We start from the raw sequence: 57,671 nt of genomic DNA on the forward strand, positions 1-57,671 counted from the left end.
AATATCTGGAATTGATCGCGTTGAAGTATAATCCATCAACTGCCAAAACTTCTCCGCTCCCAAAAACGAATAATAAGAATATTATAAATATCGAATACTTATTTCGGACCAAACCTCTATGCATTTCTGTTCCTCCCGAGAACCCTGAATTACAAAAGTCTCGAAAGGATTTCCATCATAACACGCAAAAAATCCAATAAAACGAAATCAAATGTACAAAAGAGATAAATATATTAAGCATAGAACCTATATAACTAAACAGTAGGATCTTAAACATACAATTAAAGCAGAATTATATTTAATATATTAAAATAATTATGGATTTTATGGAAATATACTCAAAATATATCTATTATAGCAGATTCAATTCCGTAAAAGAAATCTATCAGGAGAATACTATGGGAATCCATGAAACAAACGGAACACCTCAAATCGATCCAGGACTGGAAGATATATACCGTAATTTCCTAGATTCTATATTCAAAAAACAGAATGAAGATCCTCATCGTTATGGAGGAAGACAGGTTGCAGGGCAATTCGTCCAAGAACTATTCGATATTCTTTTTGCAGGATTTTTCTCAGATCTTAACTTTAGAGATCGAACTCAGGTAGAAGATAGTATCTCCCGTTTTCTACTAGATGCAAAGAAGAAGTTACAACCGTATCTTGTAGGGTCCAATGGTCCTGAGATCAATTGGGTTCTTTCAGAACTTAAAAAAGAATTACCCTTACTTTATGATCTAATCTGGAAGGACGCAATCGCTGCCTATGAAGGAGATCCTGCTGCAGAAAGTGTAAAAGAAGTGATACTCGCCTACTCTGGCTTTTATGCGATTGCAGTTCACAGAGTTGCACATGTATTACATCGTTTAAGAATTCCAATTTTTCCAAGAATGCTAAGTGAATATGCTCACGAAAAAACAGGGATTGATATTCATCCTGGAGCTAAGATCGGAAAATCATTTTTTATGGACCATGGAACCGGGATCGTAATCGGTGGGACTTCCGAAATTGCGGATAATGTTAAAATCTACCAAGGAGTTACTTTAGGAGCTCTTTCTGTAAGTAAAGACCTAGCAAGTATTAAAAGGCATCCTACAATTGAAGAAAATACGATTATCTATGCAGGGGCTACTATATTAGGTGGAGATACTGTGATCGGAAGAAATAGTATCATAGGAGGAAATACTTGGCTCACACAAAGTGTTCCTCCTTATTCTGTAGTGTATCAGAAAAATGAGATCCGGGTCAGGAATTCCAAAGAACTGGACAATGTGATCGATTTTTCTATTTGAAGAATATTGATCGAAGCTTGTTTTCGGATCCGACCCTCAAAGAGGGCCGGAAGTCCTTCCACCTTTCAGATCGTAAAGAGCCCGGATAAGAGCATCTATATCTTCGCAAGTATTATAAAATGCTAAAGAAGGTCTTACAGTACTTTCTAATCCGAATCTTCTTAAGATAGGTTGTGCACAGTGGTGTCCTGATCTTACTGCAATTCCTTCCTGGGCTAAATATCTTCCTACGTCTTCTGTTTTAAAACCTTCCAACACGAAAGATAATACCCCAGCCTTATCAGGTGCAGTTCCGATCATTTTCAGACCAGGAATTTTTTTAAGTTCCTTTGTCCCATATTCCAAAAGAGAATGTTCATATTCTGCAATACGGATCATTCCGAATTTATTTAGATAATCGATTGCTGCACCTAATCCTACTGCATCCGCGATATTACCAGTTCCAGCTTCGAAACGAAAAGGGGCTGGTTGATACACTGTTCTTTCGAAAGTAACATCTTGGATCATATTTCCTCCACCTTGCCAAGGAGTCATTTGGTCCAAAATTTCTTTCTTACCGAATAAAACCCCGATCCCAGTTGGAGCAAAAACCTTATGACCAGAGAATACATAAAAGTCGCAATCCAGTGCTTGCACATCCACAGGCATATGTGAGACTGCTTGGGCCCCGTCCAATAATACCTTGGCGCCTTGTTTATGTGCCAATTCTATCATTGCCCCAGCCGGAGTTACAGTTCCTAATGCATTCGAAACTTGGGTGAATGCAACTATACGAGTCTTAGGAGTTAGTAATCTTTGGTATTCGCTTAGAATGATCTGTCCTGTTTCGTCTACTGGAATTACCTTTAGTTTAGCTCCCTTCTCTGAGCATAACATCTGCCAAGGAACAATATTAGCATGATGTTCTAACCAAGAAATAAGAATCTCATCATCCTTTCCTATATTCTGTCTTCCCCAGGTTTGGGCGACTAGATTGATCGCCTCAGTAGCACCTCTAACAAATACGATCTCCTCGGTCGAAGAAGAATTTAGAAAACCCTTTACCTTCTCCCTTGCAGCCTCGTATGCGTCAGTCGCTCTTGCCGCAAGAGTATGAGCTCCCCTATGAATATTGGAATTCTCATGTTTGTAAAAGTAGGAAAGTCGATCGATTACTGCCTGAGGTTTATGAGTGGTGGCTGCATTATCCAACCAAACTAAATTTCGACCATTTACCCTCTCTTCTAAGATGGGAAAATCTTTTCTGGCATAACTCAGATCGAAATTTCCTGAAGAAATATCTACAGAAGGAACTAAACTTGGGCTAAAACTAAACGGATCAGAAATTTGGATATTCTGGGCTTGCGATTCAAAAGACCTGAATTCATCCAAAAAAGAAAATGGAGAATTCTGCCTAGGTAAACCTTGTCCGGAACCTGGGACATTCAATCCTCCAGGGAATGTAGGAACTCCAACACCGGACAATCCTAGATCAGGAACCCTTGTATATCCAGCCCCAGAACTAGAAGTCCATGAATTCACTTTAGAAGCAGATTCTGCCTGAGAGATAATTCCTTGGCTATCTGCAGGAATCTCATTTGGGATTTTGGAAGAAGAAAGAACCAATTCGTCCACGTTAGATCCACTTGAAAGAGGTCCGAAAAAATTCTTAGACCATTCTGCAATCAAGTTAGGATCTACGGGAGGTGAATCCTTCCAGGAAAATTCTCCGGGATATTCCGGAGAAAAATCATTTGTACTCATAATAATTGCCTACATCCACGTTCTCTAAAACAGCGATCGCATCGTCGGTCAGAACAGCAGCAGAGCAATAAAGAGAGATCAAATAAGAGCCGATTGCAGAACGATTGATCCCCATAAAACGAACAGATAGACCAGGAGTTTGTTCTCCAGGTAAACCTGGTTGGTATAGACCAATCACACCTTGTTTCTTTTCACCAACTCTTAAGAGTAGAATGTTGGTTGTCCCACCGGGAGCCTTAGGCGCGGTCTCTCCTCCTACTAAAAGTTTATCAGTAGGAATAATAGGAAGTCCTCTCCAAGTTAGGAACTGTGCTCCAAAAAGAGAAACTGTAGCTGGTGGAACTCCCCTGCGAGTACATTCTCTACCGAAAGCAGCAACTGCCAATGGATGAGCTAAGAAGAAAGAAGGTTCTTTCCAAACTTTAGAAATGAGTTCGTCCAGATCGTCTGGTGTAGGAGCTCCTTTTCTAGTTTGGATCCTTTGTTTTTTAGGAACATTCTTCAATAGACCATAATCTTCATTATTGATTAGCTCATTCTCTTGGCGTTCTTTCACACTCTCGATAGTTAGTCTTAGTTGTTCCTGGATCTGATCGTGAGGAGTGCTGAATAAGTCGGAAACTCTAGTATGAACATCCAGCACAGTGGATATCGCACTTAACGTATATTCTCTAGGTTTTTCTTCGTAGTCTACGAAAGTTTCAGGAAGAGGTTGTTCGTCTTTCTGTCCGCAAAGAACTTCTACCGAAGTATTGTCCTTTACTTTATTCACTCTTAACGTTCCGGACTCTAAAGGTTTCCAATCCAATAAACGAACTAACCATCGAGGAGTGATTAAATCATATTGTGCATTTGTTTTAGTTGTATTTGCAAGCTTGCGAGCTGCGTTATCTCCCAAAGAATGTTGTGGAATGCTGTTTTCAGCCATATTAAAACTCCTGATTAGCCGAATGGTTCGATCCTTTACGTTTATTTATCGTTTTAAACGAATAAAGGGATTCAGATGTCGAAATAACTCTGTTTAATATATTTTAATAGATGATAAGTATATTAAACAAATCAAATGTACTAAGAAAGATCGAAACATTCGTTCCTGTTGGTATTCGATAAGTAACAAAATTGGGAAATACTTTTTTATTCTTTTGGGAAATTAATAAAAACAGAAGAAGAATGATGAAAGAAATTATCCACAAAGAGATTTAACTTACTTACAAATCTGTATAATGTACAAGAAGGTGAAGAGTAAGATTAACTCTGATCGAAGCAGTTCATCTAAACAGAAATTTTATATGATTTATTGACTTAAAACCTTGTTTTTAGGCTTGGATAGACAAATAAAACAAAATCCTTTTCAGTCATTTCGGAGGAGACAGTCTAATAACGAACTCGGAAACTATAACCTATGAAACGTTCCATCATATCCAGAGAAGGGGTCGGACTCTCGGCCACAGTGATCCAAAGACGAGAATTATACCTTTCCAGAGTAGTTACAGATCTTCCCACACTCGTGTTCGTCAAAAAAGGGATCAAAAGCATAAAACAGAATGATCTGGAATTGGATATCAAATCGGGAGAGGCTGTTGCAATTGCAGGAGGCCAGGCATTCGACGTGATCAATCGACCGGATAATGGAGAATTTGAGGCTGCATGGATCGCATTCCATCCAAACGTGATCCGAAATTACAAACCAAATCTCCAAGATTTGAAAGAAATCGAACCAGCATTCATTTTTTCTAATATAACTTCTGGATTTTCAGATGCATTTCAACTCGCAAGAGAATCTATCACCACAGACAAAATAATCTCCGACCAGGTCGCGATCCACAAAGCGACTGAGATATTGATCTGGCTCGGAGAATATGGTAGAAAGTTTAAGATACCTTCTACTGATAATATTTCTGGGAAGGTCCGATCTTTTTTGAGTGCAAATCCTGCGAAAGACTGGTCTGCCATCGAAATTGCAGATCGTTTGGAGATGAGCGAGGCAACATTGAGAAGAAGACTTTCCTCTGAACTATCTTCTTTTTCAGAGATACTGATCGATGTCAGAATGTCATTTGCTCTTTCTCTATTGCAGGCAACAGATCGGAGTATAGGAGAGATCGCAAGAGAGGTAGGATACGATTCAGCCTCCAGATTCGCAGTCCGTTTCAGGGATAGATTCGGATATTCTCCTACAATGCTAAGAAGAGAAGCAAGTCGTGATCGGAACGGCACAATCCTTGATCGGGTCCGGACATAAGACCTCTTTTTTCGTAAATTTGGGATGCATACTTAGATTTCCGATGTTATTCTACATCGCTAAGAACTCGGAGGTTTTATGAAGAGATTCCTATCGTTTCAAAACGGTATATTACTTTGTGTTTTATTCTTTGCTGGATCCGCCTTTGCCGGTGACTTAAAAGTCACTAGCTCCGCCCTCAAAGAAGGAGGAACAATCACCAACACTCATGTGTTTTCTGGATTCGGATGTTCCGGAGAAAATAACTCTCCAGACTTACAATGGTCAGGCGCTCCTAAAGAAACAAAGTTTTTTGCTGTGACTGCTTATGATCCGGATGCTCCTACCGGAAGCGGATGGTGGCATTGGACTGTGATCAATATTCCTGCGACTGTCACTAGCCTTCCTGCAAAAGCTGGAAATGATAAAGGACCTCTTCCTGCAGGTGCAGTCCAAGGTAGAACTGATTTTGGTAAACCTGGATATGGCGGACCATGCCCACCTAAGGGAGACAAACCTCACCGTTATATATTCAAGGTATTCGCATTAAAGGATAAGATCGATTTAGATGGTGAAGCTTCTGGAGCGTTAGTCGGATTTTACATCAATTCCCTAAAACTTGCTGAAGGAAAATTGACTGCAAAATACGGAAGATAATTTTCTTCTCCGAAGTCGGGCAAGGCCGGCTTCGGATTTTTACGTTATTCGCAATTATTAGAAAAACAAAAAGAGAGTTAAAATATTATTCAGCGTTCAATAGAGTAAGAGCGATCTCTTTAGAACAATCGTATGCCTCTATATCCAAAACAAAATCGTCACCAGAAGTCATATTGGTTAGGATCTCAGTTCCACTACTTCTCAATTCACCAGTGATTAGATGATCTAATTGCATATATTCTACATTACCAATTCCGAATGTATATCCATGCTCGGTAAGTATAATCATTTTATTCGACTTCTCATTGATGCCGGCTATCCTTCCTTTCATTATTCCTCCCTAATGAAACTAGATAAAAGTGGTTATAAATATAGACGGATCTTATAAAAAATCCCTACACTATGTCTTACGATTTCAAAAAAATTCGCAAAAAATATTAAGTTAAGTGTTAAGTTGCCGACCTATGCCCATGAGTCCTTGAGTAATAGATCGACTTTTTAAGGGAATCCAAACTATTATACATTGTAGGTATGTTAGATTCAAATATTCCCCAAAAAACCTGGCCTTCCCCGGAGATCGTATCGGATCTTGCAGATATTCGTAAACATGCGCCACTTACTCATGTGCTTACTAATATAGTAGTCACAAACTGGACAGCGAATGTCCTTCTGGCAGCCGGAGCTTCTCCTGCTATGGTCATAGCGGAAGAAGAAGTTTCTGATTTCGCTACAATTGCAGGTGGAATGCTGATTAACGTTGGGACCATCAATAGCTTTGATGCCAAAGCAATGAAGTCAGCCGCAATCGCTGCTCATAGAGCTGGAACTCCTTGGGTTTTAGATCCAGTTGCAGTAGGCGCTCTTAGATACAGAACTGAAATTGCGAAAGACCTTTTACAGCATAAACCAACCGTGATTAGAGGAAACGCTTCAGAAATCTTAGCTTTAGCTGGTGCTGTAGGCGGAGGAAAAGGTGTGGATTCTACTGCTTTTTCTTCTGATGCTCTACCCCTTGCAAAAAAATTAGCGACGAGCACAGGATCTGTAATTGCTGTCAGCGGAGAAGTAGATTATATCACAGACGGAAAAGAGACAATCGCAGTTCCAGGAGGTCATATCTTAATGACCAAGGTGACTGGAGTTGGATGTTCCTTAGGAGCATTGATTGCTTCCTTCTTAGGTGTTCAAAAGGACCCATTACAAGCCGCAATTTCTGCATCTGCTATTTTTGCAATCGCAGGTTCTAAAGCCGCAGAAAAGTCTTCTGGCACAGGAACTTTTGCCGTGGCATTTTTAGACGAACTGACTAATTTAGGCGTTTAAAAAGAGAATAGGACGAGCCTAGTTAAGGCAATAATCCTATATCACTCGCCTTTCTTACTAATTCAGCTCTATTATGCACATTCAGTTTTTTGTATATATTCTTAACATGATGCTGGACTGTATATTTACTGACTTTTAGGAATTCGGCCACTCTTCCGATTGTTTTTCCTTTTACCATTTCATCCAGGATCTGTTTTTCTTTAGGAGTCAGTTTAAACTCTCCCGAATAATCCTTTTGTTTAAAACTATTTAATACACGGAAAGCGATCGTAGGAGTAATGATCGCTCCTCCTTTAAGAACCGTATCCACTACATCAGCGATATCTTTTAATTCAGATTTTAAAATATAACCGATAGCACCATTCTTTAAGGATTCATAAATTAATTCGTCCGAATTCATATTGGAGAGCATAATTTTGGATATCTCAGGATCTCTTGCAGAAATTTTCCCTGCAAGCTCTACTCCATTCATTTCAGCCAACATGATATCCAGAAAAATAATATCTAAGGCTCTACCTTTCTCGTCTTCCCAAAAAGATTCTGCGGATTCCCAATGGAACACTCCACCTATCTCAGGAATAGATTCCAAAGTTTTTAAGATCTGATCCTTAAAACTTTCGTCGTTTTCTACGATTCCTACTTTGATATCTGAATTTTTCATGATCGTATTCACACCTTTTTTATTTTACGGAAAAATTTCCGATCGGGATATTTATTTTTATTTTATATATATTTTCAACTAAGGACATCTCCACTTTTCCACCCAGGCCAGAGATCCTATAGATCAGATTTTCTGTTCCTCTTCCTGTTTTATGTTTATTCAAATGATAAGAAGATTCCACATTCATTTCTGTGATCAGATCTCCATTCTCCAAATAGAAATTCCATTTGGCCACACCTTGTCCATATTTTAGATCATTATTTGTGATCTCATTTACAATACTATAAAGTTCAATGATAGAAGTTTCCTTTCTTTCTTCTTCAAAAAATTGAAGCAGTTCTTCTTGGCATTCAAACTCCAAGTCCCTTTCCACATCTGAATATCTTCTGAGTAAGACTAAATTGATCCCTGTGATAAAATTCTCGGATAATAACCCTAAGTCTTCTATCTTCAACATCTGCTCTCTCAAAATGTGAATAGATTGATTCACTGCCTCATTGATCTTTTTGAAGATTGGTTTGTCTTCTTTGTTTTGGGAGAGCAATTCTTCTGACAAAAACTTTAGATCTGTGAGTTTTCCGCCTAAGTGGTCATGTAAGTCAATATTGATCCTCTGCCTTACATTATTTACAGCTTCTCTCTTCTCATTTTCTTGGTTCAAACGGCTTTTATGACCATCCGCCAGAGCGAGCAAATTATTGATCCTTAAGATCAACTCTTCGAAATCGAAAGGTTTAAGCAGATAATCATTTGCTCCATTATTCAAAGCGGCCATCAGATCCTTGTCCTGGTTTTTAGCAGTCAACATTAAGATAGGAAGCTCCAATGTACTAAGTGTTTTACGGATCTCTCTGGCAGTATCTAAACCGGACATCTTAGGCATCATCACATCTAAAATAACAACATCAAACGCCTTATCTTTTTGTAATATTTCCAAAGCTTCCATTCCACTTTTTGCAGTGACTGAAGAAATATTTCGTAAAGAGAGATAGTTTTGAATTACCTGCAAGTTCACAGGCTCATCGTCCACTACCAAGATCCGAGCATTTTTCTCCGAATCCGAAGGTTCATTCTGAAGAGTTATAGTAGAACTTGGATGATTTCCTTCTTTATAATTTTTTAATTCTTTTCCTTCCGATCTTAGGATTTTTCCGGATACGAGCGGGATCGTAAAATAGAAACGAGAGCCTAATCCTGGGCTGGATTCTACTCCAATTTCTCCTCCGTGTAATACAACCAATGCCCTGCTGATTGAAAGTCCAAGCCCTGCACCTGAGCTATTTTTAGAATCCCCTCTATCTACCTGTTCAAAAAATTCGAATACTTTTTGGTGTTCTGCAGGATCTATTCCGATCCCCGTATCTGAAACACTGATCTCTGCGATCCCAAGTGCCTTGATCTTAGCACTAACTACGATCTCTCCCTTTTCTGTAAATTTGATCGCATTACTCACTAAGTTTTGCAGGATCTGCTGAAGCCTATTCTCATCTGCGAGTAGATCAGGAAATTCAGGTAAGATCGCATTCACCAATCGGATCTTAGTTTGGTCTGTAGAGATCCGATTCAATTCCAATGTAAAATTCACTGCTTGGTATAGATCAACTGCTCTTAAATTTAGATTTAAATCCTTATGTTTTAATTTAGAAAAATCTATAATATCATTTACTAAACTAGAAAGCCTTTGTCCACTCGTGACAATCATTCCCAATTGCCTCTCCACAGATTGGGTCAGCGGACCGCCTACTCCTCTTTTCAAAGAATCTGCAATTCCTATAATCCCTTGCAAAGGAGTTCTTAATTCGTGAGAAGTATTTGCTAAAAATTCATCCTTCAGTTTGTCCAAAGAGATCAATCTTTGGTTAGAATCTTTTAGATCATAGGCTAATTTTTCTGAAAGTTTATATGCACTTGTAAATCTTTGAGAGACCATAAACGCCTGCGCCACAAAGAAGGAAGCTATTCCATAGGATGAGAAGTATGCAGTATTTATGATCATATTCGCATACAGAATATCATTGGTTACTACCGCAAAAAATAGAAGAAAGAAGAATAAGCCAACGTCAGCTCCTAACTTCTTATTTCGCATCGCTTTCCAAAAAACGTATACTAGATAAACGCAAGCAATAGAAACTAAAATCCCAAAAACAGAGATTGTCTTGGAATAGATAACCAGAGGAGTTACTAATACAATGACAGAAAGTCCAACAACAATACTAATTAAGAACCGAATAATTTTTTTGTTTATCTCGTCCGGATATAAGGTTCGAATAAATAATGGAAAGAATATGGCGATCAAAAAGCTGGATATCAATTCTAATCTATATCCCCATTCAAAGTCAAAGCTTGGAAATATAGAATATAATATTCTTTCTCCAGTGATCAAAATACGAATGGTAGAACAAATTGTTAGAATTCCATAATATAGTGTAGAAGTTTCTCTTCTTAAGAATGCAAATAAGCTTAGGTGATAGAGACCTAAAACAAAAAGTCCCCCGCCTACAAAAAGATCTAACCTAACGTTACCTTGTCGCACGATAACCAGATCTTTTCTTTTTCCTATAAAGATCTTTGCCCAAGGACCTCCTTTAAAATGGGAAAAATTCGAGATCTCTATTGCAATTTCATTCTCTGTTCCAAGATCAAATATCTCACTAACTCCAGGTCTATATAAAGGTTTGCTTGTCTCTGGAGTTTTCCCAACTACTCCACTGGAAATCACCTTTTTTCCATTTACATAAAGTGTATAAGATGTGGAGGCCTCCAACATCTTGATCGCCATATCCGTTTCTGGTTTTTTTAAACGAACAAGTATTTTATACGTTGCATATCCAAAACCAGGATACTTTTGATCTTTATATTCATTCCAAACATTCGGAACATCTCCGAATTTGATCTGTTCTTTTGGTTTTTGAGAAGGATCCAGATCAGTTTTTAAAGGATTTTTGATCTCAGAAAATAATTGGGACCAATAAAATGCCCAATCACCTTCTATACTTAGAGGTTCTTCCTTTCCGAAGTCCCAATCTTTGCTTAGGTCTAATATTCCATTTTCTACTCTTGGTTTTTTCTTCGAAGATTCAGGCACACAACCCATACTAAAAATTAGGATTGAGATCAGTAAAACTCCTTGGAATTTTTGAGAGAAAATCGAAACCATCTACACTGATTCTTCAGACCATTCCGGATTTATAAACCTTTTTAATATTCCAAATAAGCATTCAGTAAATAAATAGAAGTACCAAAATTCTCCCTTATTCTAGGGATCTTTTGGATCCAGCGGACCTTCTTCTTATAATCGCTCAAAATGCAAAACCTAAGAAATATCAATACATTCTACTTAATTTTGTCCCTTGACTTATGCTTAGTAAAAATCTAAAAATCATTCCGATATGGATTTACATTTTGTTTCGCCGAAAGAAGCGGTTTCAGAGATCAAAAACGATCAAAGAGTTTTCATCCACAGTGTATATGCTGCTCCAAAACTTCTAATTGAAGCATTGAGCGATAGAGCATCCGAATTACAAAATATTGAAATGGTCCATATCCATACAGAAGGAGAAGTTCCGTATGCACAAAAAGGAATGGAGTCTTCTTTTCATACAAACGCGCTATTTGTAGGTGCAAATATGAGAGAAGCTGTAAAAGAAGGAAGAGCTGATTATCTTCCAATTTTTTTAAGCGAATGTCCTTCTCTATTCAGAAAAAAGATACTTCCATTGGATGTGGCGCTCATCACAGTTTCTCCTCCCGACAAACATGGATTTTGTTCCTTGGGAGTTTCAGTAGATACAAGTAAGGCAGCAGTGGATTCTGCAAATATTGTAATTGCTCAAGTAAATAGATTCATGCCCAGAACCCACGGGGACGGGATCATTCATATAAACAAAATCCATAAATTAGTAGAAGGTAATATTCCATTACTCGAGGCCCTACATACGGAACCAGACCCAGTAGAAACTAAGATCGGAGAATATATTGCGGGTCTTGTAGAAGATGGAGCAACTCTCCAAATGGGAATTGGAGCCATTCCTGACGCAGTTCTATCTTGTTTAAAAAATCATAAAGATCTCGGGATTCATACTGAGATGTTTTCTGATGGTGTGATCTCTTTGGTAGAAAAAGGAATTATCACTGGTAAAAATAAAAAGATCCATCCAGGAAAGATTGTAACAGGTTTCGTAATGGGAACCAAAAAACTGTACGATTTCGTAGATGATAATCCAGAAGTAGTATTCTTAGATATCGGTTATATAAACGATACTGCGAATATCCGCAAAAACCCAAAAGTAACAGCGATCAATTCTGCAATTGAAGTGGATCTTACAGGTCAAGTATGTGCTGATTCTATAGGGACAAGACAATATTCTGGTGTAGGAGGACAGATGGATTTTATCCGAGGGGCTTCTCTTTCAGAAGGCGGAAAACCGATCATTGCTCTTCCTTCCGTGACTTCTCATGGAAAATCAAGGATTGTTCCGATTCTGCAGGCCGGCGCAAGCGTAACAACCACAAGAGCGCATGTTCATTATGTAATCACTGAATACGGCATTGCAGATCTTTACGGTAAAAATCTGAAACAAAGAGCAAAACTTCTTACACAAATTGCTCATCCAAATCATAGAGAATCTCTGGAAAGAGAATCATTCGAAAGGTTCAAAGGATTTTAATTCTCAAAATCGAACACACCCACAGATTACGTAATATATTAAATTTTTATTAACTAGTAATTTATTTCCAAACACACTTAACTCTCCGCTCTCCAATTGACAATTATCAAGTCCGTTTTGAGGGAAGAAGAAGTCGGATTCCTTGCGTTTCGACATTCCAATCTAAATGTGGAATTATCCTTCACGGAAAAACCGGAGAGATCAAGAATGAGTTCTTCAGAACAAAAATATAATGATACGATCGTCAAAGGATTTTTGATATCGGGACTGGTCTGGGGTCTGGCTTCCATGCTTGTGGGAGTATGGATCGCTTTCCAAATGGTGTATCCCGAATTAAATTTCGGACCTTACTTCACTTTTGGTAGGCTAAGACCTTTACATACAAATGCAGCAATTTTCGGATTTGCATTAAGTATTGTATTCGCAACAGGCTATCATACGGTACAAAGACTTTGTAGAGTAAGAATTTGGAGTGATAAACTCTCCAATTTACATTTATTCTTATACAACCTTTCGATTGTAGCCGCTGCAATCACTCTTCCTTTGGGACTAAACCAATCCAAAGAGTATGCTGAGTTAGAATGGCCATTGGATCTATTGATCGTGGTTTGGTTTGTGGTGTTCTTGATCAATTATTTCGGGACCATCTTCACTCGCCAGGAAAAACAACTCTATGCTGCAATCTGGTTTTATATAGCTTCTTGGGTAACGATCCCAATATTATTTATAGTTAATAATCTTTCTATTCCAGTTAGTTGGATCAAATCATACTCCGTTTACTCTGGAGTGTATGATGCAAACATCCAATGGTGGTATGGTCATAACGCGGTCGCATTCGTTCTTACCACTCCGTTCTTAGGAATGATGTATTATTATCTTCCTAAACATATTAAACAACCAATCTACAGTCATAGACTCTCCATCATTCACTTCTGGAGTTTGATCTTCCTGTATATCTGGGCTGGTCCTCACCATCTACTTTATTCTCCTCTTCCTGATTGGTTACAAACAACAGGTATGGTATTCAGTATCATGTTATGGATGCCTTCTTGGGGAGGAATGTTAAATGGATTCTTAACTCTCACTCAGGCCAAAGAAAAGATCAAAACAGACGCTACATTAAAGATGTTACTCGTTGGACTCACCTTCTACGGTATGTCCACATTCGAGGGTCCTCTTCTTTCCATAAGAGCAGTAAGCGGTTTAGGTCATAACACTGACTGGATCATAGGTCATGTTCATGGCGGAACATTAGGTTGGGTGGGAATGATGTCATTCGCTGCAATTTACTACTTAGTTCCAAGATTATGGGATACAAATCTATTCTCTGAACGATTAGCAAACACTCACTTCTGGATCGCAACACTCGGTATCTTATTGTATATCGTGTCTATGTGGGTCTCCGGTATCAGCGAAGGATCTATGTGGAGAGCAATAGACGAAACAGGTTCTCTAAAATTTCCGAACTGGGTGCAGATCACCGAAACCTTAAAACCATATAGATTGTTTAGAGGGATCGGAGGAGCGCTCTATCTATCAGGAGTTGTTCTAATGATCTATAACGTAGTCAGAACAATTCAAAGCGCAGGCTCCGGGTTTAAAGAAATTGATCCAAGGATCGGATTAAAAGAGGGGAAAACAGTATGAGTTGGTTTGACAAATTATTGGATTGGTTCTCCGGTTTTACCGATCAGTGGGAAAAACATGGAGTTAAGTTCACGCTTTACACCACGATCGCAATTTTGATCGGAGGATTATTTGAGTTAGTTCCACCATTCTTTCTCACGAAAACTGCGGAACCAATCCAAAACGTAAAGCCGTATAACGCGTTAGAATTAGCAGGAAGAGACGTTTATCAGAAAGAAGGATGTAATAACTGTCACACTCAGATGGTTCGTCCATTCAAATGGGAAGTAGATCGTTTTGATCCTCAGCATTCTTACGGAAAAGATGGATACTCTAAAGCGGGAGAATATGTTTATGATCATCCTTTCTTATGGGGATCCAAAAGAACAGGACCGGATCTGGCTCATGAATCCCAGATCCAATCTTCTGCAGAATGGCATAAGACACATTTGATCAACCCTAGAGATACAGCAAAAGGTTCCATCATGCCTGCTTATCCTTGGTTATTCGAAGAATCTTCTATCATTGATGCTTCTAAGATCGCAGATCATATGAGAGGACTCCAAAAGATAGGAGTTCCTTATACTGAGGAAGATATTAGTTCTGCCTCTACCCTTTTAGCGGGTAAAACGGCAGGAGATGCACTTATCGCCTATCTGCTGAAATTAGGAAGAGATACGGCCGAATTGTCCAAAAGTTTACAGTAAGGTACAATATGGATCTTGATACATTACAAATTTATAAATCATTAAGGCTTCCGATACTGGTGCTTTCCATATTTACGATTATCTTATACGTATATAGAAGTTCCAGAAAGGAAAGAATGGAAGAACCTAAATTCAGAATGCTGGAGGAGGATTAAGATGAGCGACCCAAACAAGGAATTCGACGGGATCAGACAGGCAGACAATCCTCTTCCTGAATGGTGGAAATGGGTTTTCCTAGGATGTATTATTTTCGCAGGATTTTACGCGGTATATTTCCACGTATTTTCTGATTGGGGAACAAGCGAGTATTACGCTGCCCAGATCCAAGAATACGAAAAAGATTTTCCGAATCGTAATGTTGCAGTTGAATCAACTGACGGATCCAATCCTTTCAGGGGGAACCAAGATGCAATCAGTGTAGGACAAAAAACATTCCAAACCTATTGTGTAGCCTGCCATGGTCCGACTGGAGAAGGTTTAGTAGGCCCGAATCTAATGGATAAAGAATGGTTACATGGAAATACGGATCTAGAACTTTATGCAACTGTAATGAAGGGAATTTCCGTTGAAAGAACTAAGTTAGGAAGAGGACCAATGCCTGCACATGAGAACTCATTAGGTTCCGAAAAAGTTTACCAAGTACTTGCCTGGTTGGCTTCCCGGAATCCGGAGCTAAAATCTTCCAAATAAGTTAACCGTCACAGAGAATCATAAGGAGGAGCAATGATCATTTCAAGGCCAATGCAAGGAAAGATAAGGACCGCCAGAAATTACGTCCAGGTATTCTTAGTCCTTCTCTTTTTTATAACTCCCTGGATTCACTGGGATGGATTTCAAGTTATCCGATTGGATATACCGGATAGAAAGTTTTTTCTATTCGGTCATATTTTTATTCCTCAAGAAGGATACTTTCTTCATTTATTCCTGATCGCCGCAGGACTTTGCCTCTTCTTTTTTACTACATTAATCGGCAGAGTTTGGTGCGGATGGGCCTGCCCTCAAACCATCTACTCTGATATTTTCGATTGGATAGGAAGAAGGATCCAAGATTCCAAATATGGAAGACAAGATGCAAACCGCGCCTTAGTAGCGTTAACTCACATTATTTGGATCATAGTTAGTTTTGCAGCATCTTTTGCTTGGATCTCTTACTTTTCAGATCCATACCAAATGCTCTCATATTTCAAAAATCCTAATTTAGATTTTCCTACTTGGTTTTTATTTCTGGGATTCTTTACGTTCGCGATGTACGCAGATATAGCATTCATTCGGGAACAATTCTGCAAATACGGATGTCCTTATGCACGTTTTCAAACAGTGATGATGGACAATCATTCTGTCAATATCACCTATGATTACACAAGAGGAGAACCTAGAAGAAAAGCAAAAACTAAAATCGGGGATTGCACTGCTTGTAATATGTGTCTTGTTGTATGTCCTACTGGAATCGATATAAGAGATGGAGCCAATCCTTGGTGTATAGCATGTGGAAAATGTTCAGATGCATGCACAAAACAAATGGCTAAGGAAGATAAAAAATCACTGATAGGTTATTGGTCAGAGAACCAGATCTCCGAGAAAGGATCTCCAATCCGCTGGATCCGTCCCAGAACAATCGTTTATGCGCTTTCTTTAATTCTTACAATTTCTGCCATAGGGATCCTATTATCAAGCAGAGTGCCCCTCTACTTTTCTGTTCTTCCAGATAGAAATATACAACCGATGGTAGTCCAGGACGGGATCGTTAGAAATTTCTACGAAGTACAAATGCAAAATCTGACCTCCAAAGATAGAACTCTAAAATTTGAAATAGAAACTTCGGATCTCCAAGGAGAAAGAAGAATACTCATTGGTGGGACAGAAGAAGCCACAGTAGAACTAAAAGGAAATTCAGAAGAAAGATACAGACTATTTATAGAACTAAAAATAGCAGAACAAGATGCCAAAAGAAGAAGTCATGATATTAAGCTAAAAGTAATAGACATTCAGGATTTTGAATATTCCAAATCGGAAACAATCCCATTCCTACTTCCGGTCTCTATATCCGGATGGAAACTACCAAATGATGAGAGGATAGTCCATGGACGTTAGTTTAAAAAGAGCATTTTGGGTGATTAAGTTCGCATTTATAACATTATTCGTTGCTACATTTTTCACCGTAAGACTTGCATTAGCAGGACATACTCCCGCAATCGATTCCAATTATTACGAAAAAGGACTTAAATATGAACAGTCCATTCTATCTCAAAGAAAAATGATAGAAGAAGGATATGGGCTCCAAGCAGATTGGATCCAAAATCCAAAACTTCTCAAATCAGGAAAACAAGAACTACTGCTGGAATTCAAACATGGGCAAAAAAGTATTACAGGTGCACTGATCAAAGTCCTCTTGGATAAAACTGCTACTGAAAAATTTAATGAGACGATCGTCTTAAAAGAATTAACTCCAGGAAAATACAAAGGTGCACTTACTATTCCTTTCCCGGGAGAATGGAGAGTTTCTGTCTCTGCAAAAATTCCAGAAGGAACCTTAGAAAAAACGATTTCGATTAAGGTAATACATTGAAAGTATTAGAAAACAAAACATTATGTTTTCATTGTAATACTGAAATTGAAGGAGTATCCATACGCAGAACAGAACAAGGATCTGAAAAAGAATATTGCTGCAATGGATGCGCAGAGATCTCACATCTATTACTCGAGAACGGACTGGACCAATTCTATCAGATCAGAGGAACACAATCCTTGGAACCGATCGATAGAGAAGCTCAAAAAAATCCTTTGGAAGAATTTGATAATGAATCCGTATATTTAGAATATTTAGAAAAGAAAAATGGCCAAGATACAAATGTATATATCACGGTCACTAACCTACATTGTTCTGCATGTGTATGGCTGATTGAAACTGTTCTTACCAAAACAGAAGGTGTCCAAGAGGCAAGGATCAACTTCGGTACAGGAAGACTCAAAGTAGCATTTGATCTTTCTAAGATCACACTCGGAAAAATTATAAAAACAATCGAAAGCCTTGGATATAAAGCCAAATTATATTCTCCACTAAAAGCAGAGTCCAAAGTAGAGAAACCATTCCAAGAATTGAGCATTCGAATGTTAGTCGCAGGCTTTTGCTGGGGAAATATCATGCTTTTCTCCGCAAGTCTATATGCCGGCTATTTTGAAGGAATGGAATTCAATATTAAAAATTTATTCCATTATATTTCCTGGATATTTGCCACTCCTGTTTATTTTTACTCAGGTTACCCTTTCTGGAAGGGAGCCTATGAATCCTGGAAGAGAAAACTTCTTGGAATGGACACATTATTATTCGCAGGAGTAAGTCTCGCCTACTTCTACAGTATATACGTAACTATTTCCGGTAAGGGAGAAGTTTATTTCGACTCAGTCTGCACCATCTACTTCTTCATACTTCTTGGTAAATACTTTGAGGCGATGATCCGTTATAAAGCAGGAGCGAAAATAGGAGAATTACTCTCTCTTCTCCCCGAAGAATATGAAGTTTCCAAAAAAGGGATCTGGTCCAAACATTCGGCGTCTTCTATCGAAAAAGGAGATTTTATCAGATTATCTTTAGGAAGTAAGGCACCAGTAGACGGGATCTTAGAATCTGAAATTGCATTTTTCGATGAATCTGTTTTAACAGGAGAAAGTAAACCAATCAGAAAGTCCTTAGGAACAGAGATCAAAGCAGGTTCAGTTTCACTTTCTACGGATGTAAAATTCCGAGCCAAAGGAAATGCAAACGAAAGTTCTCTCGCACAGATTGGTAGAATATTAGAAGATTCTTTATTAACAAAACCAAAAATCCAAAGAAGCACGGATAAACTGGCTGCTGCTTTTATTAAAGTGGTTTTATTCGTTGCGATCGGAACATTTATCTATTGGTTTAATTTCCATTCTACTGAAGATGCAATCTTAAATACGATCAGCGTACTAATCGTTGCCTGTCCCTGCGCCTTAGGACTAAGTGTCCCGGCTGCACTCGTGATTAGCCATTTACTTCAATCCAGAGAAGGTGTACTTGTCAAAAATCCAGAATCAGTAGAAATTTTAGCGAAAGCAAATCGGATCTTCTTTGATAAAACTGGAACCTTAACCACAGGCAAATTAGAATTAAACGCAGAAAAATACTTCGCGTTAGAAGAAAATCCTTCTAAGTTCAGAGAGATCGCAATCAGATTAGAATCCAACTCTTCTCACCCAATTGCAAAATCTATTATAGAAGCATTCACAAATGAGTCTCCTCAATTTTCGGCAAAAATCTCGATAGATGCTACTGCAGATAAGTCTGCAGCCAGTCTCTCCGGTTGGAATTCCTACAAAGAAATTCCAGGAGAAGGAATGGAGGCAACATTCCAAGGCAAGATCTACAGAATAGGCAAGAAAAGTTTTGCCTGGGAAAATAAACCTGAAAACGACGGGTGGGTCCATCTCTCCGAAAATGGTATTCCATTAGTTGCCTGGGAATTTAGAGATAAGGCTAGAGCAGAAGCAAAAGGATCTATCCAAGAACTAAAATCATTTTTTTCTAATATGGAAATATTATCAGGAGATATTCCATCCAAGGTAGAAACACTTTCCAAAGAAATAGGCATCCAAAACTTCAAAGCAAATTTAACACCAATCCAAAAGAAAGAAAGGATCATAGGTGCCCAATCTTCTGGAGAAATTGTTCTTATGGTTGGAGATGGGATCAACGACTCTGCATGTATCGCTCAGGCAGATCTGGGAATTTCTATGGGAATGGGTTCAGATCTTTCCTTGGATAAATCAGATATTATACTAGTAAAAGATAAATTAGATTCCCTTCCTAAATCAGTTTTGATCGCTAGAAAAACAAGAATGGTAATTTTACAAAACATCTGCCTTTCTTTAGTTTATAATTCTATAATGATCCCGCTCGCAGCAAGCGGATTAATGCTTCCTGTGATCTGCGCTGGTTTTATGACATTAAGCTCCCTAACAGTAGTATTAAATTCGATTTCTTTAAAACATAGGGTATTTACATGAACGCTTTGTATCTCACAATTCCGATCGCACTCATGATCTCATTCGGAGCATTTTACATATTCCTACTCAATCTCAAGTCGGGCCAATACGAAGACATTGAAGGCCCTAAATACAGAATGTTATTTGAAGAAGACAAACAGGACAAATCGAATTAGGAGTTTATTATGGAACTGATATCCGCGATATTATTCGGATCTTTTTTAAACGGACTAACAGGTTCTTTCCACTGCTTAGGAATGTGCGGCCCCTTAGCCGGAAGTTTAAATCTTACGCTGTCCCCTTCTGACAAAAAGATAAGCCCTGTTCTATTACAAATATTGTATAACCTTGGAAGACTGGTATCTTACACTTCCATTGGATTAGGTTTTGGATTTTTAGGGAAGGTTACAAATCAAAGTCTTTCAATATTACTTCCCGCTCAAGAATTTGCAGCTTGGTTTGGAGCTGCTTTTATACTTCTTTTTGGAGTTTCAATTTTATTCCAAAAAGATTGGACCCAAAATAGATTTTTCTCCAGGGTATTTTCTAAGGTTGGATCTAAACTTCTAAAATCCAGAGAGAATAAAAGTCCAGGCTCTCGTTTAGTGATCGGATTTACATTTGGGATGTTAACTGGATTTTTACCTTGTGGGATCTTATATCCTGCATTCGTGATGGCATTTGCAACAGGCTCACCTGCATTTGGTGCGCTCAGTATGTTTTTCTTCTTTTTAGGGACATTCCCTTTACTTTTTGGATTTGGTTTAGGATTCAGAATGATCTTAGCAAAATTCGGAAAGGATAAACTCAAACTCGCAGGTTTTGCGATCATTCTTCTTTCCATCTCCTTAATGTTATTCAGAATGAATCATACTCATAATCATTCTGAGCCTGAAGAAAAAATGGAAGAAGGCGGTCATCACCACCACCATCATTAAATCTTAAAATTCGGAAAATTCCCTGGATCTTTTTTCAGGAAATAGATACCATCTTTGGATTGCTTCTGATACCATAAACCATTTGGTATTATCCTCAAAATGACTGGGGGACCCGGGCACAAAATATACTCTTTTGATAGAACTCTCTATCTTAGAGAGAACAGAACGATTTACAATTCTTCCTGTAAAATCAAGCTCACCTAAAATATTTAATAAAGAAGCATTCAAAAACGTGCCGCTATATTCTTGAAGCCCGTTGCCTATCAGTATCAGACTTTCCACAGGAGAATCAGAACTTCCTGCAGCGCGGAACATTCTACCAGCAATTGCAGAAGAACCTATATAAGAAATTTTCAAAGAGTCCGCTCCTTCCAAATTTTTGATCTGTTTAGTGATCTCAAAAAGACGATCAGACAAAAGATCTATATCAGAACGATTCGCGTGGATCTCTCTTTCTTCTTGGGTCAATAAACCTTTTAGAAAAAGAGTAGCCACTCCCCTTTCATTCAGAAAGTTTCGCATCTTAGAAAATCGATCTGCAAATTTGTCGTCCTTCTCATCCAAAACCAGAATCGCTAAAAACGCAGCCTGGCTTGGGATGAAAAGTTCTCCTTTAAGTTGGACCCGATTTACCTGAAAGTCGAGAGTGGTTTGAAAATCATACCGGACCATTTTATAAAACTGTAATTTTCGATTTAGGAATGGTCCGGATATTTAATCCAGTAAACGAAGAAGAGCCTCTTCATTTTTGATCACTATTTTTCTTTTGTCTATTTCCACCCAACCTCTGCTTTTAAAATCAGCTAAGGCACGAACCAAGGTCTCAGTAGTCACGCCGATCATGGATGCCATGATCTCACGAGTGAATGGAAGATCTTCTTCCGAGTCTTGTGATTCTGATAATTGTAGTAAAAATTCTGAAAGTTTTGCGTGAACTTGACGAGTTCCTAAAGAATAGATCTTATTTTCAGATTCTACAGCTTCGATAGTCACTTGTCGAAATACTGAATTTTGGAATTCAGAATCTGAGTTTAGAAGTCTGCGAAGTTCTTCTTCTTCTACAAACAGAACTGTCGATTCAACAAGTGCGACTGCATGATGAAGATAATTTCCGCCGATAGCAGCGTCTCTGATCCCTACCCAATTGCCTGGATGATAAATTTTGAATGTATGCTGTTTTTCTCCGGAACCAGAAGTTCGATAAGATCGGATGGAGCCGGTCTCGACTATATAAAATCCGTTTGCTAGTTCTCCTTGGGAGAATAAGATCTCTCCTTTGGAAATTTTCCTACGGGTAAAATTAAGTTCATGGTGGTGGAGAATGTTTTCTTTTGGAAAAATTTCTCTTGGTAAAACTCGGTTTGTTTCAGCTTCGATTTTTACTGCGCTGGTCATGTTTTAAGTCCCTTTTATATCTCGATGTATTTACCATACGTGAGAATATATCAAAGGTCAAGGGCCGGCGGGAGATCCTACCGATTGAGGTGGTTTCCTGCGGATTTCCAGGGTGAAAATCTTAAGGCCCAAAACCATTGATTATACCTCGAATTCGAAAACTTCTCCCCTTTCAGGGATCCTTGTTTCCCAGCCATATTCCTTGCGGATCCGATTTCCTAAGCTCCTACTTGCGTCTTCTTCTCCATGCACAATGAACACTTCCTTTGGCGGGGTTTTAATCTTAGATAACCAACGGATAAGTTCTGTTTGGTCAGCGTGAGCGGATAAGCCGTCTATATTCTGAACATCACATCTAACTTCATGGTATTTGCCTCGGATCTTGATCTCAGTATCCCCTCTAAGCAGCTTATTACCTCTGGTCTCTCTTGCTTGGTAACCTACGAACAATACTAAAGAGTTAGGATCTCCTAAAGAATGCTCCAAATAAGAAAGTACTCTTCCTCCTGTGGCCATCCCACTCCCGGCAATCACAATTTTAGGACCTCTTTTGTTCGCGATTTTTTTAGTCTCAGAAGATTCAGTAATACAGAATATATCTTCTTTGAGTTCGGCGATCTCTTCTTCTTTTAGTTTATGCCATTCACTTCCATAAATATTAAATAAATCTAAAACTTTAGAACCCATGGGAGAATCCATATAAACCGGAATATTAGGGATCTCACCTTCCTTCATCAATTTCCAGATCAAATACATGACAGCCTGTATTCTTTCTACAGCAAAACATGGAATAATTATGGTTCCTTTAGAAGTGGAAAATTCATGGATCAATTGAGCCAAACGTTTGATCGGATTTCCTCTGTGGATACGATTTCCATAAGTAGATTCAATTAGAATAATATCTCCGTCTTCAGGCTTTTCGGGAGAAAACAAAAGAGGATCATCATCTCTCCCAATGTCTCCTGAAAAAATAAGTGTCTTATTTCCGATCTTTAATTCAATGAAGCTCGCTCCCAGAATATGACCATTATACCTGAAACGAAATTTAATATTTGGTTCCAGATCGAACCATTCTCCAATCTCTACTGCCTGAAATAGTTTAATCGTCTTTTCGGCATCGTCACTATCGTATAGGGGAAGAGCGGGCTTATGTTTGGAATATCCACCTGAATTTGCGAATTCGGCATCTTCTTCCTGTAATTTTGCACTATCTTTCAGAACTATATTAGATACATCTAATGTAGGTTTTGTACCGAATATTTTGCCTCTAAATCCCTTTTTGACAGCTCTTGGCAAATATCCACAATGGTCCAAATGTCCGTGAGTAAGTAGAATATGATCAATTTCTGTTGGAAAAAATTGGTCGGAATCCCAGTTTAGAAGTCTTAACTTTTTCTCTCCCTGGAAAAGTCCGCAGTCGATCAGAATTGTTTTACCGAAAGCTTTTACTAAATATTTAGAACCAGTAACAGTTCCTACTCCCCCTAAAAATTGCAAACTAGCCAGACGATCCTCTATCTGCTTCTCCACTTTATATTCCTCTTTTGACGTGATCCTTCCTGGTAAGCCAGAAAGAGAGAAGAATAAGTAAATTTCTTTCTTAAGTCAATGGTTGAGATGGGATACGGGGAAATCCGTTCTTAAACGGTAAAATTACAGGGTGAAACTATAGAAGTTCTTTGATCTTGGAGATATACTTTCTTCCCACAGGAAGTTGTGTTTCGTCCTCGTCTTTTAAATGAACTGAATAATTTCCCATATTATCACTTTGTAAATGAGATAACTTTTCCAGATTAATTATATATTGTTTATATATTCTTAAAAACTTGCCTGGTGGAAGTTTTTGTTCCAGACTTTTCAAAGATTTGTAAGTTACATATTGTCTTTTTTCAGTATGGACCACACTAAAATTATCTCTGGAAGAGATATAAATGATCTCCCCATAAGGAATTAGAAAATGATTTTCCTTTTCTAAAATAAAAAGCCCATGTTCATTAAAAACATTTTTGGAAGGTTTGTCTGCATCATTTCCCAAAATTTCCAAGGCACGATCCACCGCCTTAAAAAATCTTTCTTTAGAAAATGGTTTGAGAAGATAATCGATTACACCGAATTCAAATGCTTCGATCGCCTTATCTCTTAGTGCAGTGATAAAAATAATATAAGGAGGATTTTCCAGTCTTTCTAAAATATCTAAACCAGATAGAATGGGAAGATTGATGTCTAAAAACGCAAGATGGAACTCTTCGTTTTGAAGATATTCAAGAGCTTCTTCTCCATCTTTTGCGACTTTTACTAATTTTAATTCAGGCCTGGCTAAACAATAATTTACGAGTAACTCCCTAGTAGGAGCCTCGTCCTCAACAATTAATGTTTTCCATTCTGTCATCTTGCTAATTTTTCGCGGATTTAAAACCGATCGTGACGATCGCGCCACCCTCTGGATGATTTTCAATTTTTACTTCTGAATCGTAAAGATAAAATTTCAGACGTTCAGAGATGTTTGCGATACTTCTGGAATGAATATTTGCGTCACTCAGTCCTTTTCCATTATCTCGTATGGTCACTAAAGTTTTTCCATCTTGAATAGAAGCTTTTACGATAATTTTCCCTTTTCCCTTTCTATCTCTTAAACCGTGAATATAAGAATTTTCCACAAGAGGCTGCAAGGTCAAAGGAGGTATTTGACATTGTTTAAAATTTCCCAATTTTTCAGATTCCACTTCCAAGAAGTCGGAAAATCTGAGTTTCAGAAGTTGGAGATAATTTTCCATAAATTCCCATTCTATATCAAATGGAACAAGCTGTTGGTTAGCCTGGTCCATTAGAAATCTATAATTATCTGCAAGCATTAGTATGGCAGAATCTGCAAGTCCAGGATTTGTCTGCAAATAAGAATGGATAATACTTAATGTGTTAAAAAGAAAATGAGGGCTCATCCTATCTTGTAGGATTTTCAAATTATTCTCTGCGTGTCTGGCCTTCTCTTCAGTTTCTTTTCTTTCAGTGATATCGTTTCGGATCGCCAAATATTGGTAAGGTTTTCCATTACTGTCCAAGATAGGAGAAATGGTTGTATCTACCCAATAATATCTTCCATCTTTTGCTTTATTCTTAATCTCACCTTTCCAAATTTTTCCTTTGGCGATCGTCTTCCATAGATCTGTAAAAAAATCCTTAGGATGGTAGCCTGAGTTGATGATTCGATGGTTATGGCCTAAAAGTTCGTCGCGAGAATAACCACTGATATCGCAGAAGTTCTGGTTCACATAAATGATCGTCCCGGCCTTATCGGTGATCGCAACGATGGAAACAGCATTTAGTGCAGTTTGAAAATCAGAAAGTTCTTTTAAAGAACTTGTTAATTCCCTTTCTATCTCTTTCGTTCTTGTGATATCTACTCCCACAAACCAATTTGTGGAACCAAAAAGAGGAAATTCTGAAGATATATTAGAAAGGGAGACTAACTTGGATTTTCCTTCTTTGGAAATTAGATCCAGTTCCCAATTTTTAAACTCAGAGTTTAGAAGTTCAGGATTGAATGCAGAAGATTCCCCTTCTTCTTTTATCTGGATCAGATTTTTAAAGGAAAAATTTTTATCATTCAGAATTTCTTCGGAAGAGAATCCTAAAACTTTTTCACATTCATAGTTCCAGGAAACAGGCCTAAAGTTCTCATCTAAAGAAAAGAAGAGGATAGGCATATTATCTAAAACTTTTTTCAGTCTTCTTTCATTTTCCATGGATCTTTATATAATCGAACAAATCTTCGTTAGATTACGTAGTCCCAGTTCATCTGCAATCAAAATTATACTGAATACCCTGTAGGTTCGCATTTTCCCATTAGAAGGGGTAGTTCCCCCTGTCGATGGTTGACTCTTTTCCGAAATTGATCTAAAACTTCTACAAAAGGAGAATTCCCAATGAATGATATTATGAAATCAGCAGATCATTTTTTGAATCTTTCCAAATTTAGCAGGACATTCACTCTTCCGGAAAACGCAATTAAGGATAAAATTTCCGCAAAATATGAGAATGGAATATTAAAACTTAGCATTCCTAAAAAGGAAATTGAAAACCCTAAAAGGGCCGTAAAGATCGGAGTCAATTAATAGAAGCTTTAGAATATAGATTAAATATACGGCGAATCGTTTTCAAGTTCGCCGTGTATATATATTATCGAATACAGACAAGCAGAGATATAATGACAAGTATAACAATACAAAAATCCAAACATTGGTGGCTCCAAATACTAGTCGGAAGTATTTGGATCGCAACCGGTATCATAACCATACTATTTCCGGAACAAAGCTTTTTAGTATTAGCTCTCGCTTTTTCCTTCATCTTAGCCACAACGGGAGTAAGCCATATAATATTCTCCCTATACAATAAAAAATATACCGAGATATTCATATGGAATTTAGTTGTAGGAATCCTAGATATTGTGATCGGTTCTCTATTATTCATCCATCCGGAAATCACGGCAGTCACACTTCCTTTCGTATTCGGATTTTTACTGATATTTAGATCAGTTTCCTTGATATCTTTTTCTATCGAAATACGCAGACTAAAAAACTCTCATTGGATATATGTTATTTTCTTAGGGATCTCCACCTTACTTTTCGCGATATTTGTATTATTCTTTCCCTTGATCGGGATATTTACGATCGTTTTTTGGACCGGTTTAGGATTCTTAGCATCCGGTCTGGGAAATTTATATCTAGGATGGAAAGAATTCAAGATAGAAAGATCTAAATCATAAATTTTTAATATGTTCGGCTTCCAAAATATTTTTTAAAAGCCGAACCGTCTTTTTTGAGCCTATTTCAATTTTTCAGACAAAATACCATCCAAGGAATAAGCTCCTCCTCCAGAAAATGCCAGGATAAACGCAAGTCCCATGGCTAAAACATGGTATTCGTAACCTTCTCCACCTTGGTTCCCAAACCAGTTCATAAAAAATCCGTTTTGACTTTGGAAGATCGCAGCACCAAACATTGTAATACCAATTCCGAAAGCGGATAATTTAGTGCAGAATCCTAAAATTAAACCTAAGGCTCCGAAAGATTCTGCCAAGATCACAAGAACACCTATGATTGCAGGAATTCCCTGAGAAGAAAAGAAACCAAGAGTGGAACTCCAACCATAACCTCCAAACCAACCCAATAATTTCTGAGCACCATGAGGTATCATCACTATTCCCAAAACCAATCTAGCTACTGTAAAAAGTAAATTCGAGTCGGTTGCAAAAAACTTTTCTATCATTAAAATCTCCTAATATGGATCCGAAAACCCATTAAGAAGAATAAGAAATAGTTTAAGGAAAGTAAATGGACGAAAGATGTATTTTATTGTGTTTTTCGTCCAGACTCTCTGAATTGTTCAGGACTGAGACCCGCTAGTTTTTTAAAATATCTGCTGAAATATGCATTATCCAAAAATCCTAATTCAAAACAAATTTGAGTGATATTCAGATCAGAATGTATTAATAATCTTTTACATTCCAATAGAACTCTATCATGGATGACAGACTTGGCTGATTTTCCTAAAATATTTTGGCAAAGACGATTTAATGTATTCGGAGCAAGGCCCAGTTTTCTGGAATAAAAAGAAGTTCCTCTTTCTTTCAAAAAATATTTTTCTAATAAACTTTGGAATTCGGAAACAGGCCGATTCTTCTTTATGAATAATTCGGAAGAAGTATCGTATTCCTTTTTGATCTGCAATAGGATCAATTGACTAAGTAGAAATAGAACTTTAGATTCAGAATCTTCTTCAAATTCGGCCACTAATCTAGTAAAATCTGACTTTAATTGAGTACGATTTTTTAATATGATCTTAGAAAGCCCAGGCTCATATCCGAAAAATGGATAATTTCTGAGCTCGGAATTTTTTTCATTCTGCTCTATAAAGAATTCGGTATTGATCTTTAAAGCGAATCCTTTTGGCTTTTTATCGAATTTCCAAGAATGAACCTGTCCAGGTTTTAAGAAGAAGATTGAATTCTTTTCTATTTCGAAATTCTGGAAATCGATCTTATGAGTTCCCTTACCCGCAGAAAAAAAGAAAACTGCAAAATAAGAATGTCTATGAGAACTATCATACTCTGAAAAACTAGGAGGCAGGTCTTCCAACCTACCAACATAGAATATCTTATCCCTAACATTCTCCGAAATTTCGGACAAATGGATCAAAGGGACTTTCTCAGCCGACTTAGACATCCTTTTGAAGTCCGAAGATTTTCAGAAAAATTGCAAGTAAAAACTTAAAGGTCCTTTCAGGATTTGGATAGCTCCAGAATATCTTCTACTTCCACAGTATTCTTACTATAACCATTTTCGCTCGCACGGATCATCGCAAGTGCAAGTTGTTTCAAAGTAGAAACACGTTTTGGGAAAATCATTCTTAAGATCGGAAAACTCCATCCAATATATTTATAAGCAGACAAAGTATTTTTTGCTCCAGGAGTTGGATGCATATAACCTGGACGGAAATTATATACCTTCTCAAAAGGAAGTTTTAATAGATCATTTTCAGTTTTTCCTTTTACCCTCGCCCACATTGTTTTTCCTTTTTCAGTGCTATCTGTTCCGGCACCCGAAATATAAGAAAAAATCATATTAGGATTTAAAGAAGCTAGCGTGCTTGCAACATGCAATGTTATTGTATGAGTGAATTTAAAAAATTCTTCTTCAGTTAATCCTATGGAAGAAACTCCAGAACAGAAAAAGCATACATTATATCCTTTCAATTTGTCTTTGATCGCCGAAATATCCGAAAAATCAGAATGTAAGACCTCCTCTACCTTCGGATTAGAAATACCATAAGGTTTTCTGTTCAAAAGAAGGATCTTTTCTATATTCGGATTTTCTAAACATTCCAGCAGAACGCCTTCTCCTACCATTCCTGTGGAACCTGTGATGATTACTCTTAATTTCATATAATTACCTCGCACTCGCAGTATTTTCTTCCAGTTGGCTGGACAAAATTGGATCTTCTTTGGCGGAATTATAAGGAAGTTTAGGCCACCAAACAATATAATCTTTTTGTAAACCAGGTTCCACACTTTCTCCCGGCTTAGGAGTGATCACATTGACCCCAAGTTCTTTAGATTTTTCTAAAACTCTTTCGATTGGTTCTGTCCATCCATGAGAAGCAAGGGCAAATAATCCCCAATGAATAGGAAGAAGAACTTTACCTTTCAGTTGTGTATGAGCAATCACTGCTTGTTCCGGCCCAATATGCCAGTCAGGCCAAGCTTGATTATACTGCCCTGTTTCGATCATAGTAAGATCAAAAGGCCCATATTTTTCTCCGATTTCTTTCATCTTGGGGAACAAACCTGTATCTCCTGAAAAATAAACTCTATGTTTAGGTCCAAGTAGTGCATAACTGGACCAAAGTTTTTTATCATTATCCAAAAGATATCTACCGGATGCGTGTCTTGCAGGAGTGCTAACTATTTCTAAATTTTTAATCTTTTTAGTTTCCCACCAATCCATCTCTATGATTTTTTCAGCAGGAACTCCCCAATAAGAAAGATTTGCTCCAAGTCCAAGAGGAACTACAAATAATATGTTTCTATCTTTTAGTTTTGAAATGGTCCCTAAATCCATATGATCATAATGATCATGAGAAATTAATACTAGATCAATTTCAGGAAGATCTTCCAAAGAAATCAAAGGTGGGTACCATCTTTTAGGACCAAGCCAAGAAGAAGGAGAAGTTCTATCAGACCAAACAGGATCAGTTAAGATCCGAACTCCATCTAATTCTATCAAAGTAGAAGAATGCCCAAACCAAGTAACTCTCAAACCAGACTCAGGTAATTTAGAAAATCTTGTTTTTTCCACGTAAACCACTGGAACAGGATCCTTAGGACTTACATCCTCGCTTTGTCGGAACATACTACCTAATGCCATCCAGAAATCATTGATCAAAGGTTGAGGATTTACGAATTGCCCATCCTTCCACTGAGGAGAGTTCTGCATTCTGATAAGTCTTTCTCCTTCTGGCTTTTTACCCAGAGCTTGGCAGGTATAAAAAAATGACGCTCCCAAAACTAAAACCAGGACCGGGATAAGCCATTTTCGCGAACTGTGTGCCTTCTTCATTTTATATTATTTCCTTATTCAGAATAGATCTCCCGAGCTTCGAGCAGATATAATTCTTACATTTTGACAATTTTAATCTAACTTGTCAATTTTTCAGACCTGAAAATCCAGATAAAGTTGACATTTTTTTATAAATTTGTCAAATAATCTTATGACCCGAAAGGCAAACCTTGTAGACGAGGAAAGAAAAAAGGAAATTTTAGACGCTGCCTTATATTGTTTTCTTCAATTTGGGTATTCCAAAACTTCCATGGATGATATCGCAAAGCAGGCGAATTTATCCCGTCCTCTTCTATATTTGAAATTTAAGAATAAAGAGGATCTATACGAGGGGATTTTTGATTATACCTTGGAAGGAAGTTACGAAGAAGCGGAGAAGGTTTTAAGCCAAAATATTTCTTCTAAACAAAAACTTCTGCGCGTCTGCGAATTGGTATTGATTGAGCCTTGGGCTAAGATAGAAGGAAAACCTAGGACCTCTGAGTTTTATGAAACCTGTTCTAAATTATCCCCTAAGAGCACTCAAAGATACGAACGCCAAATCATCAAATTCACAGAACAGATATTAGGAGATAAAGAAACTGCAAAAGTCTTTTTCCTGGCTTTAGAAGGACTTTCTGCTGACCTTCCCAAAACGAAAGTTTTACGCAAAAGAGTAGAATTACTCACCGAAAGATTCACACGTTAAGAGCCTCTCCCAGGCCGCAATGACGGCACTGTTCCGATGATTTAAGTTTTGGGAACGGACTATAAGATATTTCCGATTTTCAATAATTTTCCGACCTTTCCCGGTCGAAAATTACAATCATGCTACGTCTTAGGATTTAGCTCTTGCCAATAAATCGGGGTATTATACCCTGCAGCTGACTTTTTACAAGAATCGTAATGACCAAACTGAAATTTCCCATTCCATCTAATTTACACAGATTTGTCTCACAAAAACTTCTTATATTCTGCCTAGTTTTTTTCCTTGGTAATTGTGAGAGATCCTCCTGGATTGCAGAAGATTCTATTCTCTCCTTAAATGGAGAATGGGAATTTATTTCTGATAATAATACAAATCCTGATTTCAAAAAAGGAACTAAGATCACAGTTCCATTCGATTTTAGTTCGGATGATATTTATCAAAATTATGATGGATGTATTTCGATACGTCATGCGCTACCGGAGAAGGTCCGTGCTTGGATGAATCAGCAGACTTCGGTTGCAATCGATTCTGGTCATAGTTCAGACTTTGCAGAATTTTATCTGAATGAAACTTCTAAATTAGGCCTGATCGGAAAAACTGGAAGAAGAGATCCTTATCTTTCCGGTCAAGATGGAAGGATCGTATCCGTCTTACCCGCTGCGGTCTTTCGTCCAGGTGGAGAAAATTATATCTACGCAAAAATCTGCACAATCCCAGGAAAACCTTTCCATTGGAGCGGACCAAAAGTTTCATTAGGACTTTCAGAATCCATTTTTAAAAAATTTGGATTAGAACTGAGTGTCGCATTTTTACTAGCTGCAGTTTATATCAGTGTAGGACTTTATCATCTTCTTTTAGCAATCAGAAGGCCAAGTGATATATTCAATTTATATTTTGGATTTTTTGCGATCTTCTTCTCTATATTCCATCTTACGAATAATTCCACTGCAGAGATACTTTTCGGTTCTCATAGACAATTACAGTCCAAGGTAGACCAAGTCTCACTGATGATGTTTATAGGAAGCCTTCTCTTGTTTATTGCAAGGTTCTTCCAAGGAAAACATCCTAAGTTTGCTGTATATTCTGCTGCACTTTATGGAATTGTAGGTCTTTTAGATATATTCGTAAATCAGTATATTCGAGATTTATTACTTACAATTATTGCAGGACTCACTGTAGTTTTTGTTCTTCCTTATATCTCATTCATTACGGGAAGATCCGCTTGGAAAGGGAATTCCGATGCAAGATTACTCTTAGGCGGAGTTGCATTGATCGCACTCGGCGGGATCCATGATTATGCTGTTACAAATAGGCTGATCAATTCCGCGCTTATCATGCCATTCACATTCTTAGCATTTATATTGGGCATAGCATTCATATTAGCAAATCGTTTCGTCCGTGTTCATAACGAGGTAGAAGAGTTAAATGCCAGTCTCGAGGAGAAGGTCCGCCAAAGAACAAATGACCTTCAAAAAAGTTTAAGTGAGATCAGAGAACTTAAACACCAACAAGATGGGGATTATTTCCTAACTTCCCAATTAATGCAGCCACTCGCCGGAAATTATGGACATAGTGATATAGTAAGAGCAGAAATACTTTGCCGCCAAAAGAAAAGATTCCAATTCAGAAATTGGCAAGGCGAATTAGGCGGAGATTTATGTGCAGTATATTCCCTAAAATTGAAAGGGAGACCTGTATTAGTTTTCTTTAATGGGGATGCAATGGGTAAATCCATGCAGGGCGCCGGTGGGGCCCTTATCATGGGAACCATTTTTAAAACCATAGTCACAAGAACCCAAAACACAGAAGAGATGCAGGACCTTTTTCCAGAACATTGGCTCAAAAGATGTTACCATGAACTAAAAAGTGTATTCATTTCCTTTGATGGAAGAATGTTAATCTCCATGGTAGTTGGGATCGTAGACGAAGAATCAGGACTAATGTATTTTGTAAATGCAGAACATCCTCAAGTAGTCATGTATAGAGATGGAAGAGCTGATTTCTTATCCGAAAATGGGATGTTAAGAAAAGTAGGAGTAGAAGATCCAGAAGAAGTGTTTGTGGTCCAAACACTCCAACTCAAACCGAATGACGTGATCTTGATCGGCTCAGACGGAAGAGACGATGTCCAACTTGGGATCAATGAAGACGGAAATCATATCATCAACGAAGACGAAAGAGCATTCTTAAGGGATGTAGAAGAGGCAAAAGCAGAACTTCTACAAATAGAATCTTTAATCCAATCCAGAGGAGATATCATAGACGACTTGAGTCTTGTAAGGATTTCTTATAAGGAAGAGATGACCTCTGTCGCTGACATTTTAGATGATCCTTTCCAAAACCAACAAGTCCCAGATGCAATCTCAGAAAAATCAAATCGCAGAAAAGCTCTCAGAAACGCAATAGAAGAGAAAGATTATATCTATGTTGGATCGGAAGGGCAAAAGTATCTGGAAAAATATCCAGATGATAGCTCAGTCTATCTTTGGGTTTCTTATGCACTTGCAAGACTTGGAAATTATGAGAAGGCAATCGATTTCGGAGAAGTTCTTCTCATGAGAGATCCGACACATTCCAAAAACCTGGAACATTTAAGTAAGTTACATTACAAAAATGGAAACAAGTTACGAGCAGAGGCTTTATTAGCGGCATCAAAGTTTAAATTGGATTAAAACTTTTTAAACTTCTTTTAACATACTTTTCAGGATTGTGGTTACTTCCAAACGGCAGCTACCACATCCTGTTCCTGCTCCGGTTCTTCTACCAATAGCCTCCAGGGTTTTTTCTCCATCCTGGATGGCTTCTCTGATATTGCCCTCGCCTACTCCATTGCAGGAACAAACCACTTTTCCCTGGAGAGGTTTCATCATCTCTCCATCGTTCAGCAGATGTTTTCTGCGATCTCCGAGTTCAATCCCAGATGAAACCCAGTCCTTCATTCTGCTAAAAGAAGATTTATCTCCAATCAATATAGCAGCTACCAATCGGTCATTTCGGATAATACATTTTTTATAAAAACGTTTTTTACGATCTAAGAATATGATCTCTTCAAATTCTCCTCTTTTGTCATGAGGAATTTCCATAGGAACATCAGGGAGACGGATCGTTGCTAATTCTAATCCAGGGATTTTTAAAATATGAGCGTGTAAAGAACCGGTGTATTCATTAAATGCATATCCGAATAAATGTTGTGCTGCAATCTTTGCCTGGTCATCCACTGCGGAAATATTTCCATAAGTTCCAGTTTTATGTTCCGCAATTTCTCCGATACAATATACATCAGGATCACTGGATCTTAAAAAAGAATCCACTATAACTCCGCTATCACAATCCAATCCACCTTTTACTGCTATCTCGAAGTTCGGCTTGGTCCCAATTGCAAAGATAATCCCATCTGGTTCTATAAAATTTCCATTTGTGAGTTGGACTTTAGAAACTCTCTCCGTTCCTTCTATTTTAGAAATTTCGCATTCAAATATTAATTCTATTCCTCTCGCGAGAATTTCTTCTTTTAAGATATCTGCACCGACCGAATCTAATTTTTGGGACATCAAACGATCGGATCGAACAAGAACAGTCACTTGAACGCCGACACCTTTTAAAGCAGCGGCAAGTTCTAATCCTAAGAGTCCTCCACCTACAATCAGCGCATGAGATTTCGGAACAAAAAAACCTTTGATACGATCCGCGTCCGCCTTACTTCTTAAACTAAACACTCCCAGCATCTCAGGAGGGACCTTGTTAGGCCAAACAGGAGAACTTCCCATTGCGAGCACAAGCTTATTATAAGAATATAATGTTCCTTCTGTATCACGGACTTTCTTACCTTCCGTATAGATCATCTGAACTGATTTATTTGGAAATAGATCCAAATTCCAGTCTTTAACTTCATCCGGATCGGCAGGCATCAGATCATCAAATTCCTTCTCCCCTCCAATATAATCAGGAAGAAGCACCCTATTATAAAATGGGTTTTCTTCCCTACACATTACAGTGATATCATCGCCGGGAGCAAGATTTCTATATTGTTTTAAGAATGCGTAAGCTGCAGTTCCACCACCTACTATGAGTATTTTTTCTTTGGGCTTTTTATATTGAGCGATACGAACTGCTGAAATTTTAAAACCAGGTTGTTTAGAAAAAGGATCCGAAGCAGAACTTGTAAGATTATTAGATCTGAATATATCCGTCCCATTTTTTCTTCCCCAATGCATTGGTAAAAACACAACGCCTCGTTTGATTGATTCAGTCAAAAGCGCTTTCGCACGAACAGATCCACGCTTGCTCGAAATGGTAACCACCATTCCATCTTTGATATCATATTTATAAGCATCATCTGGATGGATCTCTAAGAAAGGTTCAGGTCTATGTTCTCTTAATTTTTTGACCTTACCAGTACGAGTCATCGTATGCCATTGGTCTCTGATCCTACCTGTGGTAAGCACCAAAGGAAAATCCTCGTCCGGTTTTTCTGAATCATCCTCTGATCTTACTGAATGGATCCTTGCCTTCTCATTCTTTCTATAAAATTTTCCGTCACCGAATAATCGAATATTATCCAAATGTCCTTTTTGAGGATAAGGCCATCTTATAGCCCTATGTTTACGAATTTCTTCATAATCTAAACCTAATATATCAATCTTGGTACCTTCAGTTAATCTGCAATGCTCCAGAAAAATTTCTTCTTCATCGGAGTAATGGAAAGAAGGACCAAATCCCATTCGTTTTGCAAAATCTTGAATGATCCAAGAATCAGCCTTTGCTTCGCCGGGAGGTTCTAAAATTTTTGGAAGAACGGAGATGCTCCGGTCGGAGCTTGTCATTGTACCCTTCTTCTCCGCCCAACCTGCAGCAGGCAAAACAAGATCTGCAAAAGGGATCACACTTGAGTCCGCAGAAATATCTTGTACAACAACAAATTCTGCCAAACGTAGACCTGACTCCGCTGCCCTCACATCAGGAAGACTCACTGCAGGATTTGTGCAGATAATCCAAATAGCTTTCATTCTTCCAGAAGCAAGCTTTTCAAAAATTTCAGTCGCACTATAACCTGGAGTCTCCGAGATAGAATCTACACCCCAGAACTTCGCGACTTCCTTTCTATGTTCCGGATTTTCTAGATCTCTATGTGCAGGAAGAAGATTACAAAGTCCACCGACTTCCCTGCCTCCCATCGCATTAGATTGCCCAGTTAAGGAGAATGGACCTGAGCCGGGTTTTCCAATATGTCCAGTAAGAAGAGAAAGATTGATGAGAGCTAAATTTTTATTTACTCCAACAACACTTTGATTCAAACCCATGGCCCATAGACTGATAAAACCATTTGCCTTAGAAATAAACTCTGCGGTTTTATAAATGAGTTCGGGAGAAATACCGCAAATCTCTGCTGCTTTAGAAACAGAAATTTCAAAAACCTTTGTCTTTAATTCTTCGAAACCTTCTGTATGGTCCTGTATGAATTTAGGATCTATCCAGTCCTTCTCTATTAGAATTCTTGCAATTGCATGAAATAAATAAATATCAGTTCCAGGATCTATCTGCAAATGAATATCTGCATGTTCGCAGGATTCAGTCCTACGAGGATCGACCACGATCAACTTAATGTTCGGATTTTCTCTTTTTCTAGCTTCAATCCTTCTGAATACAATTGGATGGCACCAGGCAGGATTTGCTCCGGCTACTAAAAAACAATCTGCAAGATCCAAGTCCTCGTAACCAACGGGAACTGCATCTTCTCCAAATGCCATCTTATATCCTGTGACCGCGGAACTCATACAGAGCCTGGAGTTTGTATCTATATTATTTGTTCCTAAAAAACCTTTAGTTAACTTATTTATAATATAATATTCTTCTGTTAGAAGCTGTCCAGATACATAAAAACCAACAGAATCAGGGCCGAATTCCTTAATAAAACTTTTAAATTTTTCCGCAGCGAAATCGAGAGCCTTGTCCCAACTTGTCCTCTTTAAGGGAGCAAAACGATCCTCCCTCATCATAGGGAACAAAAGTCTGTCTGTCCTATCCATGACGGAATAATGCAAATTCATCCCCTTTGAACAAAGTATCCCTCTGTTTGTAGGATGATCCGGATCCCCGCTTACGGAGATTTCCAGTGGCCCAGATTTTTCTACCTTCAGGCCACAACCCACCCCGCAGTACGGACAGGTGGTCTGAAAGATTTCCGGGTTTTGCATATCCATACTCATGCAATTATCACGCCAGACCATGGATTATTTGAAAAACGAGTCAAATAGTGGGTTTCCGAACCTGTTTTCGGGGAGAGATATTCCTTTTAGCCTCAGATAGAAGGCAGTTTGTATAGAATCTTTGCAATGTAGTATCTTCGACAAAACTCTTACAACCAACTATCCCCGGATCTTTGGTCCGAGAAGCGTAGAATATACACTGGAATCAAGATTCAAAGCGATCAGAAACGAATTGCCTTTCTTTTTTAGATCTGGCATTTATCCTGCATATAAAGAAAAGGTATCCATTGGATATGACGGGTCCTCCAGGCTCGAACCCAAAAAATGAAAGAGAAGAACGAGCATGAAATTTTGTTTTTTTTCTATTCCCAAGCGGACTTTTTAGAGGAAGTCTGGGCAGAATATAAAAGATCTCCTGCAAAACTTTCCTGCTTAAATCTTGTGAATTGGATTTTTGCAGCCTTTCCGATTTACGAAGACATTTCTAAACTTCTTCCTTCTGTGATCTCAAAAACAAAACAGGCTTCCGAAAATGGACACGATCCAGACTTTTCTTACGAATTAAAAAAAGTAGATATAAATGTAAAAACTCCGAGCGAACTTGTTTCAGTTTACAAAAGAGTTTTTGAAAGCAAACAAACGGATAAGAAGAAGTCACTCCAAAACAGCAAATACTTCTGGAATCTTCAAAAAGAGATCCAAGAAGCAAGAAAAGGCCCTTTATTAGTTTCACTGGAAGAAACCGCCAAGAGCGTAATTCGCTTCAATAACGAACTTGAATTGGAATTGATAGAACATTACGGATTCAATTTCCGTAAAAAACTAAACATAGACATCATCTCATAGTTAGCAACTTTTGTGCCAATTGAAAAATATTTCAAAAAATAGCAATTCAACCTTCTGATTTACTTCTACCCAAGAGCTGTCGAAGATACTACAAAAGTAATTTCCCTAGAAAACGTACTTAAATCATACAATACGTATATGTATAAAACGTACAAAAAATATCATACTCGATTCAAATCACAGCAAATCACTCCAATATAGCAATTCACTTAATAAATTCATATTTTTTATGCATTGGCACAGTAATTGCTAAAAGCTGAATAAAGATACTTTTACTGTAGGTTGCTCCCGGATGAATATTCTACCGAAACCAAAACTTAATTTTATACTTCTCTTAATAACTATCGTTATTAGCATTCCGATACATTCGGAAGAAGAACCGAATAAAAATACTAAGGAACCAATTCAGAACCCCCTACCCTCTCCTTCCGAAACGAATAAGACCGAAGGTCCTGATCCAAAAATTAAGAAGCAAGAGCCTAAGTATAATTCCCCATGGAAAGGAAATATTCCTGTAGACCATCTCCGAACTCTTTTAGTCACTCCAGAACAAATGAAGGAGACTCAAAAGTCAGATCTGTTTTGGTTGGATAATTTAAAATTGGGAGTTTCTCTCCGCCCTAGATTTGAAGCGAGAGAGAACCCTGACTTCAATAAGAAAACAGACGATTATAGTTCTTTTGTAGGACAAAACACTCAACTCTGGTTTTTATTCGATCCTTCTCCTTATTATTCGATCAAAGTTACTATTCAAGATAGTAGACTTTGGGGAGGAAGTCAAACTCCTCAGAATGCTGGCAATTGGACTTACGGACTTAGCACAGGTGCTGGGACTACTTTGACTCCGGCTACTTCTACCAATACGAATATTAGGAATAATACAGATATTAGAGAAGCTTATATAGTATTCAAAAAAATTGATAAACTTCCCGTTTCCGTTTTTGTAGGAAGGCAGGTATTCGCTTTTGGAGATCTGAAAATTGTGGGCCCTTTAAATTGGCTTCATACAGGATTTGCATTTGATGGTGTTAGATTTGTTCATGATTCTCAGTGGTTCAAGACTCATGTATTTGGAACAATACTATCCGACCAATACGATGCTCCCTACGGATTAACAACTAGCAATGGAAGATCCAAAGGTTCCATAGACCAGGCTTATTTTTTCGGTGCTTATAATACGATCAAGTTTGGAGAAGAAGCTCATCTAGATCTGTATGTGTTTGAAGTTTCTAAAAAATGGATCCCTAACGCAAATCCTATAGACTTCGATGATCGACTAAAACAAAGGAACGATCTTTTAACTACAGGATTCAGATTCACCAATAGAACGAATAATAATTTTTTACCAGCCGGAAAGATCTGGGATTGGAGTATTGAATCCGCATGGCAATCAGGAATGACTGGGGATAGAGTCAAAGCTGATTGGGATGTTTTAGACCAAAAGGCAGCTAACGGAAAAAATATTTATACAGAGAAGGTGCAGTATGATACAAGACTTCTCTCTTTGGATACGGGGATCAAGGTCAATGATTGGATCCGTTTAGGTTTAGGTTACACATACGCATCAGGAGATCCAAATAGATCTGATTCTAAGGTAGGGACTTGGCAAAGTTTATTTCCTCAGATCGCAGGCTCTTTCCCAAATTGGAATACTATGAACGGCCAAGCTCTAATGGCTGGATTTGAAAATATAAAGTCTTATTCCATTCGTGCAAATCTCAAAACAGAATATGGTATGTTTATATTTGCCTTCTACGATACTCAAAAAGCAAATTTACAAGATGCTTGGTATAAAGTTTCTGGGGTTCCAAATACTGGAGCAAGCACTGAAAATTATTCTAATGATAAGTTCTCTTATGACAATTCAAGATTAGGCAGAAGATTGTTCTATCAATATGATTTTACTTGGATCTATAATTATACTGAATCAGTTTCGATTTGGATGGGAGTTTCTCTTGTGAAAGCTAAAGAAGCGATCGGAAATGAAAGAACAAATCCATTTGCCTCTAACCCTGATAATAGGTACACATTCGACGACACTTCTAAGTTCTTTTATCTCATGGTCTCCGCCTCCCTATAGGCAATCCTATCCTTGGGAGGGGTCGAAGTTTCGACCTCTCCTTTCTTTTTTTATGGAGACATCAAACTTCTTCTTATTTCCTAGAGTATGTTAGACTACGATTTGTTACTCAATGGAGTTTAAAATAGTTACATAATTTATTAACAATAGTTAAGGCGAAACCCTTTCCTCTCACTGTCTTAAATAGCATGGAAGAGAAGGTTATGCAAAACTGCGATGAAATTCCTCCAAAAATAAACCAACCATCCGGTTATTTAGAGAAGGATTTTTTACCTAAAGAAATGGGATGGGATGAATGGTATTGCCAAGCAGCACAATTTAAAAATATACTCTACCATTCTCCGAATGGGTTTGCCATTATTTCTTTGGAAGGAAGATTTATTAGCTCTAATCCTGCACTTTCTCAAATTTTAGGTTATTCTGAAAATGAATTGGTAGGGATGAGTTTTGATTATATTACTCATCCAGATGATCTAGAAGAAGATCTTCACTTAAGGGATCAATTTTTAAAAGGTTTAATATCCATCTTTAAAAGAAAAAAAAGATACATTCATAAGGACGGGCATCATCTCTGGGTTCAGGTAGATGCAACTTTAATACGAAACAGAAAGGGAGATCCAAATTATTTTGCCGTCCAATTCCAAGACATTACAAAGCACCACGAATTAGAAAAACAACTCATTCATTCTCAAAGGATGGAATCTATTGGTTCTCTTGCTGGAGGAGTGGCACATGATTTTAATAATATTCTAACTGTAGTTTTAGGCTACACTGCCCTCTTAGAAAAAAATTCTCAACATCCAGAAAAGATCTTACAATATTCTGAAATTATCAAGAAGACTGCGGAAAGAGGATCTTCTTTAATTAAACAACTTTTGACTTTGGCAAGAAAGGTAGAATCTGATCTGAAACCATCTGCTTTGAATGATTTACTCTCAGAGGCGGTCCATATAGCATCTTCTACCTTTCCTAAATCAATCAGAGTAATTTCGGATCTTCCTCAGGATCCAATCTGGGTCCAGGCGGATCACACTCAGATCCATCAGGTTTTTCTGAATTTATTTTTAAACGCAAAAGATGCGATGCCAAGCGGGGGTTTACTTTCCATAAGACTTCGAATGGAAGAAGGAGAATTTATTTCTCCTGAAAAGACCCAAAAGACTGCAGTGATAGAAATTTTGGACAGTGGGACCGGCATTGATAGAAAGACTATCCGTAAAATATTCGATCCATTCTTTACGACTAAAGAACCCGGCAAAGGAACCGGTCTCGGACTTTCTATCGTTTATGGTATTTTAGAAAATCATAAAGGGAAAATTAAAGTAGAAAGTGAGCTTGGATCTGGTACAAAATTTTCCATTTACTTTCCGGCCCTGGAATAAAAGAAGATTCGGCTACTTCTACCCTTTAATAAATATATAAGTATTTATTTTTGTTCCTTCCAAATCCTGTTTCGGATCCTACTTAAGGAGACAGGAGTGATCCCTAAAAAAGAAGCAATATAATGCTGGGGGATACGATTTACAAGATCTTGCTGTTCATTGATCAGGTTCAAATATCTTTGTTCAGGGCTATCCCTAATCCTGGATAAAAATAAATTCATATACGTATCAAATCTTTCAGCAACGTATTCCAATAAAAAATCTCTAAGCCCGTCATTCTCTCTATAAATAGTTTCTGCATCTTCTCCGCTTAGTATAAGTAATTCTGTAGGTTCAATACTTTCGACAGCAAGTTGGCTGCTCTCATAAGTCCCTCTGTAACTATGAATAGAAGTGATCGCTCTGTTCTCAGGGAAAAATGCGATAGTGATATCACGGCCTTTATCTTCAAATTTTAATCGCAGGCATCCTTTCTTAACAATGAATATGTTTTTAGTGTAAACCCCTCTTTTGATAAGTTCTGTTTTTGCTGGGACCTTCTTTTCTTTTAACATGGAAGTATAACGGTCCCAATTTTTTTCTAAACTTGGGACTTTCTTCCTTAAATTTTCCAGTAAAGGTATCGGATACATCTTGAGCCTTGAATTCTTCCGTATTCGGTATCATGGGAATGAAAAGGCAAGATTTGTTTTGGGACCAAACCAGGAATTTAAAATTTTGGAACAAGTTCTCTAATTCTTTATGTAAAAAGTTTCGAATTAGATTGAATAGTTTCCTAAAAAAGGAAATCTTGCCCGCATCGAAGAGAATTTTTAAACATGTCATTCAGCAGATACAAAGGCAAAAAAGTATTTATAACAGGTGGTTCCGCGGGCATAGGCAAAGGAATTGCGATCCAATTAGCAAAGGCAGGAGCAAGTGTAATCGTTTCTGCCAGAGGAAAATCTAACTTAGAAAAGACTGTCCAAGAGTTAAAGTCTGTAGGAGCTCCAACAGCTGTTTTTGGATTCGCAGTTTTGGATGTTTCTGATAAAAAAGCCCTCGAAAAAGAGGCCAAAAAGGCAATCGAGACTTTAGGTGGATTAGACCTTTTAATCTGTAGCAGTGGTTTTGCTAAGGCCGGAGAAGCTTCCGACCTTGATGACGAAGTTTATAGAAATCTAATGGATGTAAACTTTTTCGGTCATGTAAACAGCGCACTCGCATTTAGTGATCATTTTTCCAAACAAAAAAGCGGAGAGATTGTATTCTTAGCCTCCACTCTTGCATTTTTTTCTATCTATGGATACGGAGCTTATTCTGCGAGTAAGTTTGCGATCGTAGGTTTTGCTCAAGGTTTCCGCCAAGAGATGATGCTTCATGGAGTTAAGGTAAAATTATTCCTTCCTCCTACAACTGACACTCCTGGTTTAGAAAAAGAAAATACTGATAAACCTGAATTGAGTAAAGAGATCGAAATGGGTTCCGCGTTAAATAGAGTTCATGCAATCGATTCAGTAGCAAAGGCAATCCTAAAATGGATCCCAAACAATAAGTTCATTGGATACACAGGTTGGGATTCTTGGCTTCAATATTTTCTATTTAGACATTTTCCTGAATTCAGTATCAGACTTACTGATTCTGAATTAAAAGCTGCCCAGTCCAGGCTGGATAAGAAAAAACAAAAAGTATAACTGCAGTCTTTTAAGGAAACTCTATGAAACCTATTCGTAAAGATTGGAAGGTAGAAGCGGGGTCTAGAGAATTTTGCTCGATCGAAAATAAAATACTATACAAAATCACTCACCTAAATAGATCCTGAAATCTCAGACTATTTTTGTAGGAACATAGATGTCCACATCTATGGGAAGACGGTGCAATTCCGTCACGGTACCCGCCGCTGTAAGAGGGACAAAAGGCACAAGATGTCACTGGGTTGTAAAACCTGGGAAGACGTGCTGAGTAGGATGATCTCGAGTCAGAAAACGCCTTACAAAAATCCTGAAGCTACGTGATCCAGTCTCGGATGTAAGACAATCGCGTAACTAAACTCAAAATTTTTTGTTCATACGATGCTTTGGCGCGATCTTTCGTGTCTTACTATCGCTTATATCTTGTTAGGTGAAGATCTCTTAGGAGGGATTTTTATGCGCTCGATTTCCGTTTCGAAGGATTTTTTGGGAGCCAGATTATGGCTTAGTGGTTCCTTTCTAGTTTTGGTTGGGTTTCTTGCTTTCTCTACAATCTATGCAGTAGGCCTGGAACCTATGGTGTATTTGCACGATACATTTCATGATATAAGACATTCTACCGGTTTTCCATGCCATTAAGATCAGATCTTTCTGATCTTTTACGGGCCGGGATATTTTCCGGTCTGGTGTCTGGCCTTGTTTTAGGGATCTTGGTTTGCGCTTGGAATCTTCCTCTCATATTAGAAGCAGAGAAGTTCGAATCCAAATCAGCATCAGAAAATTCTAATGCTGGACATACGCATGTTCACTCTCACTCCCATGGAGAAGGTCATTCTCACACAAAAGAACAATCTAATCCCACTGAAGTAGCCGAGAAAGATAGTCTTTGGCAAAAAAGAAACTTAGGAACATTTATTGGTTCTGTTCTACTCGGGATTTCTTTTGGGGTTTTAGTTTCCGTTTGGATGGTCTTATTCCCTCCATTTGGATTTTTGGAAAACCCTTCAATCTCCAAGGCGATTTTCCTAAGCTTCTTATTTACCATCGGTGGATTTCTAATATTTTTCGGGATCCCATTTGTAGGACTTCCTCCTGAATTACCAGGAAGAGCATCCGGGGCTTATGATTATCTAGAAAGGCAGGCTTGGTGGTATCTTTGTGTCGGTTCCAGCTTAGTTGGTGTTTTAGGATCTAAAGTCCTTCTAACTTATTTAAATCTTCATAGATTACTAAAATGGGCATTCGTTTTAGTAACGGTATTATTCTTTGTAGGACTTCCATTTTATATTGGTGTGCCTGAAATTTCAGAAGATTTTGCTGCTCCCAAAGAGTTAAGAAACCAATTCGAATATGTGACCTTACTCACAAATTTGATCTTCTGGTATTTATTATCCTCTTTATTTTTTCTATTCTGGAAGCCAAAGCAGGTATTAGGATTCAAATGAAACCTAAAATTGCAGTTCTGGTGCTGGGTCACGGCAGTAGAGAAACAAATTCCAATCTAGAATTCGTTTCATTGGTAGAAGCATATTCATGCACTCGGCCTGATCTAAAAATTTCCTACGCTTATGTAGAACTTGCAAAACCCGATCTGGAAACTGCGCTCAGAGATCTTAGTGAAGAGTATTCAAATATTATAATATTTCCTTTGTTTCTATACACATCTGGTCATATTAAAAATGATATTCCGGTCGTGTTGGACAGAATTAAATCGGAGTTCCCGGATCATTCTTATAAGATAGCAAATAGTTTAGGTATCCATTCTAAAATGGTATCTTTGCTTAGGAAACGTGCAGAAGAGTTTTCACCTTTAAACAAAGAGCAATCCTCTAAGACAGGCGTGATCATAGTAAACAGAGGTTCCTCTGATCCGGATGCAAACGGTGACTTTTATAAAACAGTTCGTTTATTCCAAGAAGGAAATCATTTCTCCTTTGTTCTTCCTTCCTTTATAGGGATCACCAGCCCTCTTCTTCCAGACACTTTGGAGATGGCTTCCAAATTAAGACCGGAAAAACTTCTGGTGGTCCCCTACTTTTTATTCGGCGGATTATTGATCCAAAAAATTTCCTCCTTGGTCCAAAACTTTTCTGAAAAATTTCCTTGGATCAAAACAGAACTCACCTCTTATCTTGGACCCGATCCAGAACTATTTTTAGTCATAGATGAAAGGATACAAGATTGTATCTCCGGAAAATTCTCCCTTCCTTGTGATACTTGTGAATACAGAGCACAACTTCCTGGCCTTTCTAAAAAAGTAGGAGGATTGAAGGCTCTCCTATGGAGTATCCGTCATCTGGAAACTCATAACCAAGCAGCACCTCATCTATTCCCTCATCGTAATTTACAAAAGCATATATTTGTTTGCGATAATATAGATTGCGCAAGCAAAGGAAGTTCTGCCTTAGTCGCTCGAATGAGATCTATTTTAAAATTACAAGGAAGACATTTGGATTTCAAAATTTCTCGCTCTTCCTGTATGGGGAGATGCGGAGAAGGTCCAGTAGTTGTAGTCTATCCGGACGGAGTTTGGTACCAAAAAGTAAATGTCGAAGATGCAGAAGACCTCGTTTCGGAACATCTTCTTCAAGATAGACTCGTTTCTCGTTTAGTAGATAATATTATGCAATAGGAATATAGTATGGCATGTCATGAAATTGCAGCTTTAAGATTAGGAATGATGAATGTTCTTGGTATCAAGGATGAATCAGTTATCCAACATGAAAAAAATGAAATAGGAACAGAAGCACTCTCTTCTCCAGGACCGATCCAGTCATTGACGACTGCGAATAATTTCGATGATCTAATCCGATTTTTCGAAGCAAGTTTGGTAGATTTAGAACAAACAATTGCAAAACTTCCAGCTGGAGATCCTAAATCTGGTTATTACACTTCTCTATTAATACTTACCAAAAAAGTGGAATTGGATCTTAAAAATTCTGCAAAATCATTCCAAACCTTATATCTAGACTTAGAAGAAATGCATGATTTCGTGCATGAGATCTATCCTTCATAGGAGGAACATTGAGCCAAAAACTTCTCAAACTGGTCCATAAAGAAAATGTAAGCCTTTCTTCAGACATATACCAATTTGAAAAAGCAGATGGGCTGCCTTTCGAATTTGTAGGAGGACAATATATTATCCTAAATGTCGGAAATGATAATGATGGAAAGCCTATCAAAAGAGCTTATTCTATTTTGTCTTCTGATTCAAAAACGAATTCTTTTCAGATCTGTGTGAAACGTTTAGGGACAGGAAAAGCATCCAGTATTCTACCTGAATTAAAACCAGGGTCAGAACTGGAGTATTCAGGTCCCTGGGGAAAATTTGTAGGAGATCCAACATGGCCTTCACCCGGTTTTTCTCTCATTCTGGCAACGGACACAGGGATCACTACACTTGCTGGTCTCCTTCTTTCCAAAAAATTCTCAGACCGTTTAGACAGCACCATAACGGTCTGGCTCAAAACAAAAGAGGAAGACTTTCTTTCTGAAAATGAACTAAGGAAGATCCTCTCTGGAGTTTCTAATTTTCCAAATATATTTCAGATCCCTCCGATTTCAGATCAAAATAGAGTCCAAAGTGCATTAGATATTCTGAAATCGATTTTAGGAGATTGTACAGTTCCAGAAAACGTATTCTTAAGTGGAGATGGAAATATCTTAAGAGAAGTAAGATCTGAATTGGTCCGCTTAGGAACCTTAGAGTCCCAGATCGGAATGGAAGCATTCTTCAATACCCAAAAAAATCCATCGCCAGTGGTAAGTCTCGGATAAATTTCAATGGCGACCAAGGAACTAAGAGAAGGATTCACTACAGGAGCTTGTTCCGCCGCTGCTGCAAAAGCTGCAGTTAGAGTTCTTATCTTAGGCCAAACCATTAAAGAAATTGAAACTACTCTTCCTAACAAAAGAAAAGTCACGTTCGAGCTAAAACGTTGCGAGATCTCAGAGGATAGCGCTGTTTGTAGCATTATCAAAGATGCAGGAGATGATCCTGATTGCACTCACGGTGCAGAGTTAACTGCGGAAGTAAAACTTAACCAAGAAAACAAGATCGTTCTAAAAGGTGGAGAAGGAGTTGCTGTAGTTACGAAAGCGGGACTCGGTTTAGAAATTGGAGAACCTGCAATCAATCCAGTTCCCAGAAAGAATATTACAGAAATGATATTAGAGGAACTGATAGGTTCCACATTTTCTGGTGCAGAAGTTACGATCAGTGTTCCAGGCGGCCAAGAGATGGCCAAAAAAACAATGAATGAACGCCTTGGATTGATAGGCGGGATCTCAATTTTAGGAACAACTGGGATCGTAAAACCATATTCCACTGCGGCATATAAAGCAAGTGTAATACAGGCAATCCAGGTCGCAAGAGAATACGGAGAACAAAGTATTATTTTAACCACTGGTGGAAAATCCGAAAAGTTCGCGATGGACCTTCTCCCTTCGATGAACGAGATCGCATTCATACAAGTCGGCGATTTTATAGGAACAGGGATCAAGACCGCAATTAAAGAAGATATCCATCACGTGATCATAGTAGGAATGATCGGGAAACTTTCTAAGATGGCCGATGGAGTCATGATGACACATAGAGGGGGCTCTTCAGTGAACACAAAGATGCTCGCAAATATTGCAAGATCCTTAGAGATCCCTGAAACTGTATGCACCAATATAGAAGCAGCAAATACAGCAAGACATGTATTAGATATTTGTAAAGAATCCGGACATTTTTATATCACCACTCGGATCTGTGAGATTGTCTCTGAAAATTGTTCCAAACATGGATTAGGATTAAGAGTTTCCACGTATATGGTGGATTTTGATGGAACTCTATTAGGAAAGTTTGAAGCTCCCGAAGGCTGGGGTATCAAAGGGGAAGCGGAATAAATGAACGATATGAGACAAATGACTTCCTTAGGAAGGGAGATCGAAAACAATTCTTTTTCAATCATAGATGAAGAAGCAGGAAATCATTCTCATCCTCCGGGTGATTGGGAAGTTGTTAGAAGGATTATACATGCCACTGCAGATTTCGAATATAGAGATCTAACAAAGATCCATCAGAATGCCATTCGTGACGGGATCCAAGCATTGAAAAATGGATGTCCTATCGTTTGTGATGTCCAGATGATCATTGCTGGCCTGAACAGCGAACGTTTAGAAGCCTATGGTTGTAAAACTTATAGTTTTATCAGTGATCCTGATGTAATCCAAAGAGCAAAAGAAAATAATTCCACAAGAGCCATAGAGTCAATGCGCAAAGCAGCAAGTTCTGGACTTTTGAATGGAAGTGTCATCGCGATAGGAAACGCACCTACTGCACTTTTAGAAATCGTAAGACTTGTGCAAGAGGAAGGAGTTCGACCTTCTCTTGTGATCGGAGTTCCAGTAGGATTTGTATCTGCTGCTGAATCCAAAGAAGCATTATTAGATATCAAATTCCAATCTGAATATTCTATTCCTTATATTCTGACTCGAGGAAGAAAAGGAGGAAGTACGATCGCAGTTTCAATCATACATGCACTTCTACTCCTTTCAACGGAGAAAAAATTTTGAAAGCGGTTACCGTAATAGGGATTGGAGACGATGGATGTGTCGGACTTTCCAGCAAAGCAATGGGTGCAGTCGCAAGAGCAAGAGTTCTTGCCGGCGGAGAAAGACATCTAGATTTTTTTCCTCAGTTTGATGGAGAAAGGATCATTATCAAGAATGATATTATTCGAACAGCGGAGAAGATCGCAGAACTTTCTGCTGAACATACGATATGCGTTCTTGCTTCGGGAGATCCTTTATTTTTTGGAATTGGAAATCTGATCTTAAAAAAAGTTGGAAGAGATCATGTGGAATTCATTCCAGCTCCGAGTTCCGTCCAAAATGCTTTTTCTAAAATTGGAGTCAAATGGGACGACGCTTCTTTTCTTTCCCTCCATGGAAGAACGATAGAAGGTTTCATTACAAAATTACAAAGTATATCCAAGATTGCATGTCTTACCGACGAGACCAACTCTCCTTCCAAGATCGCAAAGTATTTGTTAAATTATTCTGAAACAGATTGGAAAGCATTCGTTTGTGAAAACTTAGGAGGAAAAGAGGAGAAGGTCCGTGAATTCGAACTGGAAACTTTAGCAGAGACGCAAGACATCTCCAACTTAAATGTAATTATCCTAATTAGAAAAGATCCAAATTGGAAACCTTCTCCACTTCTTCCTTTTTTTGGAGAAGACGAATATGCAAAACGCCTTCCTAAGAAGGGGCTTATCACCAAAAAAGAAGTCAGAATACTTTCTCTCTCCGCGTTGGAGATCCGACCAGATTCTGTGATCTGGGATATCGGAGCTGGCTCAGGAGCAGTTTCAATAGAAGCAGCCAGGATCGCAAAAGAAGGAAGAGTATACGCGATCGAAGTAGATCCGGAAGGAATAGAGATCTGCCAGCAAAACATACTCTCACATAAAACGGATAATGTTTTCTTAATACACGGAAAAGCTCCTCAGGCATTACTCGACCTTCCCTCACCTGACTGCGTATTTATAGGAGGCTCCAAAGGGAACATGAAAGAGATCATCGAGCTTTCTTTTGAGAGATTGAGCCAAGGCGGGTGTTTAGTAGCAAATGCAATTACCTTAGATAATGTTTCAGAGGCATATAAAACATTCAGAGATATGGATCTAATCCCGGAAGTAAGCCTGATCAATATTTCCCGAGGCCAAAAACTCGCAGATTACCTCAGGTATGAAGCACTAAATCCAATCCATATATTTAAAATTAGGAAATTATAATATATCTTATGAATGTAAAAACAAAATACGGAAAATTATACGGGGTTGGAGTTGGCCCCGGAGCAACAGATCTAATCACTCTTAGAGCAGTAAATGTATTAAATACGGTTCCGGTGCTTGCTATTCCCAAAAGCAGCGAATCACTTCCCTCTTTCTCTTGGAGAGTTTGTTCTCCAGTAGTTCGGGAAAATGAAACACAAGAGAAATTACTCCTACATTTTCCAATGACTAAAGATCCTAATATCTTAATCCCAGCATGGGATAAGGCATTTAAAGAAATAGGGTTAAGATTAGAAAAAGGTTTGGATGTTGCATTCATTACACAAGGAGATCCATCTGTATATAGTTCTTGGAGTTATTTATTAGATGAAGCTCCGGATAGATGGCCTGGAATTGAGATAGAAATTGTTCCAGCAGTTTCTTCCATTACTGCAATCCCAGCAAGTTTGCTCACACCTCTTGCCGATGGAAGAGAAAGATTCTGTGTTCTTCCTGCTACCTACGGTTTAGAAGATCTAGAAAAGCTCATCCAGGACTTTGATACAATTGTTTTAACAAAGGTAGGACAGGTAGTTCCTGAACTAATAAGAATATTAAAAGAGCAGAATATTATAGAAAATGCAACCTATGTTTCTTATGGAACTACAGATCGCCAAAGGATCGTAAAAGATATCGAGTCCATAAAGAATGAAACCTGCGATTATTTTTCCATGGTTGTAATTTCTATCCGAAAACGAAAAGGGGTTTTAAGAGGTATTTCGGATGATTCAGAGTAGAAAACCATACGCAATTTATGTAATCACTAAACACGGCCTAAAGACTGGAACAAAATTATTCCACTCCTTAAAAGGAGCAGACATATTTGTTTCTCCTAAGTTCATTTCGGAATCTCCAAAGGAATCCAAACTTTTAAGTCTTCCTATGGAACCTACTTTAAGAGAAAGTTTTATGGAATACGATTGCCATATTTTTGTGATCAGCGTGGGCGCTGTAGTTCGAATGATCTCTCCTCTTCTGGTAAGTAAGAAGACAGATCCTGCAGTTCTTTGTATTGATGACCAAGCAAAATTCACTATCTGCGTTTTGTCAGGCCATGTAGGAAGAGGTAATTTTTTTACTCAGAAAATTTCTGATCTTTTAGGAAATATTCCAGTGATCACAACTGCCTCGGATGTTTCCGGAACTTTGACTGTGGATATCTTAGGAAGAGACCTTGGCTGGAGTTTAGAAGATCAGGATAGAAATGTGACTCGGGCATGTGCCGCAGTAGTAAATGAAACTAAAGTTTTATTCGTACAGGAAACCGGAGAACCGAATTTCTGGTCTTTGGAAAAGGATCTGCCCAAGGGTGTAGAATATTCTGCGAATTTAGAAAAGGTAAATCCCAAAGATTATGAAATCTTATTAATCGCAAGCGACAGAACAGATATTAAAACGAAAACGCCAGATATATATTCCAATTCAGTGATATACAGACCCAAATCCCTGATCTTAGGCTTAGGCTGCGACAAAGGAATTCCAACTGAAGTCGTTGAGAATGGGATAACAAAAGTGTTAAAAGAATATAATCTATCTTTCAAAAGTATAAAGGCAATTTCAAGCGTAGATGTCAAAAAAGAAGAACCTGCTTTTTTAGAAATTTCAACAAAGTATGGCTGGGAATTTATAACCTTCCCCCCTCAGGACTTGGACCAAGTGGAAGGAATTTCAGAAATTTCTAAAGCTGCGTCCGAATATGTAGGAACTCGTTCTGTAAGCGAAGCTTCTGCTCTTCTTCTTTCCGGTTCTGATAGATTACTAGTAACAAAACAGAAATACAAAGAAACCGAAGGCGGAAAAAATCTAACAGTAGCGATTGCAAGAATACCATTTTCGACAAGATCAGAAATCCAATCCAAAAGTTTGGAGAAAGTATGAACGAAACTCCAAAAGGAAAATTGAATATTGTTGGAATAGGCCCAGGAAACGATTCCCATATTACTCCTGCTGCGTTATCCGCAATCAAAGAAGCTGATTCCATAATAGGATACACAACGTATATCAATCTTGTAAAACATCATCTGAGCGGAAAACAGGTCACTCGTACAGGAATGACAGAAGAGATCACTCGAGCCCAAACTGCAGTTGAATCCGCGAAGTCTGGACAAACAGTTACTCTGATTTCCTCTGGAGATGCAGGTGTTTATGGAATGGCAGGCCTTGTATTCGAAGTTTTAAGAAAGACAGGTTGGAAAAAAGGAGATTCCCCCGAGATCAAAATGATCCCAGGAATTAGCGCGGATAGTTCCTGCGGCTCTCTTGTTGGAGCTCCTATGGTGCATGACTCAGCCAGGATCTCCCTATCGGATCTTTTGACTCCATGGACTGTGATCGAAAATAGGATCGAATCTGCTGCCAAGGGAGACTTTGTAATCAATCTATACAATCCCGCTTCTGGCAGAAGACAAAGACAAATCGTAGAAGCTTCTCGTATTATTAAAAAATATAGACCTGGAACTACTCCAGTCGCGCTTGTAAAGAGCGCATATCGCAGGCAAGAGAATATTCAGTTTTCTGATCTGGATCATTTTTTGGAATTTGAGATCGGAATGAATACAACAGTTATCATAGGATCCTCTCAATCTTTTGTTTATGAAGGATTTTTTGTAACTCCAAGAGGATACGGAAATAAATATTCCTTAGAAGATGGCTCTTTGAAGCCAGGACAGAACAGAGCAGTTTCCCTGAGAACTGAAAATGATCTGGCAAGTAGGATCCCAAAAGAATCGCCCTCCCCTAATTTAAACATTACTAAAATACAAGGTGCATTCGTGAAAACAAGCACCACAGTTTTCGAACAAGAGAGAGAAGAAGGTATCGAGATCCAAGATTCTTCAGTGGCTACCGCTTTAAAGGCATTACAATTTTTAGAACCTTCTCCCCAAAAAAAGAAAATTCAAATTTCAGAATTAAAATCGGAAGAGAAAATCCAATATTTGGGACGCATCAATGGGGCAATTCTGTATAAAAATGATGAAGACTACTATCAGATAGGAAAATTCAAAAAACCGACCGATCTTGAAACATTTGGTTTTTATAATACAAACGAACAAGACAAGAAATGGACAAAACTTAAAATCAACGACCAGGAATCTGTATCTAATAATAAATTTGATGTATTGATCTCTTTTGTTTCGGAAGGTTCACCTGAAGAAGTTTATGATCTATTCTCTATTTATAGGAATTCTTCCATTAGCGAAAGGTTATGGAATTACGTTTTAGATAATAGCAAGAAGACTCTCTGGGAAAATAAAGAATACACGGATGCAAGGTGGTTAGGAAATTCTCCCAAGCAAGTTTGGTCTTCCTTTAGAGATAATATTTTAAAATGCGACTGAGAGTATTATTATGAAAGTATTTATCATTGGCGCAGGCCCCGGAGATCCGGACCTGATCACAATCAAAGGAGCGAGACTTGTAGAGACCTGTCCTATTGTTCTTTATACTGGATCTCTTGTGCCCCAAAGAGTTATAGAAAGAGCTGCTCCTGACGCAACCGTATTAGATTCTTCTAAAATGACTTTGGAAGACATCATTTCTATCTTAGAAGAAGCCAAGAAAAAAGACCAGGATGTCGCGAGGGTTCACACCGGAGATCCGTCTATATTCGGTTCCACAGCCGAGCAAATGAGAAAAATGGATGAGTTAGAAATTCCTTACGAGATTGTTCCAGGAGTTTCTTCTTTTACTGCGGCTGCGGCTATGCTTGGAAAAGAGCTTACGCTTCCAGAAGTTTCTCAGTCTGTTGTCATCACTCGAGCAGAAGGAAGAACTCCTATGCCAGAAAAGGAGAAGTTAGAAACTTTTGCTTCCACAGGCGCTACTCTAGTATTCTTTTTAAGTGTTTTACATATTCGTAAAATTGCAGAAGAACTGATTCCTCATTATGGTAAGGATTGCCCTGTATCTGTCGTGCAAAAGGCGACTTGGCCGGAACAAAAAATAATTACTGGGACCTTGGAAACTATAGTCGCTAAGGTAAAAGAGGAAAAGATCACAGCTACTGCAATCATATTCGTAGGTAAAGTATTGGACTGCCATGATTTTGCAGATTCCAGGCTTTATGCTTCCGACTTCTCTCATAAATTCAGAAAAGCAAATAAGAAACAAATCACTCGGAAACGAAATGAACTCTTCTCCTGATAAAAAAGGGCTCATCCTAGTATTCACAGGTCCCGGAAAAGGAAAGACTACTGCTGCTTTAGGAATTTTATTTAGGGCATTAGGGAGAGGAATGAAATGTGGAGTTGTCCAATTTCTTAAAGGAAAATGGGAAACAGGAGAAAGAAAATTTGCAAAAACCATTGAGGATCTTGACTTCCATGTGATGGGACTCGGCTTCACCTGGGAAAGTGATGACTTAGACAGGGACAAGAAAGCAGCAAGATCGGCCTGGGGAAGATCCTGCGAAATGATATTTTCAGAAAATTATAAAATACTCATATTAGATGAGATCACTTATGCATTTCATTATGGATGGCTTACGCCGGAAGAAGTCTCAGAAGTTTTATCTAAAAAGCCCGAAGATCTACATATTATTCTTACAGGCAGAAATTGCCCAAACCTTTTAACTGATATGGCTGACCTAGTTAGTCATATTGAATCCCCAAAACACCCATATAAAAATGGGATCCCAGCTCAACTTGGAATCGACTATTAAGAAATTATGATACAAGAGATCAAAATACCAAGAATACTGATCTCCGGAACTGGGAGCGGAACAGGAAAAACCACATTTACAATTGCACTTACAAAGGCATTACAATCCAAAGGTTTAAAAGTTTCCGTATTCAAATGTGGACCTGATTATTTAGATCCAGGCTATCATTCTTTCGTCACCGGTGAGACCTGTCAAAATCTGGACGGATGGTTGATGGGAAAAGAATCGGTAATTTCAAGTTTTATTAGCACAAGCCAAGGATCAGACATTTCAATCATTGAAGGAGTGATGGGTTTATTTGATGGACATTCTCCCAATGGAGAAGCAGGCTCCACTGCGGAAATTGCAAAATGGCTGCAAGTTCCTACTATCATATTGATAGATGCATCCGGAATGGCTGCAACTTTTTCAGCGATTGCATCCGGTATCAAAAATCATGATCCTCAAGTTTCCATCCAAGGTTTTGTTGCAAATTTTATCGGAAGTAAAAGCCATTTATCCATTATAGAAACTGCAAGTATCCCTTTGACTATTTTAGGAGGATTTCCTAAGTCCTATGAATACTCCTTCCCAGAAAGACATTTGGGGCTTCGTTCCGCAGGTCCAGATATCTTAACGGAAGAAAAACTTTCCTTTTGGAAAAATCTCGCTGAAGAATGGCTGGATGTAGATAAGATCTTAAAAATCGCAAATTCTGCACCACCTATTCTTTCCGAAATATCATCAGAAATCCAAAACAAATCTAATGATTGTAAGATTGGAGTAGCATACGATGAAGCATTCCATTTTTATTATGAAGAAAACTTCAAAAAATTAAGGGACTACGGGGCCGAACTCGTTTTCTTTTCTCCTATTAAAGATACAAAACTTCCAGAGGTAGATGGATTATATTTTGGAGGGGGATACCCAGAGTTATTTGCAGATAGTTTATCAAATAATAAAAATTTAATCGAAGAGATAAAAAGTTTTGCAAGTTCAAAAAGGCCAATCTATGCGGAATGTGGAGGATTAATGTATCTTTCTTCTGAGATCCAAAACATAGAAGGAGAAAGTTTTTCTATGGTAGGACTGATCCCTGGTAAAGCGATCATGGGTCCTAAACTTAAAAGTTTAGGTTATGTAGAAGTCCATACAGAAAAAAGAACTATCTTGGGCGAAGCAGGAATTCGTTTCAGAGGACATCAGTTCAGATATTCAGATCTGGTTGTAGAAAACGAAGATGATTCGTTATTTTCCTATCATATAAGAAAACGTAAATCAGAACAAACAACTCGCGAAGGTTATACTGTTTCTAATGTTTTGGCGAGTTATGTGCATGCACATTGGGCATCCAATCCAGAAATTCCAAAAAACTTTATAGCCTCTTGCAGGAGATTTAAAGTTTGAGCTTTTTTCAAAACGATCAAATCGTAGTTTCAGAAACTTGGCTGGAACTCCAACTTTCAAGATCCCATTCTTCGTTGAGCTGGGCAGTAGTTGGAGGAGGATATTTAACCACAAACAAAGTATACTGGATAAAAGTCTCTAATACAGATTTACGTCCTGAAATTATACCTGAAGAATTTTTCAGAAATCGATTGGTGGACAAAGGAGAAAAAGAAGAAGTCCTCGGTTTTATGACAAGTGCCTCTCTTTTGGATTACTCAGTATCCGAAAAAAGTTTAGATGGCTTACACGTTAGATCAATTGCAACAGTAGGATTAGGAAATGCAGTCAGAGTAGGAGATATTCCAAAACAAATAAAAAAAATAGGAACAATCAATCTACTCGTTCAAACTTCCGAAACTCTCACCTTTTCTGCAAGTATAGAAGCGATCTCAATATCGTCCGAGGCAAGAACTCTAGCGGTTTTAGAATCAGAGATCCACACAAAAAGTGAAAACAAAATTGCGACGGGCACCGGTACAGATTGTATCGGGATCATTTCTCCTATTGGAGAGAGCGGAATAGACTATGTAGGAAAACATACAACCTTCGGGCAATTGATTGGAGCCACTGCATACGAAGCAGTCACCCAAGGTATTCTTAAATGGAAAAAAGCCAGAAATCTATCGTACTCAAGATCCTTAAACATATGAAAAAATCATTATGCTTACTCAGACATCCTCATATTTCCTCTGAATATGGGGGAAAATATTTAGGCAGAAAAGAAGTTTCTCTCTCTGAAAATGGACTCCAAGAAATCGGAAAAATAAAAGAAAAAGTGCAAGAGAAATTCCTAAAAGGAAAAGTTTATATAAGCCCATCTAAACAATGCAGAGAAACTTTTGCAGCATTGGAATTTCCGAATGAATTTCATCCTGAATTTAAAGAAGAACTACAGGAACTGGACTTTGGAAACTGGGAAGGCAGATCTTTTTCGGAACTTTCAGAATTACATTTGGAAGGTTTAAAAAAATTCTCAGACTTCTCCCCTTCTTTTCGATTTCCTAACGGAGAAAGTTTACGGGAATTCCAGGCAAGGGCAGAAGTATTCAAAGATCATATTCTTTCTTCTTCAGACACTAATATTTTTGTTTTAAGTCATGGAGGAATTCTCTCCATTCTACTTTGTTCTTTCTTGAATATTCCTGTTTCCTTCTATACAAAATTCAAATTTTCACCTTCTACACTTGTTTATTTGGATATATTTAAAAATGGCCAGGCAGTTCTAACTGATCTCATTAGAATTTCTTCCACTAGGAGATCGGAATGGCCCGGTTAATTTTAGTCACAGGCGGCTGTAGAAGTGGGAAAAGTAGATTTGCTTTGGAAAAAGCAAACTCGGCAGAAGGAGAAAAATTCTTTTTAGCAACCTGCCCTCGTATAGATCAGGAAATGGATGAAAGAATAGAAAGGCATAAACAAGAAAGAACAAGTTGGAATACTATAGAAGAAGAATTAGAACTTTTCTCTGCATTAGATACCATTCCTTCCGAATCAGTTGTACTAATTGATTGTTTAAGTCTTTGGATCAATAATATA

The 57,671-nt window shown here is 38.1% G+C and carries 56 protein-coding genes and 1 riboswitch (2 of these 57 running past the window's edge); of the genes, 39 read left to right on the forward strand and 17 right to left on the reverse strand.

The annotated features are described in order from the left end of the window. On the reverse strand, positions 1 to 124 hold the 5' portion of the coding sequence (locus tag EHQ52_RS02110; protein ID WP_135613635.1) for an OmpP1/FadL family transporter. It extends 1,292 nt beyond the left edge of the window; the window shows 124 of its 1,416 coding nt (coding positions 1–124); the start codon lies at positions 122 to 124; its stop codon lies off the left edge, out of view. Between the two features lie 274 nt (positions 125 to 398). Here EHQ52_RS02110 and epsC point away from each other — a divergent pair, with 274 nt between their 5' ends. Further along, positions 399 to 1,295 (forward strand): serine O-acetyltransferase EpsC, encoded by an 897-nt coding sequence (gene epsC / locus EHQ52_RS02115; RefSeq protein ID WP_135613636.1) that lies wholly within the window; start codon positions 399 to 401, stop codon positions 1,293 to 1,295. Positions 1,296 to 1,331: 36 nt separating this feature from the next. Here the strand turns inward: epsC and EHQ52_RS02120 are convergent, their stop codons facing one another. Continuing rightward, a complete protein-coding gene (locus EHQ52_RS02120) occupies positions 1,332 to 3,038 on the reverse strand; it encodes a family 2A encapsulin nanocompartment cargo protein cysteine desulfurase (RefSeq protein WP_135613637.1) in 1,707 nt (568 codons plus the stop codon). Then, positions 3,025 to 3,966 (reverse strand): family 2A encapsulin nanocompartment shell protein, encoded by a 942-nt coding sequence (locus EHQ52_RS02125; RefSeq protein ID WP_135613638.1) that lies wholly within the window; start codon positions 3,964 to 3,966, stop codon positions 3,025 to 3,027. The genes EHQ52_RS02120 and EHQ52_RS02125 overlap by 14 nt, the downstream gene beginning before the upstream one ends. Before the next feature lie 474 nt (positions 3,967 to 4,440). Here EHQ52_RS02125 and EHQ52_RS02130 point away from each other — a divergent pair, with 474 nt between their 5' ends. Together EHQ52_RS02130 and EHQ52_RS02135 are read left to right on the forward strand one after the other, a co-directional pair. After that, positions 4,441 to 5,280: an AraC family transcriptional regulator gene (locus tag EHQ52_RS02130; RefSeq protein WP_135613639.1), complete on the forward strand. Its 840-nt coding sequence runs from the start codon at positions 4,441 to 4,443 to the stop codon at positions 5,278 to 5,280. A gap of 78 nt (positions 5,281 to 5,358) precedes the next feature. Then, a complete protein-coding gene (locus EHQ52_RS02135) occupies positions 5,359 to 5,916 on the forward strand; it encodes a YbhB/YbcL family Raf kinase inhibitor-like protein (RefSeq protein ID WP_135613640.1) in 558 nt (185 codons plus the stop codon). A gap of 85 nt (positions 5,917 to 6,001) precedes the next feature. On the opposite strand, the gene EHQ52_RS02140 is transcribed toward EHQ52_RS02135, so the two are convergent. Then, positions 6,002 to 6,247, reverse strand: coding sequence for a hypothetical protein (locus tag EHQ52_RS02140; protein ID WP_135613641.1), 246 nt, complete (start codon positions 6,245 to 6,247; stop codon positions 6,002 to 6,004). Between the two features lie 200 nt (positions 6,248 to 6,447). Here EHQ52_RS02140 and thiM point away from each other — a divergent pair, with 200 nt between their 5' ends. Next, complete coding sequence (thiM, locus tag EHQ52_RS02145) at positions 6,448 to 7,239, forward strand: hydroxyethylthiazole kinase (RefSeq protein WP_135613642.1); 792 nt, start codon at positions 6,448 to 6,450, stop codon at positions 7,237 to 7,239. Positions 7,240 to 7,261: 22 nt separating this feature from the next. On the opposite strand, the gene EHQ52_RS02150 is transcribed toward thiM, so the two are convergent. Both EHQ52_RS02150 and EHQ52_RS02155 read right to left on the reverse strand, forming a co-directional pair. Beyond that, entirely contained in the window at positions 7,262 to 7,900 is a 639-nt protein-coding gene (locus EHQ52_RS02150; RefSeq protein ID WP_135613643.1) for a LuxR C-terminal-related transcriptional regulator, read from the reverse strand. A gap of 19 nt (positions 7,901 to 7,919) precedes the next feature. Beyond that, positions 7,920 to 11,057: a response regulator gene (locus EHQ52_RS02155; protein WP_135613644.1), complete on the reverse strand. Its 3,138-nt coding sequence runs from the start codon at positions 11,055 to 11,057 to the stop codon at positions 7,920 to 7,922. A 232-nt stretch (positions 11,058 to 11,289) separates the two neighbouring features. On the opposite strand from EHQ52_RS02155, the gene EHQ52_RS02160 reads away from it, so the two are divergent. The 10 genes from EHQ52_RS02160 (at position 11,290) to EHQ52_RS02205 (ending at position 20,845) form a co-directional block, all read left to right on the forward strand. Then, positions 11,290 to 12,567 (forward strand): acetyl-CoA hydrolase/transferase family protein, encoded by a 1,278-nt coding sequence (locus tag EHQ52_RS02160; protein WP_135613645.1) that lies wholly within the window; start codon positions 11,290 to 11,292, stop codon positions 12,565 to 12,567. 207 nt (positions 12,568 to 12,774) lie between these two features. Then, positions 12,775 to 14,214: a cytochrome-c oxidase, cbb3-type subunit I gene (gene ccoN / locus EHQ52_RS02165; RefSeq protein ID WP_135613646.1), complete on the forward strand. Its 1,440-nt coding sequence runs from the start codon at positions 12,775 to 12,777 to the stop codon at positions 14,212 to 14,214. After that, positions 14,211 to 14,900, forward strand: coding sequence for a cytochrome-c oxidase, cbb3-type subunit II (gene ccoO / locus EHQ52_RS02170; RefSeq protein ID WP_135613647.1), 690 nt, complete (start codon positions 14,211 to 14,213; stop codon positions 14,898 to 14,900). Before ccoN ends, ccoO begins: the two co-directional genes overlap by 4 nt. 8 nt (positions 14,901 to 14,908) lie before the next feature. Beyond that, positions 14,909 to 15,055, forward strand: a complete 147-nt coding sequence (locus tag EHQ52_RS02175; RefSeq protein WP_135613648.1) for a cbb3-type cytochrome c oxidase subunit 3 — start codon at positions 14,909 to 14,911, stop codon at positions 15,053 to 15,055. A 1-nt stretch (position 15,056) separates the two neighbouring features. Beyond that, positions 15,057 to 15,590, forward strand: a complete 534-nt coding sequence (locus tag EHQ52_RS02180) for a cbb3-type cytochrome c oxidase N-terminal domain-containing protein (protein ID WP_135613649.1) — start codon at positions 15,057 to 15,059, stop codon at positions 15,588 to 15,590. Positions 15,591 to 15,623: 33 nt separating this feature from the next. After that, positions 15,624 to 16,991, forward strand: coding sequence for a cytochrome c oxidase accessory protein CcoG (ccoG, locus tag EHQ52_RS02185; protein WP_135613650.1), 1,368 nt, complete (start codon positions 15,624 to 15,626; stop codon positions 16,989 to 16,991). Next, on the forward strand, positions 16,981 to 17,466 hold the full coding sequence (locus EHQ52_RS02190; protein WP_135613651.1) for a FixH family protein: 486 nt from the start codon (positions 16,981 to 16,983) through the stop codon (positions 17,464 to 17,466). The genes ccoG and EHQ52_RS02190 overlap by 11 nt, the downstream gene beginning before the upstream one ends. Further along, on the forward strand, positions 17,463 to 19,928 hold the full coding sequence (locus EHQ52_RS02195) for a heavy metal translocating P-type ATPase (RefSeq protein ID WP_135613652.1): 2,466 nt from the start codon (positions 17,463 to 17,465) through the stop codon (positions 19,926 to 19,928). The genes EHQ52_RS02190 and EHQ52_RS02195 overlap by 4 nt, the downstream gene beginning before the upstream one ends. Next, positions 19,925 to 20,083, forward strand: a complete 159-nt coding sequence (ccoS, locus tag EHQ52_RS02200; RefSeq protein ID WP_135613653.1) for a cbb3-type cytochrome oxidase assembly protein CcoS — start codon at positions 19,925 to 19,927, stop codon at positions 20,081 to 20,083. Before EHQ52_RS02195 ends, ccoS begins: the two co-directional genes overlap by 4 nt. 9 nt (positions 20,084 to 20,092) lie before the next feature. After that, entirely contained in the window at positions 20,093 to 20,845 is a 753-nt protein-coding gene (locus EHQ52_RS02205) for a sulfite exporter TauE/SafE family protein (protein WP_135613654.1), read from the forward strand. A gap of 3 nt (positions 20,846 to 20,848) precedes the next feature. Here EHQ52_RS02205 and EHQ52_RS02210 read toward each other — a convergent pair whose 3' ends face one another. The 5 genes from EHQ52_RS02210 to EHQ52_RS02230 form a co-directional block, all read right to left on the reverse strand. Continuing rightward, positions 20,849 to 21,517: a dienelactone hydrolase gene (locus EHQ52_RS02210; RefSeq protein ID WP_135613655.1), complete on the reverse strand. Its 669-nt coding sequence runs from the start codon at positions 21,515 to 21,517 to the stop codon at positions 20,849 to 20,851. Positions 21,518 to 21,559: 42 nt separating this feature from the next. Beyond that, positions 21,560 to 22,240, reverse strand: a complete 681-nt coding sequence (locus tag EHQ52_RS02215) for a Crp/Fnr family transcriptional regulator (RefSeq protein ID WP_135613656.1) — start codon at positions 22,238 to 22,240, stop codon at positions 21,560 to 21,562. A 141-nt stretch (positions 22,241 to 22,381) separates the two neighbouring features. Further along, complete coding sequence (locus EHQ52_RS02220) at positions 22,382 to 23,770, reverse strand: MBL fold metallo-hydrolase RNA specificity domain-containing protein (protein WP_135613657.1); 1,389 nt, start codon at positions 23,768 to 23,770, stop codon at positions 22,382 to 22,384. Positions 23,771 to 23,906: 136 nt separating this feature from the next. Further along, on the reverse strand, positions 23,907 to 24,629 hold the full coding sequence (locus EHQ52_RS02225) for a LytR/AlgR family response regulator transcription factor (protein ID WP_135613658.1): 723 nt from the start codon (positions 24,627 to 24,629) through the stop codon (positions 23,907 to 23,909). A 4-nt stretch (positions 24,630 to 24,633) separates the two neighbouring features. Then, a complete protein-coding gene (locus EHQ52_RS02230) occupies positions 24,634 to 25,983 on the reverse strand; it encodes a PAS domain S-box protein (RefSeq protein WP_135613659.1) in 1,350 nt (449 codons plus the stop codon). Positions 25,984 to 26,163: 180 nt separating this feature from the next. On the opposite strand from EHQ52_RS02230, the gene EHQ52_RS02235 reads away from it, so the two are divergent. Then, a complete protein-coding gene (locus tag EHQ52_RS02235; RefSeq protein ID WP_135613660.1) occupies positions 26,164 to 26,352 on the forward strand; it encodes an Hsp20/alpha crystallin family protein in 189 nt (62 codons plus the stop codon). A 92-nt stretch (positions 26,353 to 26,444) separates the two neighbouring features. Next, positions 26,445 to 27,002 carry an HdeD family acid-resistance protein gene (locus EHQ52_RS02240; RefSeq protein WP_135613661.1) on the forward strand — a complete coding sequence of 186 codons (558 nt, stop codon included), beginning with the start codon at positions 26,445 to 26,447 and terminating at the stop codon, positions 27,000 to 27,002. A gap of 59 nt (positions 27,003 to 27,061) precedes the next feature. Here the strand turns inward: EHQ52_RS02240 and EHQ52_RS02245 are convergent, their stop codons facing one another. From EHQ52_RS02245 to EHQ52_RS02260, 4 genes are all read right to left on the reverse strand, one after another. Then, entirely contained in the window at positions 27,062 to 27,505 is a 444-nt protein-coding gene (locus EHQ52_RS02245) for a DoxX family protein (RefSeq protein ID WP_135613662.1), read from the reverse strand. 83 nt (positions 27,506 to 27,588) lie between these two features. Further along, entirely contained in the window at positions 27,589 to 28,461 is an 873-nt protein-coding gene (locus EHQ52_RS02250) for an AraC family transcriptional regulator (protein WP_135613663.1), read from the reverse strand. Between the two features lie 56 nt (positions 28,462 to 28,517). After that, complete coding sequence (locus EHQ52_RS02255; RefSeq protein ID WP_135613664.1) at positions 28,518 to 29,180, reverse strand: NAD-dependent epimerase/dehydratase family protein; 663 nt, start codon at positions 29,178 to 29,180, stop codon at positions 28,518 to 28,520. 4 nt (positions 29,181 to 29,184) lie between these two features. Continuing rightward, positions 29,185 to 30,354: an MBL fold metallo-hydrolase gene (locus tag EHQ52_RS02260; RefSeq protein ID WP_135613665.1), complete on the reverse strand. Its 1,170-nt coding sequence runs from the start codon at positions 30,352 to 30,354 to the stop codon at positions 29,185 to 29,187. Positions 30,355 to 30,505: 151 nt separating this feature from the next. Here EHQ52_RS02260 and EHQ52_RS02265 point away from each other — a divergent pair, with 151 nt between their 5' ends. Further along, positions 30,506 to 31,042: a TetR/AcrR family transcriptional regulator gene (locus tag EHQ52_RS02265; RefSeq protein WP_135613666.1), complete on the forward strand. Its 537-nt coding sequence runs from the start codon at positions 30,506 to 30,508 to the stop codon at positions 31,040 to 31,042. Between the two features lie 197 nt (positions 31,043 to 31,239). Further along, positions 31,240 to 33,714: a SpoIIE family protein phosphatase gene (locus EHQ52_RS02270; RefSeq protein WP_135613667.1), complete on the forward strand. Its 2,475-nt coding sequence runs from the start codon at positions 31,240 to 31,242 to the stop codon at positions 33,712 to 33,714. Between the two features lie 6 nt (positions 33,715 to 33,720). On the opposite strand, the gene EHQ52_RS02275 is transcribed toward EHQ52_RS02270, so the two are convergent. Next, the gene (locus tag EHQ52_RS02275; RefSeq protein ID WP_208653435.1) at positions 33,721 to 37,236 is read right to left on the reverse strand and encodes a nitrate reductase; all 3,516 of its coding nucleotides are present in this window, start codon (positions 37,234 to 37,236) and stop codon (positions 33,721 to 33,723) included. Positions 37,237 to 37,572: 336 nt separating this feature from the next. Here EHQ52_RS02275 and EHQ52_RS02280 point away from each other — a divergent pair, with 336 nt between their 5' ends. The 3 genes from EHQ52_RS02280 (at position 37,573) to EHQ52_RS02290 (ending at position 41,556) form a co-directional block, all read left to right on the forward strand. Next, positions 37,573 to 38,094, forward strand: a complete 522-nt coding sequence (locus EHQ52_RS02280) for a hypothetical protein (protein ID WP_135613668.1) — start codon at positions 37,573 to 37,575, stop codon at positions 38,092 to 38,094. A 292-nt stretch (positions 38,095 to 38,386) separates the two neighbouring features. Beyond that, positions 38,387 to 40,174: an alginate export family protein gene (locus tag EHQ52_RS02285; protein WP_135613669.1), complete on the forward strand. Its 1,788-nt coding sequence runs from the start codon at positions 38,387 to 38,389 to the stop codon at positions 40,172 to 40,174. Positions 40,175 to 40,377: 203 nt separating this feature from the next. Further along, positions 40,378 to 41,556 carry a two-component system sensor histidine kinase NtrB gene (locus tag EHQ52_RS02290; RefSeq protein WP_244244764.1) on the forward strand — a complete coding sequence of 393 codons (1,179 nt, stop codon included), beginning with the start codon at positions 40,378 to 40,380 and terminating at the stop codon, positions 41,554 to 41,556. 44 nt (positions 41,557 to 41,600) lie between these two features. Here the strand turns inward: EHQ52_RS02290 and EHQ52_RS02295 are convergent, their stop codons facing one another. Continuing rightward, positions 41,601 to 42,188, reverse strand: coding sequence for a Crp/Fnr family transcriptional regulator (locus tag EHQ52_RS02295; RefSeq protein WP_135613670.1), 588 nt, complete (start codon positions 42,186 to 42,188; stop codon positions 41,601 to 41,603). 186 nt (positions 42,189 to 42,374) lie between these two features. Between EHQ52_RS02295 and EHQ52_RS02300 the strand changes: the two genes are divergently transcribed. The 18 genes from EHQ52_RS02300 to cobU form a co-directional block, all read left to right on the forward strand. Continuing rightward, entirely contained in the window at positions 42,375 to 43,229 is an 855-nt protein-coding gene (locus EHQ52_RS02300; protein WP_135613671.1) for an SDR family NAD(P)-dependent oxidoreductase, read from the forward strand. A 130-nt stretch (positions 43,230 to 43,359) separates the two neighbouring features. Then, a riboswitch (cobalamin riboswitch) is annotated at positions 43,360 to 43,543 on the forward strand. A 139-nt stretch (positions 43,544 to 43,682) separates the two neighbouring features. Next, entirely contained in the window at positions 43,683 to 43,865 is a 183-nt protein-coding gene (locus EHQ52_RS02305; protein WP_135613672.1) for a CbtB domain-containing protein, read from the forward strand. Beyond that, positions 43,856 to 44,671 (forward strand): CbtA family protein, encoded by an 816-nt coding sequence (locus EHQ52_RS02310; protein ID WP_135613673.1) that lies wholly within the window; start codon positions 43,856 to 43,858, stop codon positions 44,669 to 44,671. Before EHQ52_RS02305 ends, EHQ52_RS02310 begins: the two co-directional genes overlap by 10 nt. After that, complete coding sequence (locus EHQ52_RS02315) at positions 44,668 to 45,858, forward strand: CbiX/SirB N-terminal domain-containing protein (protein WP_135613674.1); 1,191 nt, start codon at positions 44,668 to 44,670, stop codon at positions 45,856 to 45,858. The genes EHQ52_RS02310 and EHQ52_RS02315 overlap by 4 nt, the downstream gene beginning before the upstream one ends. Before the next feature lie 9 nt (positions 45,859 to 45,867). Then, positions 45,868 to 46,242, forward strand: coding sequence for a DUF3209 family protein (locus EHQ52_RS02320; RefSeq protein ID WP_135613675.1), 375 nt, complete (start codon positions 45,868 to 45,870; stop codon positions 46,240 to 46,242). Between the two features lie 8 nt (positions 46,243 to 46,250). Beyond that, positions 46,251 to 47,003, forward strand: coding sequence for an FAD-dependent oxidoreductase (locus EHQ52_RS02325; RefSeq protein WP_135613676.1), 753 nt, complete (start codon positions 46,251 to 46,253; stop codon positions 47,001 to 47,003). Positions 47,004 to 47,009: 6 nt separating this feature from the next. Then, positions 47,010 to 48,116 carry a cobalt-precorrin-5B (C(1))-methyltransferase gene (locus tag EHQ52_RS02330; protein WP_135613677.1) on the forward strand — a complete coding sequence of 369 codons (1,107 nt, stop codon included), beginning with the start codon at positions 47,010 to 47,012 and terminating at the stop codon, positions 48,114 to 48,116. Next, a complete protein-coding gene (locus tag EHQ52_RS02335; protein WP_135613678.1) occupies positions 48,117 to 48,785 on the forward strand; it encodes a precorrin-8X methylmutase in 669 nt (222 codons plus the stop codon). It abuts the gene before it with no gap. Then, positions 48,782 to 50,008, forward strand: coding sequence for a precorrin-6y C5,15-methyltransferase (decarboxylating) subunit CbiE (gene cbiE, locus EHQ52_RS02340; RefSeq protein ID WP_135613679.1), 1,227 nt, complete (start codon positions 48,782 to 48,784; stop codon positions 50,006 to 50,008). Before EHQ52_RS02335 ends, cbiE begins: the two co-directional genes overlap by 4 nt. An 8-nt stretch (positions 50,009 to 50,016) precedes the next feature. Further along, positions 50,017 to 50,784, forward strand: coding sequence for a precorrin-2 C(20)-methyltransferase (gene cobI / locus EHQ52_RS02345; protein WP_135613680.1), 768 nt, complete (start codon positions 50,017 to 50,019; stop codon positions 50,782 to 50,784). After that, on the forward strand, positions 50,771 to 51,925 hold the full coding sequence (locus EHQ52_RS02350; protein ID WP_135613681.1) for a cobalt-precorrin 5A hydrolase: 1,155 nt from the start codon (positions 50,771 to 50,773) through the stop codon (positions 51,923 to 51,925). Before cobI ends, EHQ52_RS02350 begins: the two co-directional genes overlap by 14 nt. Then, a complete protein-coding gene (cobJ, locus tag EHQ52_RS02355; RefSeq protein WP_135613682.1) occupies positions 51,922 to 53,385 on the forward strand; it encodes a precorrin-3B C(17)-methyltransferase in 1,464 nt (487 codons plus the stop codon). Before EHQ52_RS02350 ends, cobJ begins: the two co-directional genes overlap by 4 nt. 10 nt (positions 53,386 to 53,395) lie before the next feature. After that, positions 53,396 to 54,190, forward strand: coding sequence for a precorrin-4 C(11)-methyltransferase (gene cobM / locus EHQ52_RS02360; protein WP_135613683.1), 795 nt, complete (start codon positions 53,396 to 53,398; stop codon positions 54,188 to 54,190). Beyond that, positions 54,174 to 54,707, forward strand: a complete 534-nt coding sequence (gene cobO, locus EHQ52_RS02365; protein WP_135613684.1) for a cob(I)yrinic acid a,c-diamide adenosyltransferase — start codon at positions 54,174 to 54,176, stop codon at positions 54,705 to 54,707. Before cobM ends, cobO begins: the two co-directional genes overlap by 17 nt. Positions 54,708 to 54,713: 6 nt before the next feature. After that, positions 54,714 to 56,093: a cobyrinic acid a,c-diamide synthase CobB gene (locus EHQ52_RS02370; protein WP_135613685.1), complete on the forward strand. Its 1,380-nt coding sequence runs from the start codon at positions 54,714 to 54,716 to the stop codon at positions 56,091 to 56,093. Further along, entirely contained in the window at positions 56,090 to 56,785 is a 696-nt protein-coding gene (locus EHQ52_RS02375) for an adenosylcobinamide amidohydrolase (RefSeq protein WP_135613686.1), read from the forward strand. Before EHQ52_RS02370 ends, EHQ52_RS02375 begins: the two co-directional genes overlap by 4 nt. Beyond that, complete coding sequence (locus EHQ52_RS02380) at positions 56,737 to 57,411, forward strand: histidine phosphatase family protein (RefSeq protein WP_135613687.1); 675 nt, start codon at positions 56,737 to 56,739, stop codon at positions 57,409 to 57,411. Before EHQ52_RS02375 ends, EHQ52_RS02380 begins: the two co-directional genes overlap by 49 nt. After that, positions 57,399 to 57,671, forward strand: the 5' portion of a protein-coding gene (gene cobU, locus EHQ52_RS02385; RefSeq protein ID WP_135613688.1) for a bifunctional adenosylcobinamide kinase/adenosylcobinamide-phosphate guanylyltransferase. 282 nt of this gene lie beyond the right edge of the window; only the first 273 of its 555 coding nucleotides appear in the window; it begins with the start codon at positions 57,399 to 57,401; the stop codon falls past the right edge of the window. The genes EHQ52_RS02380 and cobU overlap by 13 nt, the downstream gene beginning before the upstream one ends.

Origin of the sequence: Leptospira koniambonensis, from assembly GCF_004769555.1 — a bacterium.
GTDB lineage: Bacteria > Spirochaetota > Leptospiria > Leptospirales > Leptospiraceae > Leptospira_B > Leptospira_B koniambonensis.

Excerpts from the sequence above, each read along its gene's own strand:
- epsC (WP_135613636.1), top strand. The coding sequence starts at position 399 with ATGGGAATCCATGAAACAAACGGAACACCTCAAATCGATCCAGGACTG.
- EHQ52_RS02120 (WP_135613637.1), bottom strand. The coding sequence starts at position 3,038 with ATGAGTACAAATGATTTTTCTCCGGAATATCCCGGAGAATTTTCCTGG.
- EHQ52_RS02125 (WP_135613638.1), bottom strand. The coding sequence starts at position 3,966 with ATGGCTGAAAACAGCATTCCACAACATTCTTTGGGAGATAACGCAGCT.
- EHQ52_RS02130 (WP_135613639.1), top strand. The coding sequence starts at position 4,441 with ATGAAACGTTCCATCATATCCAGAGAAGGGGTCGGACTCTCGGCCACA.
- EHQ52_RS02135 (WP_135613640.1), top strand. The coding sequence starts at position 5,359 with ATGAAGAGATTCCTATCGTTTCAAAACGGTATATTACTTTGTGTTTTA.
- EHQ52_RS02140 (WP_135613641.1), bottom strand. The coding sequence starts at position 6,247 with ATGAAAGGAAGGATAGCCGGCATCAATGAGAAGTCGAATAAAATGATT.
- thiM (WP_135613642.1), top strand. The coding sequence starts at position 6,448 with ATGTTAGATTCAAATATTCCCCAAAAAACCTGGCCTTCCCCGGAGATC.
- EHQ52_RS02150 (WP_135613643.1), bottom strand. The coding sequence starts at position 7,900 with ATGAAAAATTCAGATATCAAAGTAGGAATCGTAGAAAACGACGAAAGT.
- EHQ52_RS02155 (WP_135613644.1), bottom strand. The coding sequence starts at position 11,057 with ATGGTTTCGATTTTCTCTCAAAAATTCCAAGGAGTTTTACTGATCTCA.
- EHQ52_RS02160 (WP_135613645.1), top strand. The coding sequence starts at position 11,290 with ATGGATTTACATTTTGTTTCGCCGAAAGAAGCGGTTTCAGAGATCAAA.
- ccoN (WP_135613646.1), top strand. The coding sequence starts at position 12,775 with ATGAGTTCTTCAGAACAAAAATATAATGATACGATCGTCAAAGGATTT.
- ccoO (WP_135613647.1), top strand. The coding sequence starts at position 14,211 with ATGAGTTGGTTTGACAAATTATTGGATTGGTTCTCCGGTTTTACCGAT.
- EHQ52_RS02175 (WP_135613648.1), top strand. The coding sequence starts at position 14,909 with ATGGATCTTGATACATTACAAATTTATAAATCATTAAGGCTTCCGATA.
- EHQ52_RS02180 (WP_135613649.1), top strand. The coding sequence starts at position 15,057 with ATGAGCGACCCAAACAAGGAATTCGACGGGATCAGACAGGCAGACAAT.
- ccoG (WP_135613650.1), top strand. The coding sequence starts at position 15,624 with ATGATCATTTCAAGGCCAATGCAAGGAAAGATAAGGACCGCCAGAAAT.
- EHQ52_RS02190 (WP_135613651.1), top strand. The coding sequence starts at position 16,981 with ATGGACGTTAGTTTAAAAAGAGCATTTTGGGTGATTAAGTTCGCATTT.
- ccoS (WP_135613653.1), top strand. The coding sequence starts at position 19,925 with ATGAACGCTTTGTATCTCACAATTCCGATCGCACTCATGATCTCATTC.
- EHQ52_RS02205 (WP_135613654.1), top strand. The coding sequence starts at position 20,093 with ATGGAACTGATATCCGCGATATTATTCGGATCTTTTTTAAACGGACTA.
- EHQ52_RS02210 (WP_135613655.1), bottom strand. The coding sequence starts at position 21,517 with ATGGTCCGGTATGATTTTCAAACCACTCTCGACTTTCAGGTAAATCGG.
- EHQ52_RS02215 (WP_135613656.1), bottom strand. The coding sequence starts at position 22,240 with ATGACCAGCGCAGTAAAAATCGAAGCTGAAACAAACCGAGTTTTACCA.
- EHQ52_RS02225 (WP_135613658.1), bottom strand. The coding sequence starts at position 24,629 with ATGACAGAATGGAAAACATTAATTGTTGAGGACGAGGCTCCTACTAGG.
- EHQ52_RS02230 (WP_135613659.1), bottom strand. The coding sequence starts at position 25,983 with ATGGAAAATGAAAGAAGACTGAAAAAAGTTTTAGATAATATGCCTATC.
- EHQ52_RS02235 (WP_135613660.1), top strand. The coding sequence starts at position 26,164 with ATGAATGATATTATGAAATCAGCAGATCATTTTTTGAATCTTTCCAAA.
- EHQ52_RS02240 (WP_135613661.1), top strand. The coding sequence starts at position 26,445 with ATGACAAGTATAACAATACAAAAATCCAAACATTGGTGGCTCCAAATA.
- EHQ52_RS02245 (WP_135613662.1), bottom strand. The coding sequence starts at position 27,505 with ATGATAGAAAAGTTTTTTGCAACCGACTCGAATTTACTTTTTACAGTA.
- EHQ52_RS02250 (WP_135613663.1), bottom strand. The coding sequence starts at position 28,461 with ATGTCTAAGTCGGCTGAGAAAGTCCCTTTGATCCATTTGTCCGAAATT.
- EHQ52_RS02255 (WP_135613664.1), bottom strand. The coding sequence starts at position 29,180 with ATGAAATTAAGAGTAATCATCACAGGTTCCACAGGAATGGTAGGAGAA.
- EHQ52_RS02260 (WP_135613665.1), bottom strand. The coding sequence starts at position 30,354 with ATGAAGAAGGCACACAGTTCGCGAAAATGGCTTATCCCGGTCCTGGTT.
- EHQ52_RS02265 (WP_135613666.1), top strand. The coding sequence starts at position 30,506 with ATGACCCGAAAGGCAAACCTTGTAGACGAGGAAAGAAAAAAGGAAATT.
- EHQ52_RS02270 (WP_135613667.1), top strand. The coding sequence starts at position 31,240 with ATGACCAAACTGAAATTTCCCATTCCATCTAATTTACACAGATTTGTC.
- EHQ52_RS02275 (WP_208653435.1), bottom strand. The coding sequence starts at position 37,236 with ATGCAAAACCCGGAAATCTTTCAGACCACCTGTCCGTACTGCGGGGTG.
- EHQ52_RS02280 (WP_135613668.1), top strand. The coding sequence starts at position 37,573 with ATGAAAGAGAAGAACGAGCATGAAATTTTGTTTTTTTTCTATTCCCAA.
- EHQ52_RS02285 (WP_135613669.1), top strand. The coding sequence starts at position 38,387 with ATGAATATTCTACCGAAACCAAAACTTAATTTTATACTTCTCTTAATA.
- EHQ52_RS02290 (WP_244244764.1), top strand. The coding sequence starts at position 40,378 with ATGCAAAACTGCGATGAAATTCCTCCAAAAATAAACCAACCATCCGGT.
- EHQ52_RS02295 (WP_135613670.1), bottom strand. The coding sequence starts at position 42,188 with ATGTATCCGATACCTTTACTGGAAAATTTAAGGAAGAAAGTCCCAAGT.
- EHQ52_RS02300 (WP_135613671.1), top strand. The coding sequence starts at position 42,375 with ATGTCATTCAGCAGATACAAAGGCAAAAAAGTATTTATAACAGGTGGT.
- EHQ52_RS02305 (WP_135613672.1), top strand. The coding sequence starts at position 43,683 with ATGCGCTCGATTTCCGTTTCGAAGGATTTTTTGGGAGCCAGATTATGG.
- EHQ52_RS02310 (WP_135613673.1), top strand. The coding sequence starts at position 43,856 with ATGCCATTAAGATCAGATCTTTCTGATCTTTTACGGGCCGGGATATTT.
- EHQ52_RS02315 (WP_135613674.1), top strand. The coding sequence starts at position 44,668 with ATGAAACCTAAAATTGCAGTTCTGGTGCTGGGTCACGGCAGTAGAGAA.
- EHQ52_RS02320 (WP_135613675.1), top strand. The coding sequence starts at position 45,868 with ATGGCATGTCATGAAATTGCAGCTTTAAGATTAGGAATGATGAATGTT.
- EHQ52_RS02330 (WP_135613677.1), top strand. The coding sequence starts at position 47,010 with ATGGCGACCAAGGAACTAAGAGAAGGATTCACTACAGGAGCTTGTTCC.
- EHQ52_RS02335 (WP_135613678.1), top strand. The coding sequence starts at position 48,117 with ATGAACGATATGAGACAAATGACTTCCTTAGGAAGGGAGATCGAAAAC.
- cobI (WP_135613680.1), top strand. The coding sequence starts at position 50,017 with ATGAATGTAAAAACAAAATACGGAAAATTATACGGGGTTGGAGTTGGC.
- EHQ52_RS02350 (WP_135613681.1), top strand. The coding sequence starts at position 50,771 with ATGATTCAGAGTAGAAAACCATACGCAATTTATGTAATCACTAAACAC.
- cobJ (WP_135613682.1), top strand. The coding sequence starts at position 51,922 with ATGAACGAAACTCCAAAAGGAAAATTGAATATTGTTGGAATAGGCCCA.
- cobM (WP_135613683.1), top strand. The coding sequence starts at position 53,396 with ATGAAAGTATTTATCATTGGCGCAGGCCCCGGAGATCCGGACCTGATC.
- cobO (WP_135613684.1), top strand. The coding sequence starts at position 54,174 with ATGAACTCTTCTCCTGATAAAAAAGGGCTCATCCTAGTATTCACAGGT.
- EHQ52_RS02370 (WP_135613685.1), top strand. The coding sequence starts at position 54,714 with ATGATACAAGAGATCAAAATACCAAGAATACTGATCTCCGGAACTGGG.
- EHQ52_RS02380 (WP_135613687.1), top strand. The coding sequence starts at position 56,737 with ATGGAAAAAAGCCAGAAATCTATCGTACTCAAGATCCTTAAACATATG.